Here is a 55,503-nt window from a genome sequence, read left to right as displayed (position 1 = left end):
CGATCAGGCAGATCAGCGCCACGATGGCGGCGACCGAAGAATTCTTGCCGTAGCGCGCGGCGATGAAATCGGCGACCGAGGTCAGCTTTTCCGCCTTGGCGAGCTCGATGATGCGCTTGAGAAACGGCATTCCGAGCGTGAAGATCAGGATCGGGCCGATATAGATGGCGGCGAATTCCAATCCGTGCGAGGCGGCAAGGCCGACGCCGCCGAAATAGGTCCAGGAGGTGCAGTAGATCGCAAGGCTGAGCGCATAGACGATCGGGCGACCGTTGCGCGGCTCGCCCTGGACGCGGTGCATGCGGTCGCCGAAGCTGGCAATGCAGAACAGCAGCATCAGATAGCCGATCGCCGACGCGAAAATGACCCAGCCTGGCACCATTGCCTTCGCTCTCCCTCAGGCCACGCAGAATAGGCCAAAGCGGCCGGCTTGAACATGCGCACGCGCCTAAACCTTAAGTCCAACGGCATGCTTTCGGCGCCACCCGTCTTGCATTGCATCACGCCGGCAAATATGGCTAGTTGTATTCGATGGTTCGCAACCTAAGGGAACGGGGGCTCTCCTCATGCTCAATGAATTCAAAGAGTTTATCGCCCGCGGCAATGTCATGGACCTTGCCGTCGGCGTCATCATCGGTGCTGCCTTCAATAAGATCGTCGATTCGGTTGTCAACGACCTGGTGATGCCGGTGGTCGGCGCGCTGACCGGCGGCGGTTTCGACTTTTCCAACTATTTCATTCCGCTGAGCTCGGCGGTCACCTCGCCGGCGCTGGCGGAAGCCCGCAAGCAGGGCGCCGTCCTTGCCTACGGCAATTTCATCACCATCCTCATCAATTTCCTCATCCTCGCCTGGATCATCTTCCTGATGGTCAAGGGCATCAACCGGATGCGCGCCTCGATGGAGAAGAAGAAGGATGCCGAGCCCGCCGCCCCGCCGCCGGTCGATATCCTGCTCCTCACCGAGATCCGCGATCTGCTGAAGACCCGTCAGCCCTAAGGCTTTCCGAGGGGAACCATCAGCGGATGAAATGTTTCCCTCAGCGATTGTCATAAGATCCGTTTGCCGTCTTCGGCTATGAAGACGGCAAACGGAGATTTTGTCATGTCCATCCTCGCCAGTCTCAGCCCGCGTTCCGTCGCCGCTCCCGAAAGCGGCATCGTTGAAGTCGTCAATTATGCCCGTGGCCGCGATGGCCTGATCCCGCTCTGGGTCGGCGAGGGTGACCTGCCGACGCCCGATTTCATCAACCGCCCGGCGGCAGAAGCGCTCATGGCCGGCGAGACCTTCTACACCTGGCAGCGCGGCATTCCCGAACTGCGCCAGGCGCTCGCCGACTATTACGCCCGCCATTTCGGCACGATGCTGCCGGCCGAGCATTTCTATGTCACCGGCTCGGGCATGCAGTCGATCCAGCTCGCCGTGCAGGCCCTGACCGCGCCCGGCGACGAGATGATCTATCTGACGCCGGCCTGGCCGAACATCGCCGCAGCACTCGATATCGCCGGCGCCCGCTCGGTCGGCTTCCAGCTCGATTTCCGCGACGGCACCTGGTCGCTGGATCTGGAGCGGTTGGAAAAGGCGATCACGCCGAAGACCAAAGGCCTGTTCGTCAACACGCCCTCCAACCCAACCGGCTGGACGGCGACGCGGGCCGATCTCGAAGCCATCCTGGCGCTCGCCCGCCGCCACGGTCTCTGGATCATGGCGGATGAAATCTATGCCCGTTATTTCTACGTGGGCGAGCGCGCCCCGTCCTTCCTCGACGTCATGGACCCGCAGGACCGGGTCATCTTCGTGAATTCCTTCTCGAAGAACTGGTCGATGACCGGCTGGCGCGTCGGCTGGATCGTCGCGCCGCCGGCCATGGGCCAGGTGCTGGAAAACCTGATCCAGTATTCGACCTCGGGCGTGGCGCAGTTCATGCAGCGCGGCGCGGTGGCGGCGCTGAACGAAGGCGATGCTTTCGTGCAGGCCAATATCGACAAGGCGCGTTTGGCCCGCAACATCCTCTGCGACGCGCTGATCGCCACCAACCGGGTCGAGACGCTGAAACCCGACGGCGCGCTCTATGCCTTCCTGAAGATCGACGGCGTCACCGACAGCCGCGCGAGCGCCCTCGACATCGTCGACAAGACCGGCGTCGGTCTGGCGCCTGGAACCGCCTTCGGCGCCGGCGGCGAATTGTTCATGCGCGCCTGCTTCCTGCGCGATCCGGCCCTGATCACGGAAGCGGCCGGCCGGCTGGCGGACTATATCCGCAAGCGTTGAGCCAAGACGATGGGGCAGGCCCTTGGCCTGTCCCGGGCCGCTTTCGGGCGGATCGATAAAATTCGAACGATCCGCGCAATCCTTCATCGACCACCTTCGCAATCAAACCGGCGCGCGGGCCGCGACCCCGCGCCAAAATAACCAATTCGGAAAGAAAACAGCGCTTTGATCCTTCCCAAGAAGACTGAACAGGGAAAAAGATCATGGCAGTGCTGGTTACAGGCGGTGCGGGCTATATCGGCAGCCACATGGTATGGGCGTTGCTGGATGCCGGCGAGGATGTCGTCGTCCTAGACGCGCTGACGACGGGTTTCCGCTGGGCGGTGGCGCCGGGTGCGCGCTTCTATCTCGGCGATGTCGGCGACCCCGCGATGCTGGCGCAGGTTTTCAGCGAGAACCGCATCGAGGCGATCGTGCATTTCGCCGGCTCCGCCGTGGTGCCGGACTCGGTCGCCCGGCCGCTCGATTATTACGACAACAACACCGGCAAGACCCGCATCCTGCTTTCGGCGGCGATCGAGGCCGGAATCCGCAACATCGTGTTCTCCTCGACGGCAGCCGTCTACGGCACGCAGGAAAGCGCAGCCCCGGTCAGGGAAGGCGCGGTGCTGAGCCCGGAAAGCCCCTACGGGCTCTCCAAGCTGATGTCGGAACTGATGCTGCGCGATGCGGCCAATGCCCATGGCCTGAGCTATGTGGCGCTGCGTTATTTCAATGTCGCCGGCGCCGATCCCGAAGGGCGCACCGGCCAGTCGACGCCCGGCGCCACCCATCTCATCAAGGTCGCGTGCGAGGCGGCGCTCGGCCGTCGCGCCAAGGTGGATGTCTATGGCACCGATTATCCGACGCCGGACGGCACCGGCGTGCGTGACTATGTCCATGTCACGGACCTCGTCGGCGCGCATATGAAGGCGCTCGATTATCTTAGGCACGGCGGCGAGCCGCTGGTCGCCAATTGCGGCTATGGCTCGGGCTATTCGGTCTTGGAGATCCTCGACACGGTGATGGAAGTCCGTGGATGGCGGTTCAAGGTCAACTTCGCGCCGCGCCGTCCGGGCGATCCGGCCTGCGTGGTTGCCGATGCGACGCTGGCGCGCGAAACGCTCGGCTGGGCGCCGCGCCATGGCGATCTTGCCGATATCGTGCGCACCGCGCTGGCCTGGGAGGAGCATCTTCTGCAGGATCGCAGCTACGATATCGATGCCATCCAGCAGCGGCTGGTCTCGGCGCGATTCTGAATTTTGCACCAGTTTGACGTCAGCTTCGACCGCTAGTGTCGGTCCCGGAATGAACTGGGGCCGGGTATGTGCATGAACAGGTGGGTGAAGGGCAGGGAATGCCGCGGCAGAACAGGCCTTGAGACAGAGGTGGCGGCATGAAGGCGGTCATCCTGGCGGGCGGCCTCGGCACGCGGCTTTCGGAAGAAACCCATCTCAAGCCGAAGCCGATGGTGGAGATCGGCGGCCGGCCGATCCTCTGGCATATCATGAAGCTGTATCACGGCCACGGCATTCGGGATTTCATCATCTGCTGCGGCTGGCGCGGCTATGTCATCAAGGAATACTTCGCCAATTACGGCCTGCACACGTCGGACATGACCTTCGACCTGGCGCAGAACCGCATGCAGTTCCATCGCAAGAGCGCCGAGGACTGGCGAGTGACACTGGTCGATACCGGCGAGCACTCGCTGACCGGCGGTCGCCTGAAGCGCGTCGCCTCCTATCTCAAGGACGAGGAAGCCTTCTGCTTCACCTATGGCGACGGCGTCAGCAATGTCGATATCGCCGATACCATCCGTTTCCATCGCGCGCACGGCAAGCTGGCGACCGTCACCGCCGTGCGTCCGCCCGCCCGTTTCGGGGCGCTGAAGCTTGATGGCACTGCGGTCAGAGGTTTTGTGGAGAAGCCGGAAGGCGAGGGCGGTTTCATCAATGGCGGCTTCTTCGTGCTGTCGCCGAAGGTCATCTCGCGCATCCCCGATGATCTCAGCTCCTGGGAAGGCGCGCCGCTAACCGATCTCGCCGCCGATGGCGAGCTGCACGCCTATTTCCACGAAGGCTTCTGGCAGCCGATGGATACGCTGCGCGACAAGAACCAGCTCGAAGCGCTCTGGGAAAGCGGCAACCCGCCCTGGAAGAACTGGTGATCATGGCCGATACCACTTTCTGGAAAAACAAGCGCGTTCTCCTGACCGGCCATACTGGCTTCAAGGGGAGCTGGCTGGCTTTGTGGCTGACGCGTCTTGGCGCCACTGTCAGCGGCCTGTCGCTGCCGACGCCCACTCAGCCTTCGTTGCATGCGCTTCTGGGAGAGGCGGCCAGCGACCCGGGCGGCATCGCCGATATCCGCGATCGTCTTGCCGTACAGGCCCGCGTCACCGCCGCCCGGCCCGAAATCGTCTTCCATCTCGCCGCCCAGCCGCTGGTCCGCGCCGGCTATCGTGATCCGGCCGCCACTTTCGAGATCAATGTGCAGGGCACGGCCAACCTGCTTGAAAGCCTGCGCATCGCCCCTGATATCCGCTCCATCGTCGTCGTCACCACCGACAAGGTCTACGAGAACCCGGAAACGGCCCGTCCTTTCGTCGAGACCGATCCGCTGGGCGGCCACGATCCCTACAGCGCCAGCAAGGCGGCGGCGGAGATCGTCACCGCCAGCTATCGCTCCTCCTTCTTTGCCGCCCGCCACATCGGCCTTGCCACCGCCCGCGCCGGCAATGTTATCGGCGGTGGCGACTGGGCCGAGGACCGGCTGATCCCGGATGCCATCCGCGCCTGGGGCAGCGACGGCGTACTGCAGGTGCGCCGCCCTCAGGCGGTGCGTCCCTGGCAGCATGTGCTGGAGCCGCTGCATGGCTACATGCTGCTGGCCGAACGGCTGTGGCATGCGCCGGATGCCTGCACCGCCGTCAATTTCGGCCCCGACCATGCGGCGGCTGCCAGCGTCGGCACCGTACTCGACAAGGCGAAGGTATCCTTCGGCGGCGGCGAGATGCTGCTCGGCGACGGCAGCGAAGGCCCGCACGAGGCCGGCTACCTGATGCTCGACAGCAGCCTTGCGACACGCACCCTCGGTTACGCTCCCCGCTGGGGCCTGGACGAAACCGTCAGCCGCACCATCGCCTGGTACAGGGCGCAGCAGGCCGGCAGCACCGCCCTTGATCTCTGCCTTGCCGATATCGCCGCCTATGAGGCAAGCCTGCAAATGCCGCGGAAGGTGGCGGTATGAGCGGACGCTTCACGCTTCTGGAAACGCCGATGGCCGGCCTGCATCTGGTCGAGCGCCTGCGCCTCGGCGACGAGCGCGGTTTCCTGACCCGCCTGTTCTGCGCCGAGGAACTGGCCGATCTCGGCTTCGACGGCCCGGTCGCGCAGATCAACGAAACCGGCACCGATATCGCCGGCACCGTGCGCGGCATGCATTACCAGTTGCCGCCCTTTGCCGAGATCAAGCTGGTCACCTGCGTCGCCGGTGCGGTGCTCGATGTCGCCATCGACCTGCGCCGCGGCTCGCCGTCCTTCCTGCAGCATTTCGCCACCGAGCTTTCGGCCGACAATACCCGCTCGCTGCTGATCCCGCGCGGCTTCGCCCATGGTTTCCAGACGCTGACCTCGGGCGTGCGCATGGTCTATGCGCATTCCTCGCCCTATCGCGCCGAGTCCGAGGCGGGTCTGAACGCGCAGGACCCGGCGCTTAGGATCGACTGGCCCCTGCCGCCCGTCAATCTTTCGGCCCGCGATCAGAGCCATCCGTTCCTCACCAGCGAATTTTCCGGGGTTGCCGCATGAAATGCCGCCATTGCGGGTGCCAGTCCATGGCGCCCTTTCTCGATCTGGGCACGGCGCCGCCATCGAATTCCTATGTCTCGACCGCGGGGCTTGCCGGCCCGGAACTGTGGTATCCTCTCGTCATCCGCGTCTGCACGCAATGCCTGCTCGTCCAGACGGAAGATTTCGCTGCGCGCGAAACCTTCTTCTCGGAAAGCTATGCCTATTTCAGCTCCTTCTCGACCTCCTGGCTGAACCATGCCAAGGCCTATGTCGAAGCAATGATCGCCCGCTTCGACATAGGCCCGCAATCGCATGTGGTGGAGGTCGCCTCCAATGACGGCTATCTGCTGCAATATGTGAAGGCAGCCGGCATCGCCTGCCTCGGCATCGAGCCGACGAAAAGCACCGCCGATGCGGCGCGCGAAAAGGGCATCGCGGTCATCGAGGAATTCTTCGGCGAGGCGCTGGCCGCAAAGCTGGTGGCCGAAGGCCATGCCGCTGACCTCACCGCCGCCAACAATGTGCTGGCCCATGTGCCCGACATCAACGATTTCGTGCGCGGTTTCGCGACGCTCCTGAAACCGGAAGGCGTCTCGACTTTCGAATTCCCCCATCTGATGAACATGGTGGCGGAATCTCAGTTCGACACCGCTTACCATGAGCACTATTCCTACCTGTCGCTGACTGCTGTCGACCGCATCTTCACCGCCAACGGCTTGCGCGTCTTCGATGTCGAGACGACGCCTTGGCATGGCGGCAGCCTGCGGGTCTTCGCCTGCCGGGCGGACAGAGCCACGCATCCGATGCAGCCGAGCGTGTCTGCCTTGCTGCAAAGGGAAGCGGAAGCGGGGCTACGCGATCTCGCCACCTATGCCGCCTTCCAGACGCAGGCCGAGCGGGTACGCAACGATTTCACTACCTTCCTGATCGATTGCCAACGGCAGGGAATGAAAGTCATTGCTTACGGAGCAGCGGCAAAGGGCAATACGTTGTTGAACTATGCGGGCATCAAACCCGACCTTCTGTCCTTCGTGGTCGACAAGAATCCCGCCAAGCAGGGGCAGTTTTTGCCAGGCAGCCGCATTCCCATCGTTTCGGAAGAGGCGCTGAAAGAGCAAAGGCCGGAAAGGGTGGTTATCCTGCCATGGAATCTACAAAACGAAATAATGACGCAGCTTTCGTATATCAGAGATTGGGGTGGGACGTTTGTGACGGCGGTTCCGCGGCTGACGATCCATCCCTGATCCCCGACGACATCATCGCCACGCTCGATCCGATCAACGACAACGGCCCCGATACGGCCGTCGCCGTGCTGAAGGATGTCGCCATGGCGATGAAGGCGAAAACCGTCTGAAGCGGCGGCATGTCGTCCCTGCGCGGGGGCGGCCAGCAAAGCTTCACGCCAGTTTGAACGCTTAAACTCGTTCGAAAGAGCAAGGACCGTCGACGGCCACGAGGCCGGAGGCTGAGAAGACCGATCACGAGGATCCGAGGCCGGATATGACGAAACTCTCCATCTGCATTCCTGTTGAAGCGGGCAAGTCGGCGCCGGTTCGACTGGCGACCGAACTGCTGGGCAATCCGGAGGCGGATCTGGAAATCATCGTTGCATTCTGCGGCGACGATTGCCGCGACGCCGATGCGCTCTATGCGATGGCCGAGCACGAGCCGCGCCTGATGATCCTGCCGACCGCGCCCGCCGACATTTCCCCCTGCCATCACTGGCTGGGAACCGTCGCCGCCATGCGCGGCGAGTGGGTGACCGTGATCCGCCCCGACGATGCGATCGAGCCTGATATCGCCGAATTCATCGCCCATGCCGAGGAAACCGTGCCGGGCATGGATGCCTTCGCCTGGAACAGCTTCCAGATCGATGCCGGCGCGCGCCGCGATATCGAGGCTAGCGTCGCCCTTCCCATGCAGCACCACATCCGCGAAATCGAAAAAGACGACCTGATCGTCAAGGGTTTCAAGTGGGCGGACAGCAGCAACGTTCCCAACATGGCCTTCGGCGTCTACCACGCCGCCATCAGCCGGACGCTTCTGGAAACCGTGCTCGCCAATTCCGGCGAACTGAGCTGGCAGACGCCGCTGCCGCAATATGAATGGGCCGCGCGCGTACTGATCTATGCGCAAAAATTCGGCTTCTCCTCGCGGCCGCTCTCGGCCGTCGATGCGCATCGCTACATGCCCGGCCCGGTGACACCTGTCATGCCCGACTTCCCCTTCCACGCCGGTATCGGCCTGACGGCCGGCATTGCCGAAATCCATGCCCGCGTGCTGCGCGATCTTGGTATCGACTGGGAGAATTTCGGCGAGAACTTCCTGCGCGCCTGCATGATCGACTGCCTGCTCGAAAACCGCGAAGATGCATTCGAGGCGATGGCGCAGCAATATTACGCCGCGATCCAGAAGATGGAAGGCGGCCGCCTCGCCGGCGCTTTCCGCCCACCCTACATGGCCGAGCCGGAAGCGGATCTGCGGCGCGGGCGTCGCGGGATGCTGCTGTTCGTCAACCGCTTCATCGGCGGGGCGGTCACGGCGGCGGAATTCTTCGCCATGGTGCGTCACATGATCGCGCCGATCAGCATCGTCCGCGACACGCCCGAGGAACTGATCGAGGACAAGGACCGCCAGCGCATGATGGCTTCGGCATGACCACCCGCATTCTCTATACAAAGCCGTCGATCACCGAGCTCGAAACCGGCTATGCCACGGATGCCGCGGCAAATGGTTGGGGCGAGAAGTGCTACGATTATATCGTCCGTTTCGAGGCGATGTTCCGCGAGCATCTCGGCAGCCGTTTCGCCATCGCGACATCGAGCTGCACCGGCGCCCTGCATATGGGGCTGGCGGCGCTCGGCATCGGCCCCGGCGACGAGGTGATCCTTGCCGATACAAACTGGGTCGCGACGGTCTCGCCGATCGTGCATCTCGGCGCGACGCCGGTGCCTGTCGATATCGATCCGGAAAGCTGGTGCATCGATCCGGCCGCTGCCGCGCGCGCCATCACGCCGCGCACCCGCGCCATCGTCGTCACCCATATCTACGGCAATCTCGCCAATATGGATGCGCTGCTGGCGCTCGGCGAGCAGACGGGCATTCCGGTCGTCGAGGACAGCGCCGAAGCGATCGGCTCGATCTGGCATGGCCGCCGCGCCGGTTCGATGGGCATTTTCGGCGCCTTTTCCTTCCACGGCACCAAGACGCTGACAACCGGTGAAGGCGGCATGTTCGTCACCAGCGACGAAGAGCTGTTCGAGCGGGTGCTGACGCTTAGCAATCACGGCCGCGCCCGCAACCAGAAAAAGCAGTTCTGGCCGGATCTGGTCGGCTTCAAATACAAGATGTCGAATATCCAGGCCGCCATCGGCTGCGCCCAGATGGAGCGTATCGAGGAACTGACGGCCCGCAAGCGCGAGATTTTCGCCCAGTATCGCCACGAACTGGCGGGCCTGCCGGGCATATCGATGAATCCGGAGGCCGAAGGCACCGTCAACGGCGCCTGGATGCCGACTGTCGTCTTCGACGCCGACACCGGCGTCACCCGCGAGCAGATGCAGGAGGCTTTCGCTGCCGCCAATATCGATGCGCGCGTTTTCTTCCACCCACTCTCCAGCCTGCCGATGTTCACGCCGCAACGGGAAAACGTCCACGCCTGGAGCATCCCCGGCCGCGCCATCAACCTGCCGAGCTACCACGACATGAGCGAGGACGACACCAGGCGCGTCTGCGCCGTGATCCGGGATCTGGCAGCCAGGGCCGAGAGGAACGTCTTTTCCCCCACGGACATCCGGGCGCGCGGTTGAACGTTCGCACACCGATTTTCGACAACAAGGTTTACCCATCGATGACCGTCAAGGACGACCGCCAGGAATTCGAAGCCCGCAAGGAAAGGATGAGCCTCGCGCTCGGTCAGGACAAGGATATCTTCGTCCAGGCACGCGACACGATCCTGGCGCTGGACAAATACGACTATCCCTATCTTTGGTCATGGATGGGCGTGCCGATCATCCAGTTTCCCGCCGATATCATGGCGACGCAGGAAGTGGTCTGGAAGACCAGGCCGGATGTCATCATCGAAACCGGCGTGGCCCGCGGTGGCTCCATGATCTTCATGGCGTCGCTGCTGGCGGCGATGGGCAATGAAAAAGCCAAGGTCATCGGTGTCGACATCGATATCCGCGCGCATAATCGCGACTCCATCGAAACGCATCCGCTCGCCAAGTGGATCACGCTGATCGAAGGCGGGTCCGTCGACGACGAGACGCTGGCAAAGGTGCGCGCGGAAATTCCCGAGGGAGCGAAGGTGATGGTCATCCTCGATAGCGATCATTCCCACAAGCACGTGCTTGCCGAATGCCGCGCCTATGGTCCGATGGTCACCGAGGGCTGCTATCTCGTCGTGGCCGACACCGCCGTCGGCTACCTGCCGGAAGGCCTGTCGTTGGCAAATCGCTCCAGGGCCTGGACAAAGGGCGACGAGCCCTTGGCCGCCTTGACCGATTACCTCAAGGAGGAAACCGCCTTCGAGGTCGACCCGGTGTTGAACGGAAAGCTGGTTCTATCCTCTTCGCCAAACGGCTATTGTGTCAGGAAGCCCTCCGCCGCCTGATCGACCCGCTGTTCTTCATTTATGGAGAAGCCTTCCGGCGTCAGGCCGGAAGGCTTTTTTCGGATAGCATGACGGGAACGAAAGCGCCGGGCGGAATGGCCGCCCGGCGCAAAATCGTCGGTCCTCGCGTGGGGCAGGGTTGCCGTCAGGCAGCCTTGTTCTTGGGTTTTGTATGCTTCGACGACATGACGGTGCCGATCGCTTCCCGGCGGATATCGATATTCGGGATTGGCAATGTGATGTCGTTGACGAGCTTGTAGAAGGCGGCTGGCGTATCGATGCCCGGTGTATTGTAGTCGATGAAGACACCTTCGTTGGAGAAGCCGGAAACGCGGATTTCGATATCCCGCTCCTTGAAGACCGGCTGGAAATATTTCCGGTAACGACCGTTGCACCATGTATCGACGGCCTGCTGATACATGCCCTTGACGATGTCGAATGCTTCCCTGTCCCTGAAGGCCTCGACATTGCGCTGGCAAGCGATGATGAAGTTCTTTTCCCAGCCGCCATAGGAGAATTTATATTTTGTCTTGTACCAGTGGATGGTCTGCCCGACGGTTGCCGTCAAGCCTGTCGCCAGCTTGAACGGGAAAGCCTGCACTTCTTCATCCAGATCGACGTCGCGACCGACTTCTCTGTTGAAGATCTCAGCCTTGCGCTTCATGTCGTCCAGGCGGCCGACGGCATAGGTATTGCTGAGCGGGCAAACGCCCATGACGCTCATCGGCCGCGGCGAGACGTAGAAACTCGTGCCATTGACGATGTTCTTGATGGCGCTGTCGTAGTCGACCGTCGGATTTTCGAAGTAGCGGCCATATTTGGTGCGAATTCTTTCGAGCAGGCGGCGGTGGATCGCCGAATGGTAGATCGACATGCCTGAGCATGGCACCATACCGGCGTCGTCCCAGCCGAACATGCGTTGTATGAGCAGATCGCGCGGCAGGATCAGCAGGTTGTCTTGAAAGGCGACGAAGAGGTTACCGGCAACAGGTTCGTCGCTGCTCGGCCAACGATAGTCCAGCGTGCCCCAGCTCAGGCCATCGACCTCAGGCGCATAGGCCTGGAGCCGCGTCAGAAGGCCGGCGATCTCGGGATCGGCATAGTCGTCGTCGCCAATGACCGTGACCCATTCGCCTGTCGTGGCTTCCACGGTTCGCTCCCAGTTGTCGACCATCGACAGGGTCGAACCGGTGGACGGCAGGTAGACAATGCGTGAATCCTTCAGTGTCGCCATGAAGTCGTTCATGACGCTCGCATCGTCGGAATTGTCGGTGAATACGAATTCGACGTCGGTCCGTGGCGATTCCAGCAAGGCGCGGATCGTTTCCTGGAAATAACGCTGCCGGTTGCGCGACGGCACGCAAATCGAAAGTTTCGGGGTCAAGTCCAAAGTCCTTCTGCAGTTCGCCTGAACGGGCCGCCGCAGGCGACGCCGATCATGCACGGCGCGTGGAGCCTGGTCGGCTTCTTTCGGCCCACACTAGACGGCGAAGCTGTCGTCAGACTGGATAGCGCCGCGTCCGGTTCCGCTTCGAGGCAAGCCAGGAGCAACCCTCGCGAACTAGAGAAATGGGTCATGGACACCGCCATGAACGATAATGCGACGCTGTTGCAGGTCGTCGCCAACCACGCCGATCGCATTCTGTTGCAATGTGACGACGGCGAGGCATTCGCATATGCCGCCGTGGCGGGGATTGCCGCGGAGCCTGCCTTTTGCGAGATGCGGCGTGCGCTCGTCTTCTGCCTGTGCGACAATGATCCCGGCGGCATTCTCGGCTATTTTGGCTTGCTGTATGCCAATGCAGTGCCGATGATGATTTCCGCTGGACTTCCGGCAGACCGATTGCGCGATCTGTTCGATATTTACCGTCCGGCCTATGTGTGGCTTCCCGAAAGCCGGATCGGCGAATTCGCCGCCGCAAAGATCACGCATCGGTTCAAGGGTTACTGCCTGTTGGCAACGGGCGTGACCGCGCAAGCCCCGCTGAATGACGCGCTTGCCCTTCTGCTTGGCACCTCGGGCAGCACCGGCAATCCGAAATTCGTGCGCCTGTCCCATGCCAATCTTCTCGCCAATGCGCGTTCGATCGTCACCTACCTGCAGATTGGCGCCGACGAAAAGCCGATCACCACCCTGCCGCCCACCTATTCCTACGGTCTCTCCATCCTAAACAGCCATGTTCTCGCGGGCAGCACCATTGCATTGACGGCGAAGACCTTCTTCGATCGCGGCTTCTGGGATTTCCTGAAGGCGACGGCAGCCACCAGCTTCGGCGGCGTTCCCTATCACTATGAAATGCTGAAGAAGCTTCGTTTCGCGAAGATGGAATTGCCGAGCCTGCGGTATGTCACGCAGGCCGGCGGACGCATGGAACCGGACGCGATGCGCGATTTCGCCGCCGTCTGCGCAGCAATGGGTGTCCGCTTCTTCTCCATGTACGGCCAGACTGAAGCGACCGCCCGCATGTCTTATCTCGAGCCGGAAAAGGCGGAAGCCAAGGCAGGCAGCATCGGCCGCGCTATCCCGGGCGGTCGGTTCCGGCTGCAGGATGATACGGGGCGGGACATCGAGGCGCCCGAAACGACAGGCGAGTTGGTGTATGAAGGCCCGAACGTCTGCCTCGGTTATGCGGAAAGCCGCGCCGATCTGGCGCTGGGCGATGAAAACGGCAGCGTGCTGCGCACAGGCGATCTCGCCCGCCGCGATCTAGACGGCGACTATATCATCGTCGGACGGTTGAAACGTTTCCTCAAGCTTTTCGGATATCGCGTCAACCTGCAGGACATCGAGAACGGTTTGAGGGCGGGTGGCCATGTGGTCGCCTGTGCCGGGCGCGACGATTTCCTGGAAATCTACCTGTCGCAAGGTACAGTCGAGGTCGGCCGCGCCGTCAAGGCGGGTTTGGTCGCGGAACTGAAGGTCAGCCCGACCGCCATTGGCGTCTATGGCGTCGCCAATCTGCCGCGTAGCGATGCCGGCAAGATCCAGTATGGCCAACTCGGCGCCCTCGTCAGGGAAACACTCGCATGAACGACATGGAAACGGCGCGTTGGCTGGAGCGCGATCCCTTTTCGATGCCCGCCGCCGAAAAGGCCAAGGCCTTGACGGCAACGTTGACAGCCCTGGTGCAATGGCATCGCAGCCATTGCCCCGATTACGGACGCATCCTCGACGTCGTTGCCGAACCCGGCATGCCCATCGACAGCCTGGAGGCGGTGCCGTTCATTCCCGTCCGGCTGTTCAAGGAGTTCGATCTTCTGAGCGTCGGGCGCGAACAGGTTTTCAAGACGATGACCTCGTCTGGCACCAGCGGCCAGCAGGTCTCGAAAATCTATCTCGACAAGGAAACCGCCTCGCTGCAGGGAAAGGTGCTGGTGCGGCTGATGGCCGAGGTGCTGGGCAGGAAGCGTCTGCCGATGCTGGTCATCGATTCACCCAGCGTCCTGAAGAACCGCAACGCCTTTTCCGCGCGCGGCGCCGGCATTCTCGGCTTTTCCCTGTTCGGGCAGGATGTGACCTATGCGCTGGACGAGGAGATGAACCTCGATCTCGCCGCCATCGATGCGTTCCTGGCGCGCCATACCGACCAGCCGATCTTCCTGTTCGGCTTCACCTTCATGATCTGGCAGCATTTCTACCAACCATTGAAGGCCCTGGGCCGCAAGCTCGCCATCGATCGCGGCATTCTGCTGCATGGCGGTGGTTGGAAGAAATTGCAGGACCAGGCCGTCGATACCCATGCCTTTCGCGCCGCCATGGTCGATTGCGCCGGCATAGGACGGGTGGTGAATTACTACGGCATGGTCGAACAGACCGGCTCGATCTTTCTCGAATGCGAACACGGCCATCTGCATGCACCGATCTATGCCGATGTCATCATCCGTAATCCCCGGGATTTCACGCCGATGGCGCAGGGCGAAACGGGGCTCATCGAGGTGATGTCGCTGATCCCCCGCAGCTATCCCGGCCATGCGCTGCTCACGGAGGATATCGGCCGCATCGAAGGCGAGGACGATTGCCCTTGCGGACGCCACGGCAAGTATTTCTCGGTCGCCGGGCGTGTCGCCAAGGCCGAAGCGAGGGGATGCAGCGATACCTATGAAACCCGTTCCTGACCTGCCGTTGACGCTGCGTGTCGGCGGTGCGCTTTCGGCACTGGAGACCACGCCGCTGCCGCCCTATTCGGCGCCGGCCATGGCTTTCCTGTCCGAGCTGTCGAAGGTGTTGCTGGCGCTGCCGGCCGCGCGCGAATTTCCCGATATCGCCGCCTTCGGTTACTGGTGCCGGGCTGCGAACCTGTCGAGGATGGCGCGCGAATTCGATACTCGCCATCCCCGCCTCGGGCGGGGGCTGGCCTTGCATATTGCGCCGGCCAACGTGCCGGTCAATTTTGCCTATTCCTTCGCGTTCGGCCTGTTGTCTGGAAATGCCAATATCGTGCGTATCCCCGATGCCGGCTTCGCGCAGGTCGATACCCTGTGCGCGGAGATCGCAAGGCTGTTTGCCAGCCCGCAGCACGCGCGCATCGCCGCGATGAACCGGCTGGTGACCTATCCCCGGAGCGACGAGATCACGGCTGCGATTTCCGCCGTCGCCCAGGCGCGCGTGCTGTGGGGCGGCGACCAGACAGTCTCGCATCTGCGCCGTTTGCCGGCGCATCCCCGCTGCGTCGACATCACCTTCGCCGACCGCTATTCCTTTTGCGTCATGGATGCTAAGAGGGTGCTTGAGACCGACGACCGCGCGCTCGGCGAACTGACGCGTGGTTTCTACAACGACGTCTTCTTTCTTGATCAGAATGCCTGCTCCTCGCCGCATCTTGTCATCTGGAAGGGTACCCAGGAGGCGGGTGCTGCAAAGCAGCGCTTTTGGGACGCGATATCGGCGCTTCTCGAACAGAAATACGACCTGGCGCCGGTTCATGCCGTCGACAAATACGTCCAGCTTTGCCGCGCGGCCATAACGCTGCCGCAGGCCGGTCATGCGGCGCGCGACGGCAACCTGCTCTACCGCGTGCCTTTGAAGGATTTGCCGCACGATATCGAGCGCCATCGCGGTCAGTTCGGGTTTTTCTACGAATATGTCACCGATGATTTCGGTTGTCTCGCTTCCATCGTCGGCGAACGTTACCAGACGCTGACCTGTTTCGGTGTCGACCGCGAGGCGATGGTGCGGCAGGTGATCGATCAGGGGCTGACCGGCATAGACCGCGTCGTGCCGGTCGGAAAGGCGCTCGACATGGGCGTTATCTGGGACGGCTACGATCTGATCGGCACGTTGACCCGCATCGTCAGTACAGCCTAGCGCAAGCCAGAAACGGCAGGGTGCCGCCACTGTATGTCAGGCGGCCGGACGATTCTGTTGCCGGCCATGCCAGTTGAGGACGTTCCACGATGAGCAATCGCGACAAGTACGACACCGCTTTCACCGAAACCTTCATGGTTGACGCCAGCGAACTGCCGGCCCTGAAATATCAGGAAATCCCAACCTGGGACAGCGTCGGCCACATGGCGCTGATGGCGGCCCTGGAAGAGGCGTTCGGCATCGAGATGGATATCGACGATATCATCGAATTTTCAAGCTATGAGGTCGGCCGCACGATTCTCAGGAAATACGACATCGAGCTGGCGGCATGAGCGATAATTCCGCGCCGCTTGCCTTCGACATCAACGGGATCATCCGCCACCAGCGCAATCGCTATCCGGTCCTGCTGATCGATCGCGTCACGGCTGTCGATCCGGGCAAGAGCGCCTCGGCAGTAAAATGTTTCACCTACAATGAATGGTTCTTTCCCGGTCATTTCGACGACGAGCCGAACGTGCCGGGTTTCATTCAGATCGAATCGCTGACCCAAACCTTCATCATGTCCTTCCTCTGCATGGGGGAATACTGCGGCATGAAGACCAATTTCGTCTCGGTCAACAATGTGAAGTTCAAGCGCAAGATCATCCCCGGCGACGTCCTGAAGATCGAGGCGACCCTGAAATCCTTCAAGCGCGGCCTGGCGATCGGTTCGGCCGAAAGCTGGGTGGAGGGTGAGGCGGCCTGCAGTGGTGATTTCGTCGTCGCCGTTCCTGACATCCTGAACCGGTACAAGCCGAAAGCCTGAACGGAAGCGCCATGCGAGTTGCCGACTATATCATGCAGCGTCTCGCCGAGGCCGGGATCGGGCATGTCTTCCTGGTCACCGGTCGCGGCGCACTTTTTCTCACCGATGCGCTGGCCAAGCATGAAGGATTGAAGCCCGTCTCCGTTCATCACGAGCAATCGGCCGCTTTCGCAGCGGTCGCTTATGCCCAGCAGAACGGCAATCTCGGCGCCTGCCTCGTCTCGACGGGATGTGCATCGACCAACACGATCACCGGTGTCCTCACGGCCTGGCAGGACGGCACGCCCTGCATCGTGATCTCCGGCCAGAACATGCTGAAGGAAACGACGCGCTATACCGGCATTCCCTTGCGGACCTACGGCCAGCAGGAAGCGGATATCATCTCGATCGTCAAGCCGATCACCAAATACGCAACGATGATCACCGAAGCCGGCCAGATCGTCGAGGCCATGGATAAGGCGCTGACGCTTGCGACCACCGGCCGCAAGGGGCCGGTCTGGATCGACGTGCCGCTCGATCTGCAAAGCGCGCAGATCGATCCGGAAACTCTGGCGCGGCCGCCTGTTGTGTCAGACTTGCCTGTCGCCTCGGATGCGGATGTGGCATTCCTGCTGGACGCGCTGCAACAGGCCAGCCGTCCCGTCGTGCTGATTGGCAGCGGTGTGCGCTCCGCCGGCGCGGAGGCGGCGTTCCGCCGTTTTGTCGAGGCGCGCAATCTTCCGGTGACCTTCGCATCGTCTGCCCCGGACACTTATGGCAGTGCAAATCCGCTGTCCATCGGCTCTGTCGGCGCGATGGGATGCTCGCGTGCCGGCAATTTCGCCGTGCAGAATGCCGACCTCGTGCTGGTGCTCGGCTGCCGCCTGACATCGCTGACGACGGGTCCGGATTTTTGCAAGTTCGCCCGCGCCGCAAGAACGGTCGTCGTCGATCTCGATCCCGTCGAGCACAGCAAGGACATGGTACGGATCGACCGCTTGATTCATGCCGAGCTCGGCGCGCTTCTGGACCGGTTGAACGCAGCCGACGTTCACCCCGTCGATGCGACCTGGACAACGAAATGCCGGCATTGGAAAACTATTTTCTCGGATGTTGAGCCGGCGTTCCGCGATCCCGAACGCATCGACCTCTACGAACTGGCAGATTGCCTAGGCGCCAAGATGCCGCAGCAATCGACGCTGGTGACCGATTCCGGCCTGAACGAGGTCATTCTGCCGACCAATATTCCTTTTCGCGACGGGATGAGCTGTGTGCATCCGACGATGCAGGGCGCGATGGGTTTTGCGCTGCCGGCGGCCATAGGCGCCTATTTTGCCCGTCCGCAGCCGGTGGTCGCCGTCATCGGCGACGGCTCGGTGATGATGAACCTGCAGGAGCTGGAGACCATTCGCTACAACCGGCTGCCGCTCAAGCTCGTCATCGTCAACAACAATGTCTATTCGATCATCCGCCGGCGCCAGCAGGATCTGTTCCGCAAGCGCGTGATCGGCACCGACCCGGCCAATGGCGTCAGCGTGCCCGATTTCGCCAAGGTCGCCGATTGCTTTGGGTTCGATTATATCCGCATCGACACGCCAGCCGGCCTGGAAAGCGGCATCGACGATCTGCTCGGCCGTGACGGGCCGGTGATCTGCGAGATCATGGGCCGCGCCGACCAGGAATATATCGAGCTTGGCCAGGCCCGAAGCCAAGTGGATCGCCGCTTCGTGCGCCGGCCGCTGGAAGATCAAATTCCGTTTCTCGATCGCGATCTTTTCCTGTCGGAAATGCTCATCGAACCGATCGATCAGTAAGAGCGAGCGCAGCATGGCTATCGTCACCCTTCGCAACGGCCGCCGCATCGGCGATTATCTGGCGCCCTATGTCATTGCGGAACTGAATACCAGCCATTTCGGCGACATGGCGATCGCCCGCCAGATGATCGACCAGGCAAAGGCCGCCGGCTGCGATTGCGTCAAGTTCCAGTCCTGGAGCACGCAGTCGCTTTATGCAAACAGCTATTACAGAACGAATGCGATCGCCAAGCGCATCGTCAACAAGTTCGCGCTCCCCGATGACGCGCTCGCCGAACTCGCCGCCTATGCGTGCGAGATCGGCATCGACTTCGCCTCAACGCCCTATTCCCGCCATGAGGCGGAATTCCTGGTGCGAACCTGCGCAGTTCCCTTCGTCAAGATCGCGTCGATGGAGCTCAACAATCTTCCCTATCTGCGCTATCTCGGCGAACTCGGCGCGCCGCTTGTCCTGTCGACCGGCATGGGAACGCTGGAGGAAATCATCAGGGCGGTGCGCGCGATCGAAAAAACCGGCAATCGCCAGATCATCGTCCTGCATTGCACCTCCGTCTATCCGGCTCCGCCGGAGGTCATCCGCCTGAACAATATCCTCGGACTTCGCAGCGAATTCCCCGACTATCCGATCGGATATTCGGATCATTCGATCGGCAGCGAGATTCCCGCAGCCGCCATCGCACTCGGCGCCGCCGTGATCGAAAAGCACTTCACGCTCGACAGTTCGCGCATCGGCATGGACAACCAGATGGCGACCGAACCGGAAGAGATGAAGACGATGATCGCCGCTTGCCACAAGGTTCACGCAGCACTTGGTGGCTCGGGACGCATTCTCGACCCCTCGGAGATTGATCAGATCCCCAAGATGCGCCGCAGCATCGTTTCGGCGCGCGCGCTCACCGCCGGGACCGTGCTGTCCGTCGACGATCTGGATGCCAAGCGGCCGGGAACCGGCATTGCGCCGACCGAAATCGATCGCGTGATCGGCAAGCGCCTGCTTGTCGATCTCGAGTCTGACGAGACCCTGCTTCCGGAGCATTTCGAATGACGGGCACCCTGACGCTGGATGCGGCGAAAGCCTATATATGCGATATCGTCGCGGACCGGATTTCAGCCGAGATTGTCCTTCGTGACGATGCCGGGGTGGAAATCGGGCGACTTGTGCCGCTGACCACGCGCCATCTCGATGACGACGTCATCATCGGCAAACTCACCGATTGGCGCAACGCCAATATGGCGTCTTTCATGACCCAGTTTACCGCAACGCCGGGGAGGACACGCAACTGGCTCCGCAACGTGGTCTTTAAAAACCACACGCAGCTTATGTTCCTGATCTATGCCGGCGACCTGCTGATCGGCCATTTCGGTTTCAAGGATCTGGACGAGCGCGAAGTCCTGCTTGACAACGCCATGCGTGGCGAGCGCGGCGGCCATCCTAAGCTGTTGCCGGTCGCCGGCCGAATCCTCATCGGCTGGCTGTTCGACAGGACGCCCGTCGACACGGTCTATGGCTATGTTCTGGCGAAGAACGCGGCTGCGATCATGATGAACAAGGCCATGGGTTTCGGCCTGTGGGAAAAATATCCCTTGAACAGGCAAATAACCGACAGCGAGATACGCTGGGATCTCGGGCCCAAGGGGGGGCGAAGCAATTACGATCTCTATTGCTATCGTGTCGAGGTCAGTCGCCCCCAATAGAGTATTTCCACGAAAATGCGAACCGGTTTTCCGTCCTGAAATGCTCTGGAACCGGGCGGGAGGCGGTTTTGCCCGGTCTTCACGCGATGCCCTCAAAGGTCTTGGCCGCCTTGAAATAGGTGATGTAATCTTCCTTCAAGCCGTCGCGAATCTGATTGGCCATGACGAGGGCGATCTGGAAGTGCCCTATCGGATCCGGCTCGGCTGCGGCAAGCTCGGCCAGATATCGCATGGTGTCGGTGTGGTTTTTCGGCCGCTCGGCGATCTCTTTGAGGAAGATGCTGAAAACCATGCCGCTGAGTGCCGCCGTCGCATTCGCCATGCCTTCCGGCGTTAACCCTGCAATCCGCGCGGATACGAAGACGAACATGTCGAGATAAAGCAGAAGGACATGGTATTTCTGACTGTCGGCCGGCAATCCCACGGCCAGATAGCTGTCGACGATCTTCTGGTCGACGATCGTCTTGTTCTTCCACCCTTCGAAATTGTAACGAAAGGTCGTTCCGGCATCGCGCGCCATTTTGCCATAGGCAAACAGGGAGCCGAGTTGCGACCAGTCGCAATAAGCCCCCCTTGTCGGATGATGTCGCGAGAAAAGTTCCATCAGGTTGATATACTGGTTGCGACGGAAAATGCTGTAGAACGCACTGTTGTCGCCCCCGGCAAGGCCAAGATATTCAAGAATGCGATCCGAGGGTTTTTCTCCTGCGATCGCATAATTCTTGACCCGCAGGACGCCCTTGGCTTCGGTCCAGACCTCCGTGATCGGACGTACACCGACATGATCGGCGGGAAGCGAGGCAAAATCGAAGGCCGGAACGGCAGGATCGAATGCCAATTCGTCGTCATCGCCCATTGGCATAAGAAAGGGTGTACGACTGCCATGCATCGCGGCAAGAAAATTGCGGGTGCCATCGAGTGTCGGATCGACGATATAGGTCAGCCGCGGCGAACGGCCCTGCCAGTAGGCCCGCTTTTCCGCATCGCCGGAATTGTCGGAGACCACGAGCAGCGCGTCCTTGGCCTCGCAATAGGCCAACGCCGTTTCGATGGCGCGGTGGGAGGTCGCCAACGGGCGGTTGCTGGGCATGCAGATGGAAAGATGCGGCATCGTTCGCTCCGGCTGATGCGGGGCGCGCGAAGCAACGTCTGCGAATCGCTGTCCCTGACCAGGAGAGTTTTGCGCGCACGGCCGAAAGTCAATCGCTGTTTGCCGGGAGGTCGTTCAGCTTTCCTTCCAGGCCTTGGCGAGGATGCGCAGCCAGTTTTTCCTGCAGAGCTTGTCGAGCGCCTCGCCCTCGTAGCCCGCTGCCTTCAGCGCCTCGACGAAACGCGGCAGGCCGCTCGCGTCGCCGATGACGGACGGGATGGTGGCGCCGTCGAAATCCGAGCCGATGGCGACACAGTCGATGCCCATGCGGTTCACCATGTAATCGACATGGCGGATCATGTCGGACAGCGGCGTGTCAGGATTTTCCTGGCCGTCGGGGCGCAGCATGGTGACGGCGAAGTTGAGGCCGGCAAGGCCACCCGTGTCGCGGATCGCGTCCATCTGCCGGTCGGTGAGGTTGCGCGCCACCGGCGTCAGGGCATGGGCATTGGAATGGCTGGCGACCAGCGGCTGGTCGCTGATGCGCGCCACGTCCCAGAAGCCCTGCTCGGTGATATGGGCAAGATCGATGACGATGCCGAGCCGGTTGCAGGCGCGCACCAGGTCGAAACCGGCCTCCGTCAGGCCGGGTCCGGTATCGGGCGACTTCGGAAAGGCGAAGGGCACGCCATGGCCGAAGAGATTGTGGCGGCTCCAGACCGGCCCCAGCGAGCGCAGCCCGGCGGCATAAAAAACCTCCAGCGCTGAAAGATCGCGGTCGATCGCCTCACAGCCTTCCATGTGCAGCACGGCGGCGAAGACGCCGTCAGCCATCGCCCGGCGGATATCGTCTGTGCTGCGGCACAGGCGCCAGGCTCCGGCCTGGTGCAGGCGCAGGGCAATCGCGGCCTTCTGCAACGCGATATCGAGCGACGGCGGCCGCTCCAGCGGCGTGGCGAGCGGCGTCTCGTAATGGCCGAGCGCATCCGGACGTTTCAGGTGGATATCGCCGGAGGGGATATAAATGGCGCAGAAGCCGCCGGCGAGATGACCGAGGCGGGCGCGGGGCGCATCGATATGGCCGTCGGTCGTGCCGCGGGCGAATTCGTCGACGGCGTCGCCGCCGGCCTTCTGGTTCTGCCACAGTCGCAGCAGCACGTCGTTATGACCGTCGAAGATTGTTTGCATCTGTCATCCGTCGCAATCGGTTTCCGGGGTGTCCGATGACGCCACCGGCCTATCCAGGGATGCTTAGCGCATCGGGCCGCGAGTCGGAATCGAAAATTATTCTCCCGAATACTCTCGGGAACAAGCATGGCGCAGGTGGGTTAGACCTCCATCAGTTATCGGACAAAGGAGTGACGATGATGTTCAGGACCATAGCCGTAGCTGCCATGGCGTTCGGCCTTGCCAGCGGCGCCTTCGCCCAGTCGGACAGCAACTCGGCCGGCAGCGGCGCCGGCGGCAAGGGCGATAGCCCGATGCAGATGTGGAAGGGCCCGATCGGCGATACCTTCTTCAGCGACATGACCAGCGGAAAGCTGCGGCCACAGGCCGATATCCACAAGCGCTGGGCAAAATTGACCAAGGCCCAGAAGAACAAGGTGCATGACGACTGCAAGACGGTCGACGCCCAGAACCCGACCGGCTCGATGGCCGAGGCCTGCAAGATGGTCAAGTCGATGTAGCGGCCGGCTGGTCCTGCAAAGCGCCTCGGGCCGGGCAACCGGCCCGAAGCCGTTCAGGCGTCGATGAGCGTGCGGGTCAGCGGATGATCCGCATCCGTGAGGCCGTCGATGACGTTGAAATGATGCCGGTCCGGCTCGGCATAGGCTGCGGTTTCCGCCCCGAGACCGGTCCAGATATTGGCAAGCAGGGCGCTCTGGCGCAGAAATTCGGCGCGTTCGCCGGCACCCACCCAGCAGGTGATTCGCGCGCCCGCCATCGGCTGCAGCAGCGCCGGGCTTTCCGATTCGGCCTCTGCGGCATCGAGATGCAGCACCTCGTTCATCTCCGTTTTCATGATCGGCCTGAGATCGTGCAGGCCTGAAATCGACACCGTATGGCGGATGCGGCGGCGGATGCCTTCCTCAAGCGGCGCATCGGCGCAATTCATGCGGCTGACCAGGTGCCCGCCGGCGGAATGGCCGGTGAGGAAAAGCGGCCCTTCGACCATGCCGGCCGCCGCGGTGATGGCGGCGCCGATCTCGCGGGTGATGCCGGCGATACGATTTTCCGGGCAGAGCGTGTAAGAGGGAAGGGCGACGGCAAAACCGCTATCGACGGAGCCCTTGGCGAGATGCGACCAGAAGCTCTTGTCGAGCAGATGCCAGTATCCGCCATGCACGAAGACGACGAGGCCCTTGGGCTTGCCCTCCGGAAGGAAAAGATCGAAACGGTTTCGCGTCCCCTCGCCATAGGGCAGATCCAGCCGGGCGCGCCCGGCGCCTGCCATTTCCATGCGAAACGTCTCGGCCGGCCCGACCCAGGCCGCCGGCCAGCGATTGCCGCCGGGAATATGGGCGCCATTGGCATAGGCGTTGTCCCAGTCGGTGATCTTGTGCAGAATCATGTAGCGCCCCGTTCTTGACTGCAGCCTTTCGGCCGTTGCTGGGGATATTTCAATCTTCAAATGTATCCAATTGCAAGACGGAATACGCCAACCGGTCGGTCGTCGTGGCGAAATCGGGTCATGGCGGCGCCCCGGGAGACATGCCGAAGTGGATATCATGACGGCAGGGAATCCCGCGTCAGTTTCCGGATCGTTTCCGCAGAGCGTGCCGAGTTCGAAAAAAGCATGTCGGGAGAAATGGTGCTGCAGAAGAGGATTGAACTCTCGACCTCTCCCTTACCAAGGGAGTGCTCTACCACTGAGCTACTGCAGCAGGATCGCTCGGGAAGGCCGTGAAGACCGGCTCCGTTGCGAGCGAGGCGGCTAATGCCATAGCTTCCGGCCGAGCGCAAGCTTCAATTTCACGATCCCCTCAAGAAATCTGTAAAACCCGAAACTCTTTCGATCCGTGCCGTTTTCGTTTATGCAGGCAGGATGCACGAAACGCAGTCCGAAAACACACCCGCCGCACCAGCGCAAAAGCCCGTGGCGCCGGAAGAAAAGCCGGTGGAGACCCAAGCCGCGCCGGCGGAAAAACAGGCGATGCGAACCGCCGCCGACCAGCGGCGCGCGCGGGCTGCGGCAAAACTTCGGGAAAATCTTCTGCGCCGCAAACAGCAGAGCCGGGCGCGCCGCGCCGGCGAGGCGGATCAGGCAAGCGGGCTGCCTGCCGCAAAATTGGACGAATCGTCGTGATTCCTCCGCTCACACATTCCGCAACGTCCGGCGCATCACCCAAGCACATGCCGGTTCCGGCAAACATCTGACCAAGGGAAGGCGGGCGGGGGCCCGTGGGTAAACACATATGGACCGCATCAGAATCGTAGGGGGCAACCAGCTCAACGGCGTGATCCCGATCTCGGGCGCCAAGAACGCGGCGCTGCCTTTGATGATCGCCTCGCTGCTGACCAGCGACACGCTGACGCTCGAGAACGTGCCGCATCTGGCCGATGTCGAGCAGCTCATCCGCATCCTCGGCAATCACGGCGTCGATATCGCCGTCAACGGCCGGCGCGAGCGCCAGGGCGATTCCTATTCGCGCACCATCCATTTCACCTGCCGCACCATTGTGGACACGACGGCGCCCTATGAGCTGGTGTCGCGCATGCGCGCCAGCTTCTGGGTCATTGGCCCGCTGCTCGCCCGCGAGGGCAAGGCGCGCGTCTCGCTGCCGGGCGGTTGCGCTATCGGCACGCGGCCCGTCGACCTGTTCATCGACGGCCTGCAGGCGCTCGGCGCCACCATGGAGATTGACGGCGGCTACATCAACGCCACCGCCCCGCGCGGCGGCCTGATCGGCACGCGCTACACCTTCCCGAAGGTTTCGGTCGGCGCCACGCATGTGATGCTGATGGCCGCCAGCCTGGCGCGCGGCACCACCGTCATCGGCAATGCCGCCCGCGAGCCCGAAGTCGTCGACCTCGCCCAGTGCCTGAACGCCATGGGCGCCAAGATTTCCGGCGCCGGCACCTCGACCATCACCATCGAGGGCGTTTCCTCGCTGTCGGGTGCGCGCCACCGCGTGCTGCCGGATCGCATCGAGACCGGCACCTATGCCATGGCGGTCGCCATGACCGGCGGCGATGTGCTGCTGGAAGGCCCGCGCGCCTCGCTGCTCGACACCGCGCTGGAAGCCATCCGCCGCGCCGGCGCCGAGATCACCGAGACGGAAGCCGGCCTGCGCGTCGTGCGCAACGGCGGCGGCATCAAGCCGGTCGACGTGGTCACCGATCCCTTCCCGGGCTTCCCCACCGACCTTCAGGCGCAGTTCATGGCGCTGATGACCCGTTCCGGCGGCATGTCGCACATCACCGAGACCATCTTCGAAAACCGTTTCATGCATGTGCAGGAACTGGCCCGTCTCGGCGCCCGCATCTCGCTTTCCGGCCAGACGGCCAAGATCGAGGGCGTCGAGCGCCTGCGCGGCGCCCCCGTCATGGCGACAGACCTGCGCGCTTCGGTGTCGCTGGTCATCGCCGGCCTGGCGGCCGAGGGCGAGACCATGGTGTCGCGCGTCTACCACCTCGACCGTGGCTTCGAGCGCCTGGAAGAGAAGCTGACCCGCTGCGGCGCCATTGTCGAGCGCGTCAGCGACTGATCCGCTAAATCGAACAGCCGATCGCGCGTTGCCGTCCGCGATGCGCGATCGGCTGTCCGTCAATGCGGTTCCAGGTTGCGTAACCGCGCGATGCGTCCTATCTCCTTCATCAGGTTCGTGATCGGGCGGCCCTGAGGCGCTCGCAGAAGAGGTATGACGACGGCATGGCTGACCTGAAGCTTCTGGCGCTGGATTCCGAAGACCTGGCGATCATTTCCGCTCACATGCAGGACAGCGTGTTCAGAACGGAGGCCGTATCGTTTTCGGCGAAGGCCGGCGTGTTCACCATCGCCGCCAATCGCTTCGCCTGGGAGGCGGCGGACGATGCGGTCAAGACCTTCGAACGCCGTCGCACGCTGCTGGTGTTTAAGCGCGTGCGCCAGGTCCGCTCCGTCGGCATCGACCGCACATCGTCCGATGATGTGCATTCGCTGCTGGCGATTCGTTTTTCTCCCGCCGGCGAAGGGCCGGACGGAACAATCGAATTGACCCTGTCGGGCAAGGCCGCTATCGCCCTGGATGTGGAATGCATCGAGGTTCAGCTTGCAGATACGGGCGCGGCATGGGAAACCGGATCGAAGCCTCGGCATCCGGAAGCATCCTGACGCCGCGGGGGCGCGGCTGAGCGCAGGCGTAATCGAGAGGGTGAAGACGAGTGGCGATCTGGCTGGAACAGGCATCGGCCGATTTCGAAAAGCGGTTTGCCGCTTTCCTGACAACCAAGCGTGAGGTTTCCGAAGACGTCAACACCGCCGCGCGCGCCATTATCGACGATGTGCGCGCCCGTGGCGATGCGGCGCTGGCGGAATATTCGGCCCGTTTCGACGGCGTCGATTTCTCGGTCAAGCCGATGCGCGTGCCGCAGGCGGAAATCGACGCGGCCTTCGCGAAAGTCGAGCCCGCCGTGATCGAGGCGCTGCGGCTTGCCGCCGCCCGTATCGAAAAGCATCATGCCCGCCAGAAGCCGAAGGACGATATCTATGAGGACGAGATCGGCGTCGGCCTCGGCTCGCGCTGGACGGCCATCGATGCCGTCGGCCTCTATGTGCCCGGCGGCACGGCGAGCTATCCGAGTTCCGTGCTGATGAACGCCGTGCCGGCCAGTGTTGCCGGCGTGCCGCGCATCGTTATGGTCGTGCCGGCGCTGAAAGGCGAGATCAATCCGGCGGTGCTGGCCGCCGCAAAGATTGCCGGCGTCGAGGAAATCTACCGCATCGGCGGCGCACAAGCGATCGCGGCGCTGGCCTATGGCACGGAGAGCATCGCGCCCGTCGCCAAGATCGTCGGGCCGGGCAACGCCTATGTCGCCGCCGCCAAGCGCATCGTCTTCGGCACGGTCGGCATCGACATGATCGCCGGCCCTTCGGAAGTTCTCGTCATCGCCGATCGCGACAACGATCCCGACTGGGTCGCCGCTGACCTTCTGGCCCAGGCCGAGCATGATCGCGGCGCGCAGGCGATCGTCATCACCGACGACGCCGATTTCGGCAAGGCGGTCGAACAGGCCGTGGAGCGCCAGTTGAAGCAGCTTGGCCGCGCCGAGACGGCCGCCGCGAGCTGGGCCGATTTCGGCGCCATCATCCTGGTGGAAAAGCTTGAAGATGCCCTGCCGCTCGCCAACCGCGTCGCCGCCGAGCATCTGGAACTGGCGGTCGAAGATCCCGACAGCCTGCTGCCCGGCATTCGTAATGCCGGCGCCATCTTCATCGGCCGTCATACGCCGGAAGTGATCGGCGATTATGTCGGTGGCTCCAACCATGTGCTGCCGACGGCGCGTTCGGCGCGCTTCTCCTCCGGCCTGTCGGTGCTGGATTTCGTCAAGCGCACCTCGATCCTGCGGCTCGGGCCGGATCAGTTGCGGGCCCTGGGGCCGGCGGCGATCACGCTGGCGCAATCCGAGGGGCTGGATGCCCATGCCCGCTCGGTCGGCATTCGATTGAATCTGGGAGAATAACGCGATGGCGGCGTCCGGCACCCACAGGCTTTGCGACGTCGTTCTCGACGAGACGATCGGCCGGTCGACGCCGGATGTCGAGCACGAGCGGGCAGTCGCCATCTTCGATCTCATCGAGGAAAACAGCTTCGCGCCCGTCGGTCATCCCGGCGGGCCCTATCGCCTCAACCTGTCGCTGATGGATTCCAAGCTGGTGCTGGCGATCAAGACCGAGTCCGGTGAGGATGTCACCACCCATATCCTGTCGCTGACGCCGTTTCGGCGCACGATCAAGGATTATTTCATGATCTGCGAGAGCTATTACGAGGCGATCCGCTCGGCGACGCCGAGCCGTATCGAGGCGATCGACATGGGCCGGCGCGGCATCCATAATGAAGGCTCGCAGACGCTGATGGATCGCCTGAAGGGCAAAATCGACATCGATTTCGATACGGCGCGGCGGCTGTTCACGCTGGTCTGCGTGCTCTACTGGCGCGGGTAGCCTCTTGATCGGGCTCGTCGATCCCGGCCGGAAGATGCCTCGCGCGATCCTGTTCATGTGCGGCATGAATTCGATACGGTCGCCGATGGCCGAGGCGCTGGCGCGCCAACTCCTGCCCTCCGGCACCTATGTGGCTTCAGCCGGTGTCCGGCGCGGCGAACGCGATCCCTTCGTCGACGTGGTCATGGACGAAGCCGGCATTTCGCTCGGCAAGCGCCAGCCGCAGACGCTGGACGATCTGGAGGACGACTATTTCGACCTGATCGTGACCCTGGCGCCCGAAGCCCATCATGCCGCCCTGGAACTGACGCGCTCCATGGCCGTCGATGTCGTCTACTGGCCGACCCTCGACCCGACGCTGGCGACCGGCACGCGCGCCCAGATCGTCGACGCCTATCGCGAGGTGCGCGACCATCTGGAGCGGCTCATCCGCCAGCAATTGATGCCGAAAGCGGTGCCGGGAGCCGAAACAGCCTGAAACAAAGCGGAAAACCGCCATGAACGAGGTTCACAAAGCCGCGCCGATTGTGTAGTTTCCGCCAAATTTCGCAGCGCCCCCGTCGGGCCGGGCCTTTGCCCTGTTCCGCGCTGGCCGAAAAATCAGAAAGAAAACGAGTATATGCCGAAAGAAGAAGTCCTCGAATTCCCGGGTGTCGTCACCGAACTGCTGCCCAATGCCACGTTCCGCGTCAAGCTGGAAAACGAACACGAGATCATCGCCCATACCGCCGGCCGCATGCGCAAGAACCGCATCCGCGTTCTCGCCGGCGACAAGGTTCTGGTCGAGATGACGCCCTACGACCTGACCAAGGGCCGCATCACCTATCGCTTCAAGTGAGCCTGCCGTGCGGCGGGTGTAGGAGCCCATGGTGCTGAAGAACAAGCTGATCCTCGCCTCCGGTTCGCCCCGGCGCGTCGAATTGCTCGGCCAGGCAGGCCTCGAACCCGCCCGGCTGATGCCGATGGACGTTGACGAGACGCCGAAGAAGGCGGAGCATCCGCGCTCGCTGGCGCGGCGCCTCTCCGGCGAGAAGGCGGAAGCCTCGTTTCGCGCCATCAAGGGCGATCCCGCCTGGCAGGGCAGCTATATCCTCGCGGCCGATACCGTCGTGGCCGTTGGTCGCCGCATCCTCGGCAAATGCGAATATGCCGACGAGGCGTCTTCGGCGCTCAATCTGCTGTCGGGGCGCAATCACCGCGTCTATACCGGCATCTGCCTGATCACGCCGGATGGCCGGTTGCGCCAGAAGATCGTTGAATCCAAGGTGCGTTTCCGCCGTCTGTCCGCCGCCGATATCGACGCCTATCTGGCGTCGGGCGAATGGCGCGGCAAGGCGGGCGCCTATGCCATCCAGGGCATCGCCGGCAGCTTCGTGCAGAAGCTCGTCGGCTCCTATACCAATGTCGTCGGCCTGCCGCTTTACGAGACGACGCTGCTGCTGGCCGGCGAAGGCTTCGACATCCGCGCCGGATGGGGCGAACGATGAGCGGCGACGACGACGAGCGTAACGCCGGCAAGGTGGCGCCGCTGCGCAAGACCGTTCCTTGCCCCGAATGCGGCCGCCCTTCGGCGCGCGACCACTACCCCTTTTGCTCGGATCGCTGCCGCTCGCTCGACCTTGCCCGTTGGCTGAACGGTTCCTACGCCATTCCGGTGGCTGACGACGAGTCGAAGGCCGACGGCGACGACGAAACGTGACCGCGACCGCAATCCCGGCCGCGCTCTCGTCAGAAATCTCTTTAAAAATCCATTTCTTTCAAATGGATAAGAGAAAACAAAAACTCCCGTCAAAAAAGTGTCGTTTGACGCTGGACATCGCGAAATAGGATGTTATAACCCCGCTCGTTCACGGGGAAACCAAGCCCCGGCGGCTCCAAAAGAGCCGGCATGGCCCACAAGGCCAGGAATGCCCGGATAGCTCAGTTGGTAGAGCAGCGGATTGAAAATCCGCGTGTCGGTGGTTCAAATCCGCCTCCGGGCACCATTTCCCTTTCGCAATGCCGCCGTCCAACCCATCGCGCGTGTTCTCCGTCGCTTGCTACGGCGCACCATTTTCCTTGAATTGAATGAAGATTGTTCAGGTTCGCTGGTGACAGTGTGGCCTTCTTGCATTTACCGGACGCGACCCGTCTTTCGCGAATTTGCTGGCATTCCGCCATTTTCCTCACATTTTGCAGGGCGCTCTCGCATCCTGGCAGGAGGCGCCATTTTCCGTGTCGGGGCTTTACAGCAATCAATTAAGGATATAGAAAATCCTTAAGGATAATTTATATCCGTAATTGAGGAACCAAGTCATGACGCAACGCCTGAATTACAGCCAGCAGTCACCGGAAATTTTCAAGAAACTCGTCGATCTCTCAACCGCCGTGAAACAGAGTTCCATCGATGCCGGCCTTTTGCATCTGATCGATATCAGGGTTTCGCAACTCAATGGCTGCGCCTTCTGCCTCGATATGCATGTGAAGGAAGCCAAGATTCACGGCGAGCGGGAGCTGCGGCTGCATCACTTGGCGATCTGGCGCGAATCGCCACTTTTCGACGCCCGCGAGCGCGCCGCCTTCGCCTGGGCGGAAGTGCTGACCCGCATTCCGGCCGAAGGTGTGTCCGACGAGGCATTCGCCGAGCTGCGCACCCATTTCTCCGACAAGGAGATTGCCGACCTGACTTTCGCGGTCATGACCATCAATGCCTGGAACCGCGCCGGCGTCGCGTTTCGCGCGCCTCCGGGCTCCGCCGACAAGCTCTATGGGCTCGACAAGGCAAATCTCTCTTGAGGCCCTCGAACACAAACGCCGCGCTAAAATTATCGCGCGGCGTTTTTCGTCTGGCGCATTTCGGACGAAAAGCCTTCCGGAAAATGCTTTAGCCGGCGCGCTCCAGCACCCAGTCGCGGCTGGCGGCCATGATGTCGGCAGGCACGTCCTTGGCAAGGCCGGCAACGAGATCGGAAAGCTTTGCGTCCGCCAGCGTCCGCCGCCAGGCCTCGTCGGCCTGCCACATGATGCGGGCAATGCCGCAGGGCTTGTCGTCGCAGAAGCCGGCGGGGCGGCAGGGATTGTTGGCGCGGATATTGTTGCAGACGAAGGTGCGGCCCTTGCCCTCGACAGCCTCGACGATATCGAGGAAGGTGATGTCGCTGGCCGGCCGCGCCAGCCGGTAGCCGCCGCTGGGGCCGAGCGTGGTGTCGACCAGCTTCGCCTGCGACAGGCCCTGCAGCGCCTTCGACAGATATTCCTTCGGAAGGCCATGGAATTCGGCCAGCGCCTTGGTGGAGAGATAGCGTCCTTCCGGCAGCCCCGCGAGAACCGCGGCGCAATGCAGGGCCCATTCCACCTGGCTTTTCAAGTTCATGTCATCAGCCCCTTTTAAGGATATAGATTATCCTTGATTGCGGTGTTTTCAAGTCGGCTCCGCGAAAGCTTGCAATGGCAGGCTGCGCCATCCTTGCGTCCGGAGAAGCCCATGCGATTTGATGTTCAGAAAAATACAGGTTTTCAACGGCGTAACGAGGAGCGAACGCCCCCTCAGGTCTATCGGTTGCGCCAGCCGGGCCGCATCATCGTGCTCGGCGCGGGCCTGGTGCGCGCATCGAGCCGCGCCTGCACCATCGTGGAGCTGTCGCAGCGCTCGGCCTGGCTGACGACGCTGACGACGCTCGGCATTCCCGATCATGTGCTGCTGTCCATCGATGGGTTCGCCGCCAATATCGGTTGTGCGGTGGCGCATTGCGGCGACGGGCGTCTGGCGGTGAATTTTCTTGCGCCGCTGCACGAAGCGCGCCTTGCCGATATCGTCGAGGCGGCTTTTGCCGGCGGTGTGGCCCCGTCGCTGGCCTGATCAATCCCCGTCATTGGGGATGTTGAGCAGCGTGCCGCAGGCCTTGCAGTGTACGGCATCGACGTCGTGGCGCTGCAGGCCGCAGGCGGGGCAGGGGAAATGCACCTTGTTCGGCCGCACCACTGCCTGCGCCAGACGCACGAACAGCGAAATGCCGACGATCATCGTCACCACCGAGGTCAGCTTGCCGAGCGTTCCCGGCAGCGTGATGTCGCCGAAGCCGGTGGTGGTGATGGTGGCGACGGTAAAATACAGCGCGTCCACGAAGCCTTCTCCGCCCGGCCGCCCATAGAAGAAGGTGGTGTAGACGAAGCCGGTCACCATGAACAGGAAGACGAGGAAGTTTAAGCAGGCCTGCACCACGTCGCGCAGCCGCGACCAGCCGGCCCGGCGCAGCGCCGCGTGCAGCAACGGGCTGTGCGCGATCGCCCAAATGCGCATGACGCGCAGAAAGGCGAAGTTGAACAGCACATCGGGAAACAGAAGCGTCGCGAAGACGGCGATATCGATCCAGATCATCGGCCGGCGAAAGAATTCGCCAAGCGACGGCGCGGCGATCGCACGGGCAAAAAGCTCGGCGAAGATCCACACGGCGATGGCATAGTCAACGACCAGATAGGACGGCCCGGAGCGGAAATAGGGGCCGAGGATAAAGAAGGCGAGGATGCTGAGATCGACGAGCCCGAGGATCGCCTGCCAGCGCAACGCCACGGGGTCACGGCCGCGCTCGATGCGGCGGATGATCGACTTGAAGGCATCGAGGCTGTGTTTGGTCCGGCGGGGTGTCGGCATCGTCTTGTCCATGGAGAGGCAGATAGAAGCCATCCCCGGTGGCGTCAATGCGCCGGCGCAAGGGTTTCGACGGCCGCGCGCACCCAGTCGAGGCGCCCGGCCGGCACGAGCCCGTAATTGTAGAAATTGACGCCTTCCGCCCCGGCTTCGACCGCGAATTTGACGCGCGCGGCGAGAATATCGGGGCCATCGACTTCCGGGTAGAAGAGGCGCAGGCCGAGCCCGAGGAAGGCCTCCGCGCCGAGCATGATGCGGGCGTCGCGGATCGCCGCGCCGATTGCCTCCGGCTGCATGTTGTAGCAGCAGAGGACCATGCCATCCAGAAGACGGCCGACGGCGGCCAGATCGACGCCGCCGCGCCAGCCGTTCGGGCCGTCGAGCAGCACGATGCGGGTCGAGGGGCGGGCGGCGGCCTTGATTTCGCCGAGCAGGCTGGTCACCGGCTCACTGCGCCAGGCGAGGAAGGCATGGAGGTCTTCGTGGTGGCGGAAGGCGTCGATGCCAGCCTCCGGGAAATCCGCGAACTGCTTTTCGGGAAGGACGCGTTCGCAGGCCTCGGCGATGAAGCCGGCGACGCTGCGCCGCGCGCCCTCGATCGGCACGCCTGCCTGTTCCGCCCGCGCCGTGCAATGGGCGCAGAAGCACAGCGACAGCAGGAAATCGTCCTCGGCATTCAGCCCCACGCCGTCCTTTTCGTGATGATATTCATGGGCGAAGCCAAGGAAGTTGGGGCTTTCCAGTTCCAGCATGTCCGGCCGGTAATTGCCGGAGATGTCGCGCACCAGGGTGATGGCGTAGTCGCGTGCCGCCGGGCTCGACGGGCAGAGATTGTAATAGTTCGGATTGCCGAAGGCATTGCGGGTGACATGGCCGGGATGCAGCATGCCGAGCCGCGTATTGTGCAGGCAGACGGTCCAGGCGGAGACGTTCAGCCCGCCTTCACGCCGCGCGCGGATGAGGGCGTCGAGCATGTCGCCGCGCTCGGTGACGTTCTGCGCCATCAGGGGGCGGATGGTTTTGTCCTGCCACAGCGTTTCGTCCGGCCGGAAATAGACTGTGCCGTCCTCGGGAAAATAAGCTTTTTGCGTCGGGCTGCGCGGCTGCAGGAAACGGCCGGCATGGTAGGAGGCGGCGATGCTGATCGTATTGACGCCGGCTCGGCCGGAAAGCTCGGCCGAGATCGCTTCCACCCCCTGGTCCTGAACATCCCAAGGATAGGTCCACATGGAAAGATGCACGGGGTCGCTCCTCAACCGGTTTGGAGACCGGTTGACCACAGGACGTGGCGACTGTCCAGTGGCGTGCGGTCGGGCTGCGCTGCCGTTTTGACAGCACAGCCCTTTTCGTCAGTGCCCGCTTTGCAGGGCGGCGAGCAACTTGTTGATACTGTCCTTTGCGTCGCCGTAGAACATGCGGGTGTTGTCCTTGTAGAACAGCGGGTTCTCGATGCCGGAATAACCGGTGCCCTGGCCGCGCTTGGAGACGAACACCTGCTTGGCTTTCCACACTTCCAGAACCGGCATGCCGGCGATGGGCGAGTTCGGGTCTTCCTGGGCGGCCGGATTGACGATGTCGTTGGAGCCGATGACGATGACGACGTCGGTATTGGGGAAGTCGTCGTTGATCTCATCCATTTCCAGCACGATGTCGTAGGGCACCTTGGCTTCGGCGAGCAGCACGTTCATATGGCCCGGCAGGCGGCCGGCGACCGGATGGATGGCGAAGCGCACCTCCTTGCCTTCGGAGCGCAGCTTGCGGGTCAGCTCCGAGACCGGCCCTTGCGCCTGCGCCACCGCCATGCCGTAGCCCGGCACGATGATGATGCTATCGGCATCCCTGAGGGCTGCGGCGACGCCGTCGACGTCGATCGCCACCTGCTCGCCGGAGATTTCCATCGCCGGACCGGAGGTGGTGCCGAAGCCGCCGAGGATGACCGAGACGAAGGAGCGGTTCATCGCCTTGCACATGATGTAGGACAGGATCGCACCCGAGGAGCCGACCAGCGCGCCGGTAACGATCAACAGGTCGTTGCCGAGCGTGAAGCCGATGGCGGCGGCCGCCCAGCCGGAATAGCTGTTCAGCATCGATACCACCACCGGCATGTCGGCGCCACCGATGCCCATGATCAGGTGGTAGCCGATGAAGAAGGCGGCGAGCGTCATCAGAACCAGCGTCCAGGCGCCGGCGCCGTTGAAATACATCACCAGCAGGATGACCGACAGAAGCGCAGCACCTGCATTGAGCAGATGTCCGCCCGGCAGCTTCTTGGCCTTGCCGTCGACCTTGCCGGCCAGCTTGCCGAAAGCGACGACGGAGCCGGTGAAGGTGACCGCGCCGATGAAGACGCCGAGGAAGACCTCGACCTTCATGATCGCCAGTTCCACCGGCTCCTTATGGGCGAGGATCTTGGCAAAGCCAGTGAGCGTCGCGCGCGCCGCCTCGTCGAGGCCGGCGACATGCGCCGCCTCCAGATGGGCGTTAAAGCCGATGAACACAGCGGCGAGACCGACGAAGGAGTGCAGCGCCGCGACAAGCTGCGGCATTTCCGTCATCTGCACGCGGGCAGCGACGAATGCACCGAGCACGGCGCCGCCGGCGATCATCAGCAGAACGATGAACCAGTTGCCGACATCAGGCCCGAACACAGTGGCGATGACGGCAAGCCCCATGCCGACGATGCCGTACCAGACGGCGCGCTTGGCGCTTTCCTGGCCCGAGAGCCCGCCGAGCGACAGGATGAAGAGAACGGCAGCCGCGATATAGGCGGCCGATACGATACCGATGGTCATGTCAGTTCCCCCCGATCACGACTTCTGGAACATGGCGAGCATGCGCCGGGTGACGAGGAAGCCGCCGACGATGTTGATCGTGGCGATCAGCACGGAAAGCGCCGCCAGCACCACCACCAGCCAGCTGCTGGAGCCGATCTGCAGCAATGCCCCAAGGATGACGATGCCCGAGATGGCATTGGTCACCGCCATCAGTGGCGTGTGCAGCGAATGGCTGACGTTCCAGATGACCTGGAAGCCGACGAAACAGGCGAGCACGAAGACGATGAAGTGGCTCATGAAGGCCGACGGCGCATAGGCCCCGACCAGCAGCAGCAGCGCGGTGGCGATGACCAGCAGCCCGACCTGGCTCCTGGTCTGTGCCTTGAAGGCGGCGGTTTCCTTGGCCCGCTTCTCCTCCGGCGTCAGTTCCTTGACCTTTTCCTTCGGCTTCTGGGCGGCAATCGCCGCGATCTTCGGCGGCGGCGGGGGATAAGTGATCGCGCCTTCATAGGCGACCGTCGCGCCCCTGATGACGTCGTCTTCCATGTTGTGGACGATCTTGCCGTCCTTGGCCGGCGTCAGGTCGGCCAACATGTGGCGGATGTTGGTGGAATAGAGCGCCGAGGACTGCGCCGCCATGCGGCTCGGGAAATCGGTATAGCCGATAATGGTGACGCCGTTGGGCGAGACGATCTTCTGGTCCGCGACCGTCAGGTCGCAATTGCCGCCGCGCTCGGCGGCGAGATCGACGACGACAGAGCCGGTCTTCATCGCCGCGACCATGTCGGCCAGCCACAGTTTTGGCGCGTCGCGGCCAGGGATCAGCGCCGTGGTGATGACGATGTCCATCTGCGGGGCGAGTTCGCGGAATTTTTCCAGTTGCTTCTCGCGGAATTCCGGCGAAGACGGCGCGGCATAACCGCCGGTCGCCGCCCCATCCTGCACACTGCCCTTGAAGTCGAGATAGACGAATTCGGCGCCCATCGATTCGATCTGCTCGGCCACTTCCGGCCGCACGTCGAAGGCATAGGTCTGTGCGCCGAGCGAGACGGCCACGCCGGTGGCGGCAAGGCCGGCGACGCCGGCGCCGATCACCAGCACCTTGGCCGGCGGCACCTTGCCGGCGGCGGTCACCTGGCCGGTGAAGAAGCGGCCGAAATTGTTACCCGCCTCGATCACCGCGCGGTAGCCGGCAATGTTGGCCATCGACGACAGCGCATCCATCTTTTGCGCGCGGGAAATGCGCGGCACCATGTCCATGGCGATGACGTTCGCGCCCTTGTCCTTCGCCTGCTCCAGAAGAGCCGTGTTCTGCGCCGGATAGAAGAACGAAATCAGCGTTTTGCCAGAAGAAAGCCTGTCGGTCTCCTCCGTCGTCGGCGGCCGCACCTTGACGATGATATCGGCGGCCTCAAACAGCGTCCCCGCACTGTCGACCACCGTGACGCCTGCGGCGCGATAGGCGTCGTCCGAAAGACCGGCCCCAAGCCCGGCACCCGTTTCCACAAGGCACTCATGCCCGAGCTTCTGCAACGCTTGCGCAGAGTCAGGCGTCATCGCCACGCGCGACTCGTTGTCCGCGCGCTCCTTCAACGCTCCGATTTTCATCCCGTTCTCCACCCTCGCCGAACGGCTCGTCCTGAAACGGCCCTTCGGCATTTTGACGGACGGCAGTCCAACACCAAATGCAGCCGGCTAACAAGCCTTTCAATCGGGTGAAGTGTTCGGTTTCGACAAAACTTTGCCAAAAAACGGCATGGCCGCCGGCGCGCGGTCCGGCGTGCATTGCCGGGGCGGAGCTGATAAAACAGAGGCGACAAGACCAAGGAGCATGGCATGAGCACGGACGAACAGGTTTCCTCGCGCAGCGCAATGGACGGCGAAATCGGCATTCTTGCACGACGCACGATCGAGGCGGGTATCATCGCGCCGATCTACGAGGAAATGCGCGAAAGGCTGGGCGAGGAGATGGCGCAATCCATCATCGACAGCGCCATCCGCAAGGCGGCAGTCAAAGCTGGCCGGAGTTTCGCCGCCAGGACGCCGGGCGGCACCTCGCTGCGCACCTTCCAGGAATTGCAGGATCTTTGGACACAGGATGACGCGCTGGTGATCGAGGTCACCAAGGCGACCGACACGGAATTCCACTACAACGTCAAGCGCTGTCGCTACGCCGAGACCTACAAGGAGATGGGTCTCGGCAAGATCGGCCACCTGCTGTCGTGCAATCGCGATGGCGTGTTCTGTACCGGCTACGATCCACGCATCACGCTGGAACGGACCCAGACGGTGATGGAAGGCGCCAGCCATTGCGATTTCAAGTACAGTTTCGATCCGGACGCGAAACCTGCCGCCGGCTGACGGCAGGCAACAGCCCGGAAAACACGCCCGGAAAAACTCTTCGCTTTTCCGGGCGAGAACGGCGGAGTCTTTCCTTGTCTTGCCGGCATTCCAGGCAGATAAGCCACGGTGGATGACAATACGTGGCAAAGTGCAGGGCAATGAGCAATCCGGGGCATGAAAAGAGTCGACAGGCAGGCAAACTATCGGGGTTCAGGCTGTTTACGCCGATTCTCGCGGGCGCAACGCTGCGCGAGCGGCTGATCGGCTGCATCGGCGCCTTGATCGGCATCTGCCTCACCGGCCTCGTCTGCGCGCTGACCTTCGGCGCCGATGCCAGCCTGCCGCTTATCGTCGCCCCGATCGGGGCCTCCGCCGTGCTGCTGTTTGCGGTGCCGGCCAGTCCGCTGGCCCAGCCCTGGTCGATCGTCGGTGGCAATACGATTTCGGCGCTGGTGGGCGTCACCGTGGTCTATTTCGTCAAGGATCCGATGATCGCCACCGGCATTGCCGTGTCGCTGGCGATCCTCGCCATGTCGCTGACCCGCAGCCTGCATCCGCCGGGGGGTGCTGCGGCGCTGACGGCGGTGATCGGCGGCGCGGCGGTGGCGCGCGCCGGCTTCTGGTTTCCGCTGATCCCGGTCGCGGTCAATTCGGCGATGCTGGTCGCCATCGGCCTTGCCTTCCATCGCCTTGCCGGGCGGCAATATCCGCACCGGCCCGCAGCCCCTGTCAATACCCACAAGACCGACGACAAGCCGGCGACGGCGCGCGTCGGCTTCGATTCGCGCGACATCGACGCCGCGCTCGCCGGCATGAACGAAACCCTCGACATCGACCGCGCCGATCTCGACGCCCTGCTGCGCGAAGTGGAATTGCATGCGCTGATGCGCCAGCGCGGCGAAATGGCCTGCGCCGACATCATGTCGCGCGACGTGGTCACCGTACAGGCCGATGCGAGACCGGAAACGGCGCGCGCCCTGCTTTTGGATCACGACGTCCGCACCCTGCCGGTCGTCGACCCCGAAGGGCGGCTCGCCGGCACCGTGGGCCTGCGCGAACTGGCATCGGCCACGCCCGGCCATCCGCTGCCGGTCTCGCCGGCCGCGCGTGCAAAACCCGGCGACCGGGCCATCGGCCTGCTGCCGCGCCTGACCGACGGCGTCGCCCACGCCGTCGTGGTGGTCGACGAGGACGAGCGGGTGCTCGGCATCATTTCGCAGACGGATCTGCTGGCGACGCTGGCGCGCAGCCTGTCGCTGACGCCGGCTCCCGGGCTGGTGCAGGGCGGCCAGGGCATCTGACCGCCCTGCACTTTCTTTTTCAGACGATGCCGCCGCCCGAACCGGTGACGGCCGGGCGCTCTGCCGCGACGGCGGCGCGATAACCGGACGCGCGATAGGCGGCGACCGGGGCGATGGCGCCGCCGGCTTCCAGCCGCGCCATGGCGAGGATCGGCTCGACATCGGTACGGAAGGCCTGCTTCAGCGTCTGCGAGGCCATCAGCGCGTCATTGGCTTCCTGAAGGCCGGAAAGCGCCTCGCGGTCGACCAGCAGCGCCTGCGCATAGGCGCGCTGTACCTCCATGGCGCTGACCATCAGGCTTTCGATGGGATCGGTGACGTTGTGGCTCTGGTCGAGCATATGGGCGGGCTCGAAACCGGCAGCACCGCGCGTTTCCGCATCCACCAGCTCGTTGAAGACGAGGAACAGCCGGTAGGGATCGACCGAGCCGGTATCGAGATCGTCGTCGCCATATTTCGAATCGTTGAAATGGAAGCCGCCGAGCTTGCCGAACTGGATCAGGCGGGCGACGATCATCTCGATATTGGTGTTCGGCGCGTGGTGGCCGAGATCGACGAGGCAGAAGGCCTTTGGCCCCAACTCCTGCGCAATCAGGTAGTTCGTGCCCCAGTCCTGCACCACGGTCGAATAGAAGGCCGGCTCGAACATCTTGTGTTCGGTGAAGACGCGCCAGTCATCGGGCAGGCGGGCATAGATCGCCTTCATCGAGTCGAGATAACGCTCGAATGCGCGGGTGAAATTGCTCTGGCCGGGGAAGTTGGAGCCGTCGCCGATCCACACCGTCAGCGCCTTGGAACCCAAGGCGCGGCCGATCTCGATGCATTCGATATTGTGCTCGACCGCCTGCGCCCGGGTTGCCGCATCGGCATGGGAAAGCGAGCCGTATTTGTAGGAATGGGTCTGTCCCGGCTGATCCTGAAACGTGTTGGAATTCATCGCGTCGAAGCCGAGGCCGAGGCTTTCGCCATACGCCTTCAAGCCGGCGATATCGTCCACCTTGTCCCAGGGAATATGCAGCGATACGGTCGGCGTCGCCCGGGTCATCTGCTGGATGACGCCGCAATCGTCGAGCTTGTCGAAGATATGGCGCGGCTCGCCGGGGCCGGGGAAACGGGCAAAACGCGTGCCGCCGGTGCCGACCCCCCAGGAGGGCACGGCGACGCCGTAACCCGCCACCTTCGATTTCACCGCCTCGATATCGATGCCGCGCCGGGAGAGATGCTCGCCCAGCGCCGCATAATCGGCATCGAGCGCGGCGCGGCGCTTGTCGTTGACGGCCGCGATCAGCTCCGCCGGAATTTTCGTCTGTGTCATGCTTTCCTCCCAGAACCATGAACGACCCCGCGGGCCTCGCGGCCCGCAGGATCAAAATTAGCGCGTGAACGACTGCTGATTGCCGGCGTCGACGTTGATGATATTGCCGGTTGATTTCGCCGACATGTCGGAGGCGAGGAAGTAGATCGCCTCGGCGATATCCTCCGGGAAGACGCTGAGCTTCAGCATCGAGCGCTCGCGGTAGTGCGCCTCCAGGTCGTCGGTCTTGTAGGCAGCGGCGCGCTGTTCCTTCCATTCGCCGGACCAGATCTTCGAGCCGCGCAGCACGGCGTCGGGATTGACGGTGTTGACGCGGATCTGGGCGCTCGCCCCCTCCAGCGCCAGGCAGCGGGCGAGGTGGATTTCCGCCGCCTTGGCCGTGCAATAGGCCGAGGCGCCGGGGGAGGCGGCAAGCCCGTTCTTGGAGGCGACGAAGACGATATTGCCGCCGGCCTTCTGGGCGCGGAACACCCGGAAGGCCTCGCGCGCAACGAGGAAATAGCCGGTCGCGAGGATGGAGATGTTGCGGTTCCAGAGGTCGAGGCTGGTATCTTCGATGGCGGCGGAAGAGGCGAGGCCGGCATTGGAGACGAGGATATCGAGGCCGCCGAATTCGCTCAGCGTCTTCTCGAAGCTTTCGATCACCAGCGCCTCGTCGGTGACGTTCATCGCCACCGCCCGCACCACGTCCTTGCCGTAACGGCCGGCAAGCTCGGCCTCGGCGGTGTCGAGCGCCGCCCGGTCGATATCGGCGATCATCACGCAGGCGCCTTCGGAAAGCAGCCGGTGAGCCGTCGCCTTGCCGATGCCGCCGGCGCCGCCGGTGATGAAAGCGATGCGGCCGGCCAGCGGCTTGGCTTTGGGCATGCGCTGCAGCTTGGCCTCTTCGAGCAGCCAGTATTCGATGTCGAAGGCTTCCTGCTCGGCGAGACCCACATAGGTGGAGACCGAGGAGGCGCCGCGCATGACATTGATCGCATTGACATAGAACTCGCCGGAAATGCGCGCCGTCGCCTTGTCCTTGGCGAAGGTGATCATGCCGACGCCAGGCACCAGATAGACGACGGCGTTGGGATCGCGCATATCAGGGCTGTTGTCACGGCGGCAGCGCGTGTAATAGGCGGTGTAATCCTGGCGATACGCCTCAAGGGCTGCCGGCAGGCCGGCCAGCGTCGCCTCGACATCGGGCTTGGCCGGGTCGAAATCGACGACCAGCGGCCGGATTTTTGTGCGCAGGAAGTGGTCCGGGCAGCTCGTGCCGAGGGCGGCCAGCGCTTTCAGCTGCTGCGAGGAGACGAATTCGAGCACGGCGTCGCTGTCGTCGAAATGGCCGAGCTTGCGCTCGTCGGCGCTGATCAGCCCGCGAATGACCGGCATCAGTTTGCGCGCGACGGCGCGGCGTTCGGCTGCGGGCAGGGTCGGAACCTTGGCGCCGCCGAAGACATCGCCCTCGATCTCGCCTTCCAGCCAGGCAATCGCCCGGTTGATGATCTCGACGGTCGTCTCATAGGCCTCGCGGGCGGTATCGCCCCAGGTGAACAGCCCATGGCTTTCGAGGATGACTCCGCGCGCATTCGGGTTTTCTCGGCAGAATTTCTCCAGCCACAGGCCGAGTTCGAAGCCGGGGCGCTTCCAGGGCAACCAGCCGATCTCGTCGCCGAAGATCTTTTGGGTCAATTCCTTGCTGTTTTGCGAGGCGGCGATGGCGATGATCGCATCCGGGTGCATATGGTCGACATGCTTCTTCGGCACGAAGGCATGCAGCGGCGTATCGATGGAGGCGGCGCGGGGATTGAGGTTGAAGGTGCAATGCGGCAGGTAGCCGACCATCTCGTCCTCATAGGCGAGCCCGCGATAGAGGCGCTTCAACGCCTCCAGCTTCTCCATGTAGAGGGTGGCGAAACCGTCGAGCTTGATGGTGCCGACATCGCCGCCAGAGCCCTTGACCCAGAGCACCTCGACATCGCCACCCGTCAACGGGTCGCGCTCGATCACCTTGGCCGAGGTGTTGCCGCCGCCATAATTGGTGATGCGCTTGTCGGAGCCGAGAAGATTGGAGCGATAGAGCAGTCGTTCCGGCTCGCTCATGCCGGCCGCCTTCGCCTCGTCCCACAGGTTCGCCAGACGCGCGCCGTCGTTTTCCCTTGCCATGCTGACTTCCTCCCTGCCGGGCCTGCCGCCGGCGCCGATCATGGGCTCAAATCTCATGAAATTTCGGTCATTGTCAATCATGAGCGATCATGTTCAATCATGAATGCCGCCGTCATGCGGAATTTTGATTGTTTTTGATTGACAATGCGCAGAAGGAATGGAAGCTGGATCGTAATTGGAGGCATCATGCACGAAACGGAACGCCATCGCATCATCCTCTCGGCCATTCAGGGCAAGCCGATGGTGTCCGTCGCCGAACTGGTGGAACTGACCGAAAGCTCGGAGGCCACCATTCGCCGCGATATCGCCGCGCTGCATGTGCAAAAGAAGCTGCGCCGGGTGCGCGGTGGCGCCGAGGCGCTGCATCCGCCGCAATTCGTTGGGCTGGCCGGCCGGCCCTTCAGCGTCAACGAGGCGATGCATGCCCGCCAGAAGCAGGCGATTGCCCGCGAGGCAGTGGCGCTGTGCGAGGATGGCGATCCGGTCATCATCAATGGCGGCACGACCACCTTCCAGATGGTGCATTTCCTCGCCACCCGCCGCCTGCATGTCTTCACCAATTCCTTTCCGATTGCTGAGCACCTGCTCAAGCATTCGAAGAACACGATCATGCTCTCCGGCGGTGTCGTCTATCGCGAGCAGGGCGTGATCCTGTCGCCCTTCGAAAACGACGTGACCCGCAATTTTTATGCGCGGCGCATGTTCATGGGGGCGCAGGGGCTGGGGCCGCTAGGGCTGATGGAAACCGATCCGCTGCTGATCCAGGCCGAGCAGAAGCTCATCGACCAGGCCGACGAACTGGTGGTGCTGGCCGATTCCTCGAAATTCCACCAGCGTTCCAGCCTGATCCTCTGCGCCCTGCCGCGCATTTCCACCGTCATCACCGATGCCGGCATCGAGGATCGCCATGCCGCGATGCTGGAGGAGGCGGGCGTGCGCCTGATCGTCGCCAAGGCCGAGGCCGAGGCCGGCCGCGCCACGGGCGCCTGAAGCAGCACATTATCGGGAGGGGAAACCGGAACTCATGAATGCATCACGCGTCGCCGTCATCGATATCGGCAAGACCAATGCCAAGCTGGTGGTCTTCGACCTGCAGGCCGGCCGCGAGATCGCGGCGCGCACCACGCCGAACCGCGTGATCGACACGCCACCTTTTCCGCATTTCGACACCGAGGCGCTGTCTTCCTTCCTCAAATCGGCGCTCAGGGAACTGCACCGCGAACACGGTTTCGAGGCCATCTCGATCACGGCGCATGGCGCGACCATCGCCGTGCTCGATGAAACAGGCGAACTCGCCCTGCCGGTGCTGGATTACGAACATGTCGGCCCGGAAGAGACGGCCTATGCCTATCGCGCCATGCGCCCGCCCTTTGCCGAGACCGGCTCGCCGCCGCTGCCCGGCGGACTGAATGTCGGCGCGCAACTGTTCTGGCAGGCCAAGAGCTTTCCGAAACAATTCGCAAACGTCGCGACGATCCTCACCTATCCGCAATACTGGGCCTTCCGCCTGACCGGCGTGCTGGCCAACGAGATCACCTCCATCGGCTGCCATACCGACCTGTGGAACCCGTGGACGGCGGATTATTCGACGCTGGTCGACCGCATGGGCTGGCGCAGGAAAATGCCGCCGATGCGCCGCGCCGACGAAAAGCTTGGCCCCTTGCGCCCCGACATTGCCGCCGAAACCGGCCTGCCCGCCGACATGCCGGTCTATTGCGGCTTGCATGACTCCAACGCCTCGCTGCTGCCGCATCTCTGGGCGGCCGCGCCGCCCTTCTCCGTGGTCTCGACCGGAACCTGGGTGGTGATCATGGCCGTCGGCGGCCGCGCGATGGCACTGGACGACAGGCGCGATACGCTGGTCAATGTCAATGCGCTCGGCCAGCCGGTGCCCTCAGCCCGCTTCATGGGCGGCCGCGCCTTCCAGTTGCTCGCCCCGCAGGGGCTGGTGCCGGTGACGGAAGGTGAGCGCCGGCGGGTGCTGGACGGAACCATCGCCTACCTGCCGTCGCTGCCGAGCGGCTCCGGCCCGTATCCGGATCGGGAAGGGCGCTTCACCGTCGAGGAGGCGGGGCTGACGCCCGGCGAACGGCTGCTGGTCGTCTCCTGGTATCTGGCGTTGATGTCGGCCACCTGTCTCGATCTCATCGGCGCCGATGGCGGCACCATCGTCGAAGGCCCGTTTGCGGTGAATGGTGCCTATCTCGACATGTTGTCGGTCGCGACCGGTCGGCCGGTGCGCGTCAGCGAGGGATCCACCGGCACCAGCCTCGGCACCGCCGGCCTTGTGCTCGGCGACAAGGCGCATCTGGCGCCGAAGACGGCGCTGCATGGCGTGCGCGACGGAGAGGCGCTTGCCGCCTATGCCCGCGCCTGGCGCGGGATGGTGGGCTAGTTCCGGAATGAAAAAGGCGCGGGTCATGATGTCCCGCGCCTTTTTCTCTGAAATCGGCCTTGCGGAGACCGGCCTGATGCCGGTGGGTCCGTCTGCCTGTTTTGGGTCTGGCGTTGCCGCAGACTTATCAATCTAAAAGCGGTTCAGAAGATGCGCGCCGGCGCGGACTTCCGTCCCAGTTCAATATCGAGCTGCAGGAAAACGGCCGCCAGAATCAAGGTGGTGATAAGCGAAGCGCCCATGCCGAGAACAATCATTGCTCTTTCCTTGCTGACATCATTGTCATCCTGCAACTTGATGATGGCATGGTGGCCTTGCGCGGAGCTTGCGCGCCAGCTTTCCGACCGGCGGATATTGTCGAATCGGCGGGGGAATGCGATGAAACAGGCGCAAGAGGCGTGCCCGCAAAGCGCGGACTCTTAACCTTCAGGCAAGGAATGACACCTATTCCTGCAAGGGAACGTCGGAACGGCATCCCGATTTGGGGGATCGCCATGGGCATGACGCCAGTCCGCCGTACCGGATAGAGCCGGTATTTTTCAGAAAAATGAGGTCCAGCACGGGCGGTTTTCGCGCGCGGGCAAAGTCGCGTCTGTTCGCCCGGAGCGGCGCCGTTGGCGCAAATGCGCCCGGCTTACCCGGAAAGACCAGCGTAAACAGAGAATTCGAGGATTGGCGTTGAGCGAGGGGCAGACATCGGAGCGCATGGAGAAAACGCAGGGCAGCCTGCGTGACCGCCTGCGCTTTGCCGGCCTCGACGATGCCGCCTGCGACCGGGTGCGCAACTGGCGCCCGGCGATCCAGCCGCATGTGCAGGCGGCGCTGCGCGACCTGTTCCAGCGCTTCCAGACTTATCCCGACGCCGCCCGCGTCTTCACCAGCGAACGCCAGATCGAGCGCCTGCACGACCTGCAATCCTCCCATTGGGACGTTTTGACCGACGCCCGCTTCGACAATCTCTATGCCGAGCGCGTCAAACTGCTGTCGGATGCCGAGGCGCGCATGGGCATCGATCCGCGCTGGCATGTCGCCGGCCATGCGGTGGTGCTGGAGCATCTGGTTTCCGGCCTTGTCGGCGAGATGCAGGGCTGGCATCTGCTGCCGTCGTCGCGGCGCAAGGCGCGCGAGACGGCCGAAATCCTCTCCGCGCTCATCCGCATGGTCATGGTCGACATCGAGATCGCCGTGTCGCTGCGCTTCAACCAGCAGCGCTTCGAGCACAGGCGCAAGCTGGAAGAGCAGCGCGCCGCCGACCATGCTGAGGTCATCAGCATCTTCGGCCCGGTGGTCGAGGCGCTGGCCGCCGGCGACCTGACGGCGCGCGCCGGCACCGATGGCCCGGCTGCCTATGCGCCGCTGGTCGAGACCCTGAACGGCGCGCTCGGCGAAATGGAAGCCACGCTCGGCGCCATCGCCGACGGCGCCGAACAGGCGGCGGCGGCAACCGCCAGCCTCGGCGGCGATACCGGGGCGCTGGCGAGCCAATCCGATGCCCAGTCGAAAAAATTGCTCGAGACCGCCAATCGCCTTGGCGACATCGCCGCCCGTGTGCGCGAGACCGCGAGCCAGACCCGCAATGCCGAGCGAGACGCCGCCGCCACCCGCGCCTCCGTCGAGCAGAGCGGCGAAATCGTCGGCCAGGCGATCGCCGCCATGGCCGGCATCGAAGCGTCTGCCGAACAGATAGGCCAGATCATCGGCGTCATCGACGAGATCGCTTTCCAGACCAATCTTCTGGCGCTGAACGCCGGCATCGAGGCGGCGCGCGCCGGCGACAGCGGCCGCGGCTTCGCGGTTGTTGCGCAGGAGGTGCGCGCGCTCGCCCAGCGCTCGGGGGATGCCGCCCGCGAAATCAAGACGCTGGTGTCCGGCACCAAGGCGCAGGTGGAGACCGGCGTCGACAAGGTCGCCCGCACCCAGGAGGCGATCCGCAGCATCGTCCGCCAGGTCAACGACATCAACGCCGCGATCGCCGGCATCGCCGCCGAGACCGGCGAGCAGGCCGGCGGCCTCGACGCCGTCACCGGCGCGCTTGGCGAGATCGGGGCGCAGGCGGGCGGGGCGGCGGCCGAGGCCACGCGCGGCAGCGCCGGCGCCGACGACCTGCACAGCCTGATCGTGGATCTCGGCGAAACCGTGCGCGCTTTCCGCATCCGCCGGCAGGGCCAGGAGGAGCGGCGCGACCGGACAGCACCGGCGTCGATGCCGGGCCTGAGCGTCCCTCAACGGCACAATCCCGGCATTCGTGACGAAATTTCTTCCGGTGTCGTTCGAATCGGGGCGCGGCGATGAGGTCTTTGTTTACCACCTTTCCCTATAACGGGGCCATGCATGGCGGCATCGCGACAGGCCCGGAGGCGTTTTCCGGCGTCGACCGGCGCCGCCGATAACCGGCATGCACGAGGCAAACGGCAAGGAATGAACTGATGGCGGGCAAGAAGAGCGAGCAAAGTCTCAAGCTGGCGGCGGTGCTGGACCTGAACGCGGCGTCGGTGCTGCACGGCAAGCTGCAGTCTCTGCGCGGCAGTGACATCACCGTCGACGCATCGGCGGTCGAGCGTTGCGGCACGCAATGCGTTCAGGTGCTGGTGGCCGGCGCCAAGGCCTGGGAAGCGGACAAGAAGACATTCACCATCGGCCCGATGTCCGGTGCGTTTGAACAGACCATGCAACTCATCGGCGTCAATTTCGAACAGATTCTCTCCAAGGAGATCGCGCAATGAAGAAAAAAGTGCTGACCGTGGACGATTCACGGACGATCCGGAACATGCTGCTCGTGACCCTCAACAATGCGGGTTTCGAGACGATCCAGGCCGAGGACGGCGTGGAAGGTCTGGAAGTGCTGGAGGAATGCAATCCGGACGTGATCGTGACCGACATCAACATGCCGCGTCTCGACGGTTTCGGTTTCATCGAGGGCGTGCGCCGCAACGAGAAGTACCGGGCGATCCCGATCCTCGTTCTGACCACGGAAAGCGATGCGGAAAAGAAGAACCGCGCGCGCCAGGCCGGGGCCACCGGCTGGATCGTCAAGCCCTTCGATCCGACGAAACTGGTCGATGCCATCGAGCGTGTAACCGCCTGAGCCGGGAATTTCTCCTATGGATATGAACGAAATCAGAGAGATTTTTTTCCAGGAATGCGAGGAACAGCTCGCTGAACTGGAAACCGGCCTTTTGAAACTGAACGACGGCGACCGCGATCCGGAAACGGTGAACGCAGTCTTCCGTGCGGTTCACTCGATCAAGGGCGGCGCGGGCGCCTTCGCGCTCGACGATCTCGTCGCCTTTGCTCACGTTTTCGAAACCACTCTCGATTGCGTTCGATCCGGAAAGCTCGAGCCCAGCCAGGATGTCCTGAAGGTTATGCTGAAGTCGGCGGACGTGCTCGCCGACCTGACCAATGCCGCCCGCGACGGCGGCACCGTCGATGAATCGCGCAGCCGCGCTTTGGTCAAGGAGCTGGAAGCGCTTGCCAATGGCGAGCAGCCCGCCGCTCACGCAGCGCCGGAGCCGGTGGCGGCGAAGCCGGCCGTCGCTGCAGCGCCCGCGCCGACCGATTCCAGCGGCTTCCAGCCGATCCCCTTCTCCTTCGACGACTTCGGCGGCGAGGAAGAGGAGGTGCTGATGGTGGCGCCGACCTACTCCGTCACCTTCAAGCCGCGCGCCGAACTGTTCTCCAAGGGCAATGAAGCCGCCCTCCTGTTGCGCGACCTTTCGCGCATCGGCGAGATGAGCATCCATTGCCACACCGGCGACGTGCCCACGCTCGACAGGATGGACCCGGAAGGCTCCTATCTGTCCTGGACGATCTCGATCAAGACCGAGAAGGGCGAGGAAGGCATCCGCTCCGTCTTCGAATTCGCCGAATGGGATTGCGAACTCGACATCAAACTCGCCGAAGAGGCAGAAGCCGATGACGAGCGGCCGATGATCCCGGTTCCGTTCGACCTGTCGCTGCTGGAAGACGAGCCGGTTATCGGCGACGAACCGCATGTCGAGATGCATGTCGAGCCGGTCGTGGCCGCCGCCGTCGCCGCTGCCGAAACCGCCACCGGCGTGATGCAGGCCGCCGCCGCCGCCTCGGCCCGCGCCGAGAAGAAGGAAGCGCCCGCCGCCAGCGCCGCCGCCCAGGCGAATGCGGCCAACGCCGCCAATGCCGCCGGTCAGACCATCCGCGTCGATCTCGACCGCGTCGATCGCCTCATCAACCTGGTGGGCGAGCTGGTCATCAACCAGGCGATGCTGTCGCAGAGCGTCATCGAAAACGACAATAACGGCACCTCGTCGATCAACATGGGCCTGGAAGAGCTGCAACAGCTCACCCGCGAGATCCAGGATTCGGTGATGGCCATCCGCGCCCAGCCGGTCAAGCCGGTCTTCCAGCGCATGGCCCGCACCGTGCGCGAAATCGCCGACATCACCGGCAAGTCGGTGCGTCTGATCACCGAGGGCGAAAACACAGAAGTCGACAAGACCGTCATCGACAAGCTGGCGGAACCGCTGACCCACATGATCCGCAACGCCGTCGACCACGGCCTGGAAATGCCGGAAAAGCGCATCGCCGCCGGCAAGAATCCGGAAGGCACGGTGCGGCTGACCGCCAAGCATCGCTCGGGCCGCATCGTCATCGAGCTGACCGACGACGGCGCCGGCATCAATCGTGAGAAGGTCCGCCAGAAGGCGATCGACAACGACCTGATCACTGCCGACGCCAACCTGTCGGACGAGGAAATCGACAACCTGATCTTCCATGCCGGTTTCTCGACCGCCGACAAGGTCTCCGACCTCTCGGGCCGCGGCGTGGGCATGGACGTGGTCAAGCGCTCGATCCAGGCGCTGGGCGGCCGCATCAGCATTCAGTCGAAACCCGGTCAGGGCTCGACCTTCTCGATGAGCCTGCCGCTGACGCTCGCCGTCCTCGACGGCATGGTTGTCACGGTTGCCGGCCAGACGCTGGTCGTGCCGCTCACCGCCATCGTCGAGACGCTGCAGCCGGAAGCCGCCGCCATCCACTCCTTCGGCGCGACGCAGCGGCTGATCTCGATCCGCAACTCCTTCTGCCCGCTGGTCGATGTCGGCCGCATCCTCAACTTCCGCGCCCAGCAGGCCAATCCGGTCGAAGGCGTGGCGTTGCTGGTGGAATCCGAGGGCGGCGGCCAGCGCGCGCTGATGGTCGATGCCATTCAGGGCCAGCGTCAGGTTGTCATTAAGAGTCTTGAGGCAAACTACATGCATGTGCCGGGCATTGCCGCCGCCACCATCCTGGGCGACGGCCGCGTCGCGCTGATCCTCGATGTCGACGCCGTCGTCGGGGCCTCGCGCGGCCAGTCGCTCCGGCAGGAAATGTCGCTCGCATCGTAAGGTTGGTCCATGTCGTATGTCGTGAAAAATCTGAGCCAGGGGAGCCGCGAACTCATCGCGTTTCGCATCGGCAACCAGGAATTTTGCGTCAGCATCATGTCGGTGCGCGAGATCCGCGGCTGGACGCCGGCGACGAAGATGCCGCATTCGCCCGCCTATATGATGGGCGTGCTCAATCTTCGCGGCGCCGTGTTGCCGATCGTCGATCTCGCCGCAAGGCTGGGCATGCGCCCGGCCGAGCCGACCCCGCGCCATGTCATCATCGTCGCCCAGGTCGGCCGCAAGATCGTCGGCCTGCTGGTCGATGCGGTCTCCGACATCCTGACGGTGACCGACGAAAACATTCAGCCGGTGCCCGAAGTCTCCTCGGAGATCGAGCGCCAGTTCGCCCGCGGCATCCTCGCCATCGACAAGCGCATGATCTGCCTTGTCGAGCTGGAAGGCCTTTTCCCCGATCACGAAAGCGAGGCGGCATGAGCGCGGCAGGCCAGATGGATTTCAAGCAGTCACCGAACGAGGTGCTGGCCAGCGGTGAATATCCGCTGACCCGGCGCGACCTGTCGGAGATCGCTGCGATGATCTATTCGGACGCCGGCATCTACCTGAACGACACCAAGGCGTCGCTGGTCTATTCGCGTCTTTCGAAGCATATCCGCACCTTGGGTCTCTCGGGGTTCCGGGAATATTGCGAGCTGGTGGCCTCGCCGGCCGGCGCCGCGCCGCGCCGCGAGATGCTCTCGCACCTGACCACCAATTTCACCCGTTTCTTCCGCGAGAACCACCATTTCGACCATCTGCGCAGCGATGTGCTGCCGGATCTGCTGGCGCGCGCGAGAGCAGGGGGGCGGGTGCGCATCTGGTCGGCGGCCTGTTCCGACGGGCAGGAGCCCTATTCGATCGCGCTGACGCTGCTCTCCCTGATGCCGAACGCCGCCGAATATGACATCCGCATCCTGGCGACCGATATCGACCCGAAGATCCTGGCGCTGGCCCGGGCCGGCTGCTACGACGAATCGGCGCTGGAAACCGTCTCGCCCGCCATGCGCAAGCAATGGTTCCGCGACAGTGGCGATCCGCGCCGCAAATACCAGATCGACGACCGCGTCAAACGGCTGATCACCTTCAACGAGCTGAACCTGATGGCGCAATGGCCGTTCAAGGGCACGTTCGACGTGATCTTCTGCCGCAATGTCGTCATCTATTTCGACGAGCCGACGCAGATGCGCATCTGGCAGCGTTTCGCCCAGACCCTGTCGCCCGGCGGCCATCTCTATATCGGCCATTCCGAGCGTGTCTCGGGCGACGCCAAGAACCTGTTCGACAATATCGGCATCACCACCTACCGCCTGATCGGCAAGGGCGCGGGGAGGAAGGCATGAGCGCACCCGCCCGTGTCCTCGTCGTCGACGATTCGCCGACCATGCGCGGCCTGATCTCGGCCATCCTGAATTCCGATCCCGACGTCAGCGTTATCGGCCAGGCGGGCGATGCGCTGGAAGCGCGCGAGGCGATCAAGCGGCTGAACCCCGACGTGGTGACGCTGGACATCGAGATGCCGAACATGAACGGCCTCGAATTCCTCGAAAAGATCATGCGCCTGCGCCCCATGCCGGTCATCATGGTCTCCAGCATGACCCATCGCGGCGCGGAAGCGACGCTGGCCGCGCTGGAAATCGGCGCCTTCGACTGCGTCGGCAAGCCGCTGCCCGGCGAGTCGCGCCCCTTCGGCGACCTCGCTGACAAGGTCAAGGCCGCAGCCCGCTCCAAGCGGGCGATGCCTTCGCCGGCCGCAGCCGTCGCGGCGCCTGCCAAACCGGTCGATTTCCGTGTCGGCCGCAAGATCGTCGCCATCGGTTCCTCGACCGGCGGCGTGGAAGCGTTGATCACTGTTTTACAGAAATTCCCGGTGAACTGCCCGCCGACGGTCATTACCCAGCACATGCCGTCGACATTTACGAAAAGTTTCGCCGAGCGGCTCAATCGTCTCTGCGCGCCCGTGGTTCAGGAGGCAACCGACGGTGCGCGCCTGGAAATCGGAAAGATTTATCTTGCGCCTGGCGGCGATCGCCACCTGCAAGTCACCAATCCGTCAGCACCGTGCTGCCGCCTTGTCGAACGCGATCCGGTGAACGGTCACCGCCCCTCCGTCGACGTGCTCTTCGATTCGGTCGCAGAGCTTGCGGGGCGCAATGCTGTCGGTGTCATCCTCACCGGTATGGGCCGTGATGGCGCTGCCGGTTTGCTGAAGATGCGCCACGCCGGGGCGCGCACCATCGGGCAGAATGAGAAAACCTGCGTCGTCTACGGCATGCCGCGGGTCGCTCACGAGCTTGGCGCCGTGGAGACCCAACTCCCCCTCGGCAGCATTGGGGACGAAATCCTGAAAATCACAGCCGCCCGAAAAGAAGGGAGCGAATAAATGTCACTAGCCGAAAAAATCAAGGTACTGATCGTCGACGATCAGGTCACCAGCCGCCTGCTGCTCAGCGATGCGCTGACGCAGCTGGGCTTCAAGCAGATCACCGCCGCCGGCGACGGCGAGCAGGGCATGAAGATCATGGCCGAGCAGCCGCACCACCTGGTGATCTCGGACTTCAACATGCCCAAGATGGATGGCCTCGGCCTCCTGCAGGCAGTGCGCACCAATCCGACGACCAAGAAGGCCGCCTTCATCATTCTGACGGCGCAGGGCGACCGCGCGCTGGTTCAGAAGGCGCAGGCGCTTGGCGCCAACAACGTGTTGGCCAAGCCCTTCACCATCGAAAAGATGAAGGCCGCCATCGAGGCCGTCTTCGGAGCCTTGAAATGACAGCAGACATCGCAGCCAGACGCGTGAACATCATCCAGGGAGAATACAAGGTCGTCACCGACCCGAATGTCGTTCTCACGACGATCCTTGGATCCTGCGTGGCTGCATGTCTTCGCGATCCGGTGGCCGGTGTCGGCGGCATGAACCACTTCCTGCTGCCGGGCAACGCCCAGTCGATGACCTCGGGCGGAGATGCAACGCGCTACGGCGTGCATCTCATGGAGTTGCTGATCAACGGCCTGCTCAAGAAGGGGGCTCGCCGCGACCGCCTGGAGGCGAAAATCTTCGGCGGCGCCAAGACCATCGCCACCTTTTCCAATGTCGGCGAGCAGAACGCCGCCTTCGCCATGCAGTTCCTGCGCGACGAAGGCATTCGTGTGGTCGGCTCCTCCACCGGCGGCGAATTCGGCCGCAAGCTTGAATTCTGGCCGATCAGCGGCCGCGCGCGCCAATATCCGCTGACCGGCGCCGAAACCCAGCGCACCGTCGCGGCCGAGCAGAAGCCGGCGGCAGCGCCTCGGCCGGTCGAAAGTTCCATCGAATTCTTCTAAGGGCACCCCTCCATGCAAGCCGAGCTTTCCCAGGAAATGGACATTCACGCCCTGCCAGACGTCCTGATGCGGATCGTTTCGGAGTTGCATGACGTTGCCTATCTGATCGAGCGGATCGAGCCGCAGCTTCTCGAACTGAACGGTGCCGGCCTCCTGTCCTCCCCGGACGCTATGAAGGTTCTGCAAGGCATCGATCTGGCCGTGCAGAAGACGCGGGGGCTTGCCGAATTCATCGATACCGTAACGGCCGGCATCGGCACCGATTGCCTGGTGGACGTCTCCATCGCGCTCAGCCTCGTCAAACTGGCCGACATGCAGAAGGCATTGTCGGGCGGCCTTCGCCACGGGCATTCGCAGCCCCTGGTCAAGGCGGCGGGCGATTTCGACTTCTTCTGAGGCGCTGCTCCGCGCCATCCGCGCGGCCATGAGGGCCGCGACTGCGAAAAATAACGGGTGATAATTTTGCGCCGGAGCCCGCGCCGCCGGCGCCTTGCCGCGTTTTCAGGAAACGTTCGCGCAAGCTTCACTTTCTAGTGTCCGTCAAGAGCGTGTGGGCTCATCGGTACGTTTGACGGTGCGAGAACAGAATGAATCTGTTAAATCAATTAGTTCAGGTGTTTAAAAACTTTGCCTCCCTGGGGCAGGCACGGTTGATCACACTGATCGGTGTTGGCGTCGCGTCGATGGCGATCATTCTTTTTGCCGCCATGTACGTCAACAAGCCGACCTACGAGACCCTGTATGTGGGCCTTGAGACGAACGATCTCAACCAGATCAGCATCGCGCTTTCCGAATCCGGCGTCGATTTCGAAGTCGGAACCGATGGCAAGAGCCTGCGCGTCCCCGCCGGCTCGACCAGCAAGGCCCGCCTGCTGCTCGCCGAACGCGGCCTGCCCAACAGCGCCAATGCCGGCTACGAACTCTTCGACAATGTCGGCTCGCTCGGCCTCACCTCCTTCATGCAGGAAGTGACTCGCGTGCGCGCCCTGGAAGGCGAGATCGGCCGCACCATCCAGACGATCAACGGCATCAACGCCGCCCGCGTCCATATCGTCATGCCCGATGTCGGCAATTTCCGCCGCGGCGCGCAGAAACCGACGGCCTCGGTGATGATCCGCGCCGGAAGCGAGGCTGGCCGCAAGGCCGCCGCATCGATTCGCCACCTCGTCGCCTCTGCCGTTCCCGGTCTCGACGCCGACGACGTCACCGTGCTGGATTCCACCGGCCAGATGCTCGCTTCTGGCGAGGACGGCGGCAACGGCGCCATCGGTCGTAATCTCGGCATCGTCCAGTCGGTTCAGGGCGAGGTCGAGTCCAACATCGACAAGGCGCTTGCGCCTTTCCTCGGCATGGACAACTTCCGCTCTTCCGTCACGGCCCAGCTCAA

At 63.2% G+C, this 55,503-nt stretch carries 58 protein-coding genes and 2 tRNA genes (2 of these 60 only partly in view); 47 read left to right on the top strand and 13 right to left on the bottom strand.

The window, feature by feature from the left end:
- Positions 1-382: the start of a PAS domain-containing hybrid sensor histidine kinase/response regulator gene (locus P7F60_RS02705; protein WP_277916155.1), read on the bottom strand. It extends 3,125 nt beyond the left edge of the window; only the first 382 of its 3,507 coding nucleotides appear in the window; the start codon lies at positions 380-382; its stop codon lies off the left edge, out of view.
- Between the two features lie 184 nt (positions 383-566).
- Here P7F60_RS02705 and mscL point away from each other — a divergent pair, with 184 nt between their 5' ends.
- The 11 genes from mscL (at position 567) to P7F60_RS02650 (ending at position 10,655) form a co-directional block, all read left to right on the top strand.
- Complete coding sequence (gene mscL, locus P7F60_RS02700; RefSeq protein WP_277916154.1) at positions 567-998, top strand: large conductance mechanosensitive channel protein MscL; 432 nt, start codon at positions 567-569, stop codon at positions 996-998.
- A 105-nt stretch (positions 999-1,103) separates the two neighbouring features.
- Positions 1,104-2,270 (top strand): pyridoxal phosphate-dependent aminotransferase, encoded by a 1,167-nt coding sequence (locus tag P7F60_RS02695; protein WP_277916153.1) that lies wholly within the window; start codon positions 1,104-1,106, stop codon positions 2,268-2,270.
- 203 nt (positions 2,271-2,473) lie between these two features.
- Positions 2,474-3,508: a UDP-glucose 4-epimerase GalE gene (gene galE, locus P7F60_RS02690; protein ID WP_277916152.1), complete on the top strand. Its 1,035-nt coding sequence runs from the start codon at positions 2,474-2,476 to the stop codon at positions 3,506-3,508.
- Between the two features lie 137 nt (positions 3,509-3,645).
- Positions 3,646-4,416, top strand: coding sequence for a glucose-1-phosphate cytidylyltransferase (gene rfbF / locus P7F60_RS02685; RefSeq protein ID WP_277916151.1), 771 nt, complete (start codon positions 3,646-3,648; stop codon positions 4,414-4,416).
- A 2-nt stretch (positions 4,417-4,418) separates the two neighbouring features.
- Positions 4,419-5,498, top strand: a complete 1,080-nt coding sequence (gene rfbG / locus P7F60_RS02680) for a CDP-glucose 4,6-dehydratase (RefSeq protein WP_277916150.1) — start codon at positions 4,419-4,421, stop codon at positions 5,496-5,498.
- Positions 5,495-6,058 carry a dTDP-4-dehydrorhamnose 3,5-epimerase family protein gene (locus P7F60_RS02675; RefSeq protein ID WP_277916149.1) on the top strand — a complete coding sequence of 188 codons (564 nt, stop codon included), beginning with the start codon at positions 5,495-5,497 and terminating at the stop codon, positions 6,056-6,058. Before rfbG ends, P7F60_RS02675 begins: the two co-directional genes overlap by 4 nt.
- Complete coding sequence (locus tag P7F60_RS02670) at positions 6,055-7,284, top strand: class I SAM-dependent methyltransferase (protein ID WP_277916148.1); 1,230 nt, start codon at positions 6,055-6,057, stop codon at positions 7,282-7,284. Before P7F60_RS02675 ends, P7F60_RS02670 begins: the two co-directional genes overlap by 4 nt.
- Positions 7,233-7,394: a hypothetical protein gene (locus P7F60_RS02665; RefSeq protein ID WP_277916147.1), complete on the top strand. Its 162-nt coding sequence runs from the start codon at positions 7,233-7,235 to the stop codon at positions 7,392-7,394. The genes P7F60_RS02670 and P7F60_RS02665 overlap by 52 nt, the downstream gene beginning before the upstream one ends.
- A 146-nt stretch (positions 7,395-7,540) precedes the next feature.
- Positions 7,541-8,698 carry a hypothetical protein gene (locus tag P7F60_RS02660; protein ID WP_277916146.1) on the top strand — a complete coding sequence of 386 codons (1,158 nt, stop codon included), beginning with the start codon at positions 7,541-7,543 and terminating at the stop codon, positions 8,696-8,698.
- Complete coding sequence (locus P7F60_RS02655) at positions 8,695-9,849, top strand: DegT/DnrJ/EryC1/StrS family aminotransferase (protein ID WP_277916145.1); 1,155 nt, start codon at positions 8,695-8,697, stop codon at positions 9,847-9,849. The genes P7F60_RS02660 and P7F60_RS02655 overlap by 4 nt, the downstream gene beginning before the upstream one ends.
- 41 nt (positions 9,850-9,890) lie before the next feature.
- On the top strand, positions 9,891-10,655 hold the full coding sequence (locus tag P7F60_RS02650; protein WP_277916144.1) for a CmcI family methyltransferase: 765 nt from the start codon (positions 9,891-9,893) through the stop codon (positions 10,653-10,655).
- A gap of 145 nt (positions 10,656-10,800) precedes the next feature.
- Here P7F60_RS02650 and P7F60_RS02645 read toward each other — a convergent pair whose 3' ends face one another.
- Entirely contained in the window at positions 10,801-12,039 is a 1,239-nt protein-coding gene (locus P7F60_RS02645) for a glycosyltransferase (protein WP_277916143.1), read from the bottom strand.
- 204 nt (positions 12,040-12,243) lie between these two features.
- Between P7F60_RS02645 and P7F60_RS02640 the strand changes: the two genes are divergently transcribed.
- The 8 genes from P7F60_RS02640 to P7F60_RS02605 all read left to right on the top strand — a co-directional run bounded on the left by P7F60_RS02640 (position 12,244) and on the right by P7F60_RS02605 (position 20,253).
- A complete protein-coding gene (locus tag P7F60_RS02640; RefSeq protein WP_277916142.1) occupies positions 12,244-13,686 on the top strand; it encodes an AMP-binding protein in 1,443 nt (480 codons plus the stop codon).
- Complete coding sequence (locus tag P7F60_RS02635; protein WP_277916141.1) at positions 13,683-14,771, top strand: acyl-protein synthetase; 1,089 nt, start codon at positions 13,683-13,685, stop codon at positions 14,769-14,771. Before P7F60_RS02640 ends, P7F60_RS02635 begins: the two co-directional genes overlap by 4 nt.
- Positions 14,755-15,960, top strand: coding sequence for an acyl-CoA reductase (locus P7F60_RS02630; protein ID WP_277916140.1), 1,206 nt, complete (start codon positions 14,755-14,757; stop codon positions 15,958-15,960). The genes P7F60_RS02635 and P7F60_RS02630 overlap by 17 nt, the downstream gene beginning before the upstream one ends.
- Before the next feature lie 89 nt (positions 15,961-16,049).
- Positions 16,050-16,292 carry an acyl carrier protein gene (locus P7F60_RS02625; RefSeq protein WP_277916139.1) on the top strand — a complete coding sequence of 81 codons (243 nt, stop codon included), beginning with the start codon at positions 16,050-16,052 and terminating at the stop codon, positions 16,290-16,292.
- The gene (locus tag P7F60_RS02620) at positions 16,289-16,765 is read left to right on the top strand and encodes a 3-hydroxyacyl-ACP dehydratase FabZ family protein (protein WP_277916138.1); all 477 of its coding nucleotides are present in this window, start codon (positions 16,289-16,291) and stop codon (positions 16,763-16,765) included. The genes P7F60_RS02625 and P7F60_RS02620 overlap by 4 nt, the downstream gene beginning before the upstream one ends.
- An 11-nt stretch (positions 16,766-16,776) precedes the next feature.
- A complete protein-coding gene (locus P7F60_RS02615) occupies positions 16,777-18,558 on the top strand; it encodes a thiamine pyrophosphate-binding protein (protein WP_277916137.1) in 1,782 nt (593 codons plus the stop codon).
- Between the two features lie 13 nt (positions 18,559-18,571).
- Positions 18,572-19,603, top strand: a complete 1,032-nt coding sequence (locus P7F60_RS02610; RefSeq protein WP_277916136.1) for an N-acetylneuraminate synthase family protein — start codon at positions 18,572-18,574, stop codon at positions 19,601-19,603.
- The gene (locus P7F60_RS02605; RefSeq protein WP_277916135.1) at positions 19,600-20,253 is read left to right on the top strand and encodes a hypothetical protein; all 654 of its coding nucleotides are present in this window, start codon (positions 19,600-19,602) and stop codon (positions 20,251-20,253) included. Before P7F60_RS02610 ends, P7F60_RS02605 begins: the two co-directional genes overlap by 4 nt.
- Before the next feature lie 79 nt (positions 20,254-20,332).
- Here P7F60_RS02605 and P7F60_RS02600 read toward each other — a convergent pair whose 3' ends face one another.
- Together P7F60_RS02600 and P7F60_RS02595 are read right to left on the bottom strand one after the other, a co-directional pair.
- Positions 20,333-21,364, bottom strand: a complete 1,032-nt coding sequence (locus tag P7F60_RS02600; protein ID WP_277916134.1) for a hypothetical protein — start codon at positions 21,362-21,364, stop codon at positions 20,333-20,335.
- 114 nt (positions 21,365-21,478) lie between these two features.
- The gene (locus tag P7F60_RS02595; protein WP_277916133.1) at positions 21,479-22,531 is read right to left on the bottom strand and encodes a dipeptidase; all 1,053 of its coding nucleotides are present in this window, start codon (positions 22,529-22,531) and stop codon (positions 21,479-21,481) included.
- Between the two features lie 176 nt (positions 22,532-22,707).
- Between P7F60_RS02595 and P7F60_RS02590 the strand changes: the two genes are divergently transcribed.
- Entirely contained in the window at positions 22,708-23,031 is a 324-nt protein-coding gene (locus P7F60_RS02590; RefSeq protein WP_277916132.1) for a hypothetical protein, read from the top strand.
- 53 nt (positions 23,032-23,084) lie between these two features.
- Here P7F60_RS02590 and P7F60_RS02585 read toward each other — a convergent pair whose 3' ends face one another.
- Positions 23,085-23,915, bottom strand: a complete 831-nt coding sequence (locus P7F60_RS02585) for an alpha/beta hydrolase (protein WP_277916131.1) — start codon at positions 23,913-23,915, stop codon at positions 23,085-23,087.
- Positions 23,916-24,153: 238 nt separating this feature from the next.
- A tRNA-Thr gene (locus P7F60_RS02580) sits at positions 24,154-24,228 on the bottom strand.
- Positions 24,229-24,461: 233 nt separating this feature from the next.
- Here P7F60_RS02580 and P7F60_RS02575 point away from each other — a divergent pair.
- The 11 genes from P7F60_RS02575 to P7F60_RS02525 all read left to right on the top strand — a co-directional run bounded on the left by P7F60_RS02575 (position 24,462) and on the right by P7F60_RS02525 (position 31,262).
- Complete coding sequence (locus P7F60_RS02575) at positions 24,462-24,650, top strand: hypothetical protein (protein ID WP_277916497.1); 189 nt, start codon at positions 24,462-24,464, stop codon at positions 24,648-24,650.
- A gap of 109 nt (positions 24,651-24,759) precedes the next feature.
- Positions 24,760-26,052, top strand: a complete 1,293-nt coding sequence (gene murA / locus P7F60_RS02570; RefSeq protein ID WP_277916130.1) for a UDP-N-acetylglucosamine 1-carboxyvinyltransferase — start codon at positions 24,760-24,762, stop codon at positions 26,050-26,052.
- 164 nt (positions 26,053-26,216) lie between these two features.
- Complete coding sequence (locus tag P7F60_RS02565) at positions 26,217-26,657, top strand: DUF2948 family protein (RefSeq protein WP_277916129.1); 441 nt, start codon at positions 26,217-26,219, stop codon at positions 26,655-26,657.
- 50 nt (positions 26,658-26,707) lie between these two features.
- On the top strand, positions 26,708-28,006 hold the full coding sequence (gene hisD / locus P7F60_RS02560) for a histidinol dehydrogenase (protein ID WP_277916128.1): 1,299 nt from the start codon (positions 26,708-26,710) through the stop codon (positions 28,004-28,006).
- Positions 28,007-28,010: 4 nt separating this feature from the next.
- Positions 28,011-28,487 (top strand): UPF0262 family protein, encoded by a 477-nt coding sequence (locus P7F60_RS02555; RefSeq protein ID WP_277916127.1) that lies wholly within the window; start codon positions 28,011-28,013, stop codon positions 28,485-28,487.
- A 34-nt stretch (positions 28,488-28,521) separates the two neighbouring features.
- On the top strand, positions 28,522-28,965 hold the full coding sequence (locus P7F60_RS02550; RefSeq protein ID WP_277916126.1) for a low molecular weight phosphatase family protein: 444 nt from the start codon (positions 28,522-28,524) through the stop codon (positions 28,963-28,965).
- Positions 28,966-29,106: 141 nt separating this feature from the next.
- On the top strand, positions 29,107-29,325 hold the full coding sequence (gene infA, locus P7F60_RS02545) for a translation initiation factor IF-1 (RefSeq protein WP_004117876.1): 219 nt from the start codon (positions 29,107-29,109) through the stop codon (positions 29,323-29,325).
- A gap of 28 nt (positions 29,326-29,353) precedes the next feature.
- Complete coding sequence (locus P7F60_RS02540) at positions 29,354-29,974, top strand: Maf-like protein (RefSeq protein WP_277916125.1); 621 nt, start codon at positions 29,354-29,356, stop codon at positions 29,972-29,974.
- Entirely contained in the window at positions 29,971-30,186 is a 216-nt protein-coding gene (yacG, locus tag P7F60_RS02535) for a DNA gyrase inhibitor YacG (RefSeq protein ID WP_277916124.1), read from the top strand. Before P7F60_RS02540 ends, yacG begins: the two co-directional genes overlap by 4 nt.
- Positions 30,187-30,396: 210 nt before the next feature.
- Positions 30,397-30,472, top strand: a tRNA-Phe gene (locus P7F60_RS02530).
- Positions 30,473-30,782: 310 nt separating this feature from the next.
- Positions 30,783-31,262, top strand: a complete 480-nt coding sequence (locus P7F60_RS02525; RefSeq protein ID WP_277916123.1) for a carboxymuconolactone decarboxylase family protein — start codon at positions 30,783-30,785, stop codon at positions 31,260-31,262.
- An 88-nt stretch (positions 31,263-31,350) separates the two neighbouring features.
- On the opposite strand, the gene P7F60_RS02520 is transcribed toward P7F60_RS02525, so the two are convergent.
- Positions 31,351-31,839: an Rrf2 family transcriptional regulator gene (locus P7F60_RS02520; RefSeq protein ID WP_277916122.1), complete on the bottom strand. Its 489-nt coding sequence runs from the start codon at positions 31,837-31,839 to the stop codon at positions 31,351-31,353.
- A gap of 111 nt (positions 31,840-31,950) precedes the next feature.
- On the opposite strand from P7F60_RS02520, the gene P7F60_RS02515 reads away from it, so the two are divergent.
- Positions 31,951-32,325: a hypothetical protein gene (locus P7F60_RS02515; protein WP_277916121.1), complete on the top strand. Its 375-nt coding sequence runs from the start codon at positions 31,951-31,953 to the stop codon at positions 32,323-32,325.
- On the opposite strand, the gene P7F60_RS02510 is transcribed toward P7F60_RS02515, so the two are convergent.
- The 4 genes from P7F60_RS02510 to P7F60_RS02495 all read right to left on the bottom strand — a co-directional run bounded on the left by P7F60_RS02510 (position 32,326) and on the right by P7F60_RS02495 (position 37,496).
- Entirely contained in the window at positions 32,326-33,117 is a 792-nt protein-coding gene (locus P7F60_RS02510) for a potassium channel family protein (RefSeq protein WP_277916120.1), read from the bottom strand.
- 44 nt (positions 33,118-33,161) lie between these two features.
- Complete coding sequence (locus P7F60_RS02505; protein ID WP_277916119.1) at positions 33,162-34,355, bottom strand: hypothetical protein; 1,194 nt, start codon at positions 34,353-34,355, stop codon at positions 33,162-33,164.
- A 108-nt stretch (positions 34,356-34,463) separates the two neighbouring features.
- Positions 34,464-35,906: an NAD(P)(+) transhydrogenase (Re/Si-specific) subunit beta gene (locus tag P7F60_RS02500; protein WP_277916118.1), complete on the bottom strand. Its 1,443-nt coding sequence runs from the start codon at positions 35,904-35,906 to the stop codon at positions 34,464-34,466.
- Between the two features lie 15 nt (positions 35,907-35,921).
- Positions 35,922-37,496, bottom strand: coding sequence for a Re/Si-specific NAD(P)(+) transhydrogenase subunit alpha (locus P7F60_RS02495; RefSeq protein ID WP_277916117.1), 1,575 nt, complete (start codon positions 37,494-37,496; stop codon positions 35,922-35,924).
- Between the two features lie 228 nt (positions 37,497-37,724).
- Between P7F60_RS02495 and P7F60_RS02490 the strand changes: the two genes are divergently transcribed.
- Positions 37,725-38,249, top strand: coding sequence for an L-2-amino-thiazoline-4-carboxylic acid hydrolase (locus P7F60_RS02490; protein WP_277916116.1), 525 nt, complete (start codon positions 37,725-37,727; stop codon positions 38,247-38,249).
- A gap of 140 nt (positions 38,250-38,389) precedes the next feature.
- Positions 38,390-39,532, top strand: coding sequence for an HPP family protein (locus tag P7F60_RS02485; protein ID WP_277916115.1), 1,143 nt, complete (start codon positions 38,390-38,392; stop codon positions 39,530-39,532).
- 19 nt (positions 39,533-39,551) lie between these two features.
- On the opposite strand, the gene rhaI is transcribed toward P7F60_RS02485, so the two are convergent.
- Both rhaI and P7F60_RS02475 read right to left on the bottom strand, forming a co-directional pair.
- Positions 39,552-40,847 (bottom strand): L-rhamnose catabolism isomerase, encoded by a 1,296-nt coding sequence (gene rhaI / locus P7F60_RS02480; RefSeq protein WP_277916114.1) that lies wholly within the window; start codon positions 40,845-40,847, stop codon positions 39,552-39,554.
- Between the two features lie 57 nt (positions 40,848-40,904).
- Positions 40,905-42,998, bottom strand: a complete 2,094-nt coding sequence (locus tag P7F60_RS02475) for a bifunctional rhamnulose-1-phosphate aldolase/short-chain dehydrogenase (RefSeq protein WP_277916113.1) — start codon at positions 42,996-42,998, stop codon at positions 40,905-40,907.
- 186 nt (positions 42,999-43,184) lie between these two features.
- Here P7F60_RS02475 and P7F60_RS02470 point away from each other — a divergent pair, with 186 nt between their 5' ends.
- The 13 genes from P7F60_RS02470 to fliF form a co-directional block, all read left to right on the top strand.
- Positions 43,185-43,988, top strand: coding sequence for a DeoR/GlpR family DNA-binding transcription regulator (locus P7F60_RS02470; RefSeq protein ID WP_277916112.1), 804 nt, complete (start codon positions 43,185-43,187; stop codon positions 43,986-43,988).
- Between the two features lie 34 nt (positions 43,989-44,022).
- A complete protein-coding gene (locus P7F60_RS02465) occupies positions 44,023-45,393 on the top strand; it encodes an FGGY-family carbohydrate kinase (RefSeq protein ID WP_277916111.1) in 1,371 nt (456 codons plus the stop codon).
- Positions 45,394-46,098: 705 nt separating this feature from the next.
- Positions 46,099-47,685 (top strand): globin-coupled sensor protein, encoded by a 1,587-nt coding sequence (locus tag P7F60_RS02460; RefSeq protein ID WP_277916110.1) that lies wholly within the window; start codon positions 46,099-46,101, stop codon positions 47,683-47,685.
- Between the two features lie 134 nt (positions 47,686-47,819).
- Entirely contained in the window at positions 47,820-48,116 is a 297-nt protein-coding gene (locus tag P7F60_RS02455) for an STAS domain-containing protein (protein ID WP_277916109.1), read from the top strand.
- Positions 48,113-48,478 carry a chemotaxis response regulator CheY1 gene (cheY1, locus tag P7F60_RS02450; RefSeq protein ID WP_277916108.1) on the top strand — a complete coding sequence of 122 codons (366 nt, stop codon included), beginning with the start codon at positions 48,113-48,115 and terminating at the stop codon, positions 48,476-48,478. The genes P7F60_RS02455 and cheY1 overlap by 4 nt, the downstream gene beginning before the upstream one ends.
- 16 nt (positions 48,479-48,494) lie before the next feature.
- A complete protein-coding gene (locus tag P7F60_RS02445; protein ID WP_277916107.1) occupies positions 48,495-50,756 on the top strand; it encodes a chemotaxis protein CheA in 2,262 nt (753 codons plus the stop codon).
- Between the two features lie 9 nt (positions 50,757-50,765).
- Entirely contained in the window at positions 50,766-51,233 is a 468-nt protein-coding gene (locus tag P7F60_RS02440; RefSeq protein ID WP_277916106.1) for a chemotaxis protein CheW, read from the top strand.
- Entirely contained in the window at positions 51,230-52,135 is a 906-nt protein-coding gene (gene cheR / locus P7F60_RS02435; protein WP_277916105.1) for a protein-glutamate O-methyltransferase CheR, read from the top strand. Before P7F60_RS02440 ends, cheR begins: the two co-directional genes overlap by 4 nt.
- Positions 52,132-53,175 (top strand): protein-glutamate O-methylesterase CheB, encoded by a 1,044-nt coding sequence (gene cheB, locus P7F60_RS02430; protein WP_277916104.1) that lies wholly within the window; start codon positions 52,132-52,134, stop codon positions 53,173-53,175. The genes cheR and cheB overlap by 4 nt, the downstream gene beginning before the upstream one ends.
- Entirely contained in the window at positions 53,176-53,565 is a 390-nt protein-coding gene (locus P7F60_RS02425) for a response regulator (protein ID WP_277916103.1), read from the top strand.
- Positions 53,562-54,116, top strand: a complete 555-nt coding sequence (cheD, locus tag P7F60_RS02420; protein WP_277916102.1) for a chemoreceptor glutamine deamidase CheD — start codon at positions 53,562-53,564, stop codon at positions 54,114-54,116. Before P7F60_RS02425 ends, cheD begins: the two co-directional genes overlap by 4 nt.
- Before the next feature lie 12 nt (positions 54,117-54,128).
- A complete protein-coding gene (locus P7F60_RS02415) occupies positions 54,129-54,512 on the top strand; it encodes a hypothetical protein (RefSeq protein ID WP_277916101.1) in 384 nt (127 codons plus the stop codon).
- 191 nt (positions 54,513-54,703) lie between these two features.
- Positions 54,704-55,503: the start of a flagellar basal-body MS-ring/collar protein FliF gene (gene fliF, locus P7F60_RS02410; protein ID WP_277916100.1), read on the top strand. It continues 877 nt past the right edge of the window; the window shows 800 of its 1,677 coding nt (coding positions 1-800); it begins with the start codon at positions 54,704-54,706; its stop codon lies off the right edge, out of view.

The organism is Rhizobium sp. YJ-22 (assembly GCF_029601685.1).
Taxonomy (GTDB): domain Bacteria; phylum Pseudomonadota; class Alphaproteobacteria; order Rhizobiales; family Rhizobiaceae; genus Metarhizobium.
This window is presented reverse-complemented; position numbering and strand designations above follow the sequence as displayed.

Bases quoted from the DNA above. Each gene is read 5' to 3' on its own strand.
- P7F60_RS02595 (WP_277916133.1), bottom strand. From the start codon at position 22,531: ATGCAAACAATCTTCGACGGTCATAACGACGTGCTGCTGCGACTGTGG.
- P7F60_RS02515 (WP_277916121.1), top strand. From the start codon at position 31,951: ATGCGATTTGATGTTCAGAAAAATACAGGTTTTCAACGGCGTAACGAG.
- cheY1 (WP_277916108.1), top strand. From the start codon at position 48,113: ATGAAGAAAAAAGTGCTGACCGTGGACGATTCACGGACGATCCGGAAC.
- P7F60_RS02495 (WP_277916117.1), bottom strand. From the start codon at position 37,496: ATGAAAATCGGAGCGTTGAAGGAGCGCGCGGACAACGAGTCGCGCGTG.
- cheB (WP_277916104.1), top strand. From the start codon at position 52,132: ATGAGCGCACCCGCCCGTGTCCTCGTCGTCGACGATTCGCCGACCATG.
- P7F60_RS02475 (WP_277916113.1), bottom strand. From the start codon at position 42,998: ATGGCAAGGGAAAACGACGGCGCGCGTCTGGCGAACCTGTGGGACGAG.
- rfbG (WP_277916150.1), top strand. From the start codon at position 4,419: ATGGCCGATACCACTTTCTGGAAAAACAAGCGCGTTCTCCTGACCGGC.
- P7F60_RS02465 (WP_277916111.1), top strand. From the start codon at position 44,023: ATGAATGCATCACGCGTCGCCGTCATCGATATCGGCAAGACCAATGCC.
- yacG (WP_277916124.1), top strand. From the start codon at position 29,971: ATGAGCGGCGACGACGACGAGCGTAACGCCGGCAAGGTGGCGCCGCTG.
- P7F60_RS02470 (WP_277916112.1), top strand. From the start codon at position 43,185: ATGCACGAAACGGAACGCCATCGCATCATCCTCTCGGCCATTCAGGGC.
- P7F60_RS02655 (WP_277916145.1), top strand. From the start codon at position 8,695: ATGACCACCCGCATTCTCTATACAAAGCCGTCGATCACCGAGCTCGAA.
- P7F60_RS02625 (WP_277916139.1), top strand. From the start codon at position 16,050: ATGAGCAATCGCGACAAGTACGACACCGCTTTCACCGAAACCTTCATG.
- cheR (WP_277916105.1), top strand. From the start codon at position 51,230: ATGAGCGCGGCAGGCCAGATGGATTTCAAGCAGTCACCGAACGAGGTG.
- P7F60_RS02650 (WP_277916144.1), top strand. From the start codon at position 9,891: ATGACCGTCAAGGACGACCGCCAGGAATTCGAAGCCCGCAAGGAAAGG.
- P7F60_RS02500 (WP_277916118.1), bottom strand. From the start codon at position 35,906: ATGACCATCGGTATCGTATCGGCCGCCTATATCGCGGCTGCCGTTCTC.
- P7F60_RS02590 (WP_277916132.1), top strand. From the start codon at position 22,708: ATGATGTTCAGGACCATAGCCGTAGCTGCCATGGCGTTCGGCCTTGCC.
- P7F60_RS02455 (WP_277916109.1), top strand. From the start codon at position 47,820: ATGGCGGGCAAGAAGAGCGAGCAAAGTCTCAAGCTGGCGGCGGTGCTG.
- P7F60_RS02640 (WP_277916142.1), top strand. From the start codon at position 12,244: ATGAACGATAATGCGACGCTGTTGCAGGTCGTCGCCAACCACGCCGAT.
- P7F60_RS02520 (WP_277916122.1), bottom strand. From the start codon at position 31,839: ATGAACTTGAAAAGCCAGGTGGAATGGGCCCTGCATTGCGCCGCGGTT.
- galE (WP_277916152.1), top strand. From the start codon at position 2,474: ATGGCAGTGCTGGTTACAGGCGGTGCGGGCTATATCGGCAGCCACATG.
- P7F60_RS02615 (WP_277916137.1), top strand. From the start codon at position 16,777: ATGCGAGTTGCCGACTATATCATGCAGCGTCTCGCCGAGGCCGGGATC.
- P7F60_RS02610 (WP_277916136.1), top strand. From the start codon at position 18,572: ATGGCTATCGTCACCCTTCGCAACGGCCGCCGCATCGGCGATTATCTG.
- P7F60_RS02620 (WP_277916138.1), top strand. From the start codon at position 16,289: ATGAGCGATAATTCCGCGCCGCTTGCCTTCGACATCAACGGGATCATC.
- P7F60_RS02485 (WP_277916115.1), top strand. From the start codon at position 38,390: ATGAGCAATCCGGGGCATGAAAAGAGTCGACAGGCAGGCAAACTATCG.
- P7F60_RS02670 (WP_277916148.1), top strand. From the start codon at position 6,055: ATGAAATGCCGCCATTGCGGGTGCCAGTCCATGGCGCCCTTTCTCGAT.
- P7F60_RS02525 (WP_277916123.1), top strand. From the start codon at position 30,783: ATGACGCAACGCCTGAATTACAGCCAGCAGTCACCGGAAATTTTCAAG.
- P7F60_RS02635 (WP_277916141.1), top strand. From the start codon at position 13,683: ATGAACGACATGGAAACGGCGCGTTGGCTGGAGCGCGATCCCTTTTCG.
- rfbF (WP_277916151.1), top strand. From the start codon at position 3,646: ATGAAGGCGGTCATCCTGGCGGGCGGCCTCGGCACGCGGCTTTCGGAA.
- rhaI (WP_277916114.1), bottom strand. From the start codon at position 40,847: ATGACACAGACGAAAATTCCGGCGGAGCTGATCGCGGCCGTCAACGAC.
- murA (WP_277916130.1), top strand. From the start codon at position 24,760: ATGGACCGCATCAGAATCGTAGGGGGCAACCAGCTCAACGGCGTGATC.
- P7F60_RS02445 (WP_277916107.1), top strand. From the start codon at position 48,495: ATGGATATGAACGAAATCAGAGAGATTTTTTTCCAGGAATGCGAGGAA.
- P7F60_RS02605 (WP_277916135.1), top strand. From the start codon at position 19,600: ATGACGGGCACCCTGACGCTGGATGCGGCGAAAGCCTATATATGCGAT.
- P7F60_RS02540 (WP_277916125.1), top strand. From the start codon at position 29,354: ATGGTGCTGAAGAACAAGCTGATCCTCGCCTCCGGTTCGCCCCGGCGC.
- P7F60_RS02565 (WP_277916129.1), top strand. From the start codon at position 26,217: ATGGCTGACCTGAAGCTTCTGGCGCTGGATTCCGAAGACCTGGCGATC.
- P7F60_RS02600 (WP_277916134.1), bottom strand. From the start codon at position 21,364: ATGCCGCATCTTTCCATCTGCATGCCCAGCAACCGCCCGTTGGCGACC.
- P7F60_RS02555 (WP_277916127.1), top strand. From the start codon at position 28,011: ATGGCGGCGTCCGGCACCCACAGGCTTTGCGACGTCGTTCTCGACGAG.
- P7F60_RS02415 (WP_277916101.1), top strand. From the start codon at position 54,129: ATGCAAGCCGAGCTTTCCCAGGAAATGGACATTCACGCCCTGCCAGAC.
- mscL (WP_277916154.1), top strand. From the start codon at position 567: ATGCTCAATGAATTCAAAGAGTTTATCGCCCGCGGCAATGTCATGGAC.
- P7F60_RS02695 (WP_277916153.1), top strand. From the start codon at position 1,104: ATGTCCATCCTCGCCAGTCTCAGCCCGCGTTCCGTCGCCGCTCCCGAA.
- P7F60_RS02675 (WP_277916149.1), top strand. From the start codon at position 5,495: ATGAGCGGACGCTTCACGCTTCTGGAAACGCCGATGGCCGGCCTGCAT.
- P7F60_RS02630 (WP_277916140.1), top strand. From the start codon at position 14,755: ATGAAACCCGTTCCTGACCTGCCGTTGACGCTGCGTGTCGGCGGTGCG.
- cheD (WP_277916102.1), top strand. From the start codon at position 53,562: ATGACAGCAGACATCGCAGCCAGACGCGTGAACATCATCCAGGGAGAA.
- P7F60_RS02425 (WP_277916103.1), top strand. From the start codon at position 53,176: ATGTCACTAGCCGAAAAAATCAAGGTACTGATCGTCGACGATCAGGTC.
- P7F60_RS02510 (WP_277916120.1), bottom strand. From the start codon at position 33,117: ATGCCGACACCCCGCCGGACCAAACACAGCCTCGATGCCTTCAAGTCG.
- P7F60_RS02585 (WP_277916131.1), bottom strand. From the start codon at position 23,915: ATGATTCTGCACAAGATCACCGACTGGGACAACGCCTATGCCAATGGC.
- P7F60_RS02440 (WP_277916106.1), top strand. From the start codon at position 50,766: ATGTCGTATGTCGTGAAAAATCTGAGCCAGGGGAGCCGCGAACTCATC.
- P7F60_RS02490 (WP_277916116.1), top strand. From the start codon at position 37,725: ATGAGCACGGACGAACAGGTTTCCTCGCGCAGCGCAATGGACGGCGAA.
- P7F60_RS02660 (WP_277916146.1), top strand. From the start codon at position 7,541: ATGACGAAACTCTCCATCTGCATTCCTGTTGAAGCGGGCAAGTCGGCG.
- P7F60_RS02460 (WP_277916110.1), top strand. From the start codon at position 46,099: ATGGAGAAAACGCAGGGCAGCCTGCGTGACCGCCTGCGCTTTGCCGGC.
- infA (WP_004117876.1), top strand. From the start codon at position 29,107: ATGCCGAAAGAAGAAGTCCTCGAATTCCCGGGTGTCGTCACCGAACTG.
- P7F60_RS02550 (WP_277916126.1), top strand. From the start codon at position 28,522: ATGCCTCGCGCGATCCTGTTCATGTGCGGCATGAATTCGATACGGTCG.